50 protein-coding genes and 2 pseudogenes (2 of these 52 running past the window's edge) are annotated in these 57,671 nt (G+C 70.8%); 22 read left to right on the plus strand and 30 right to left on the minus strand.

What is annotated here, in order from left to right:
- From IPK24_25125 to IPK24_25140, 4 genes are all read left to right on the plus strand, one after another.
- Positions 1–207, plus strand: partial view of a carbonic anhydrase gene (locus tag IPK24_25125; GenBank protein ID MBK8078735.1) — the 3' portion only. It extends 453 nt beyond the left edge of the window; only the last 207 of its 660 coding nucleotides appear in the window; its start codon lies off the left edge, out of view; the stop codon is at positions 205–207.
- 14 nt (positions 208–221) lie between these two features.
- On the plus strand, positions 222–914 hold the full coding sequence (locus IPK24_25130) for a hypothetical protein (protein MBK8078736.1): 693 nt from the start codon (positions 222–224) through the stop codon (positions 912–914).
- 65 nt (positions 915–979) lie between these two features.
- On the plus strand, positions 980–1,588 hold the full coding sequence (locus tag IPK24_25135; protein MBK8078737.1) for a PAS domain-containing protein: 609 nt from the start codon (positions 980–982) through the stop codon (positions 1,586–1,588).
- Complete coding sequence (locus tag IPK24_25140) at positions 1,585–2,433, plus strand: chemotaxis protein (protein MBK8078738.1); 849 nt, start codon at positions 1,585–1,587, stop codon at positions 2,431–2,433. Before IPK24_25135 ends, IPK24_25140 begins: the two co-directional genes overlap by 4 nt.
- 523 nt (positions 2,434–2,956) lie before the next feature.
- Here the strand turns inward: IPK24_25140 and IPK24_25145 are convergent.
- From IPK24_25145 to IPK24_25155, 3 genes are all read right to left on the minus strand, one after another.
- Positions 2,957–4,117 (minus strand): hypothetical protein, encoded by a 1,161-nt coding sequence (locus IPK24_25145; protein ID MBK8078739.1) that lies wholly within the window; start codon positions 4,115–4,117, stop codon positions 2,957–2,959.
- A gap of 601 nt (positions 4,118–4,718) precedes the next feature.
- On the minus strand, positions 4,719–6,053 hold the full coding sequence (locus tag IPK24_25150; protein MBK8078740.1) for a PhoH family protein: 1,335 nt from the start codon (positions 6,051–6,053) through the stop codon (positions 4,719–4,721).
- A 147-nt stretch (positions 6,054–6,200) separates the two neighbouring features.
- Positions 6,201–6,962, minus strand: coding sequence for an isoprenyl transferase (locus IPK24_25155; protein ID MBK8078741.1), 762 nt, complete (start codon positions 6,960–6,962; stop codon positions 6,201–6,203).
- A gap of 107 nt (positions 6,963–7,069) precedes the next feature.
- Here IPK24_25155 and IPK24_25160 point away from each other — a divergent pair, with 107 nt between their 5' ends.
- Complete coding sequence (locus IPK24_25160; protein MBK8078742.1) at positions 7,070–7,726, plus strand: hemolysin III family protein; 657 nt, start codon at positions 7,070–7,072, stop codon at positions 7,724–7,726.
- Between the two features lie 21 nt (positions 7,727–7,747).
- Here the strand turns inward: IPK24_25160 and IPK24_25165 are convergent, their stop codons facing one another.
- The 3 genes from IPK24_25165 to mca all read right to left on the minus strand — a co-directional run bounded on the left by IPK24_25165 (position 7,748) and on the right by mca (position 9,478).
- Positions 7,748–8,275 carry a hypothetical protein gene (locus IPK24_25165; protein MBK8078743.1) on the minus strand — a complete coding sequence of 176 codons (528 nt, stop codon included), beginning with the start codon at positions 8,273–8,275 and terminating at the stop codon, positions 7,748–7,750.
- A gap of 73 nt (positions 8,276–8,348) precedes the next feature.
- Positions 8,349–8,567, minus strand: a complete 219-nt coding sequence (locus tag IPK24_25170; GenBank protein ID MBK8078744.1) for a hypothetical protein — start codon at positions 8,565–8,567, stop codon at positions 8,349–8,351.
- Between the two features lie 5 nt (positions 8,568–8,572).
- Positions 8,573–9,478 (minus strand): mycothiol conjugate amidase Mca, encoded by a 906-nt coding sequence (mca, locus tag IPK24_25175; protein ID MBK8078745.1) that lies wholly within the window; start codon positions 9,476–9,478, stop codon positions 8,573–8,575.
- A 90-nt stretch (positions 9,479–9,568) separates the two neighbouring features.
- On the opposite strand from mca, the gene IPK24_25180 reads away from it, so the two are divergent.
- Both IPK24_25180 and greA read left to right on the plus strand, forming a co-directional pair.
- Entirely contained in the window at positions 9,569–10,051 is a 483-nt protein-coding gene (locus IPK24_25180; GenBank protein MBK8078746.1) for a DUF4307 domain-containing protein, read from the plus strand.
- A 126-nt stretch (positions 10,052–10,177) separates the two neighbouring features.
- Positions 10,178–10,669 (plus strand): transcription elongation factor GreA, encoded by a 492-nt coding sequence (gene greA, locus IPK24_25185; GenBank protein ID MBK8078747.1) that lies wholly within the window; start codon positions 10,178–10,180, stop codon positions 10,667–10,669.
- A 49-nt stretch (positions 10,670–10,718) separates the two neighbouring features.
- Here the strand turns inward: greA and IPK24_25190 are convergent, their stop codons facing one another.
- Both IPK24_25190 and IPK24_25195 read right to left on the minus strand, forming a co-directional pair.
- Positions 10,719–12,089, minus strand: a complete 1,371-nt coding sequence (locus IPK24_25190) for a glutamate mutase L (protein MBK8078748.1) — start codon at positions 12,087–12,089, stop codon at positions 10,719–10,721.
- Between the two features lie 34 nt (positions 12,090–12,123).
- Positions 12,124–13,338, minus strand: coding sequence for a cystathionine gamma-synthase (locus tag IPK24_25195; protein ID MBK8078749.1), 1,215 nt, complete (start codon positions 13,336–13,338; stop codon positions 12,124–12,126).
- A gap of 357 nt (positions 13,339–13,695) precedes the next feature.
- Here IPK24_25195 and IPK24_25200 point away from each other — a divergent pair, with 357 nt between their 5' ends.
- On the plus strand, positions 13,696–15,315 hold the full coding sequence (locus IPK24_25200) for a protein kinase (protein MBK8078750.1): 1,620 nt from the start codon (positions 13,696–13,698) through the stop codon (positions 15,313–15,315).
- A 50-nt stretch (positions 15,316–15,365) separates the two neighbouring features.
- On the opposite strand, the gene hypE is transcribed toward IPK24_25200, so the two are convergent.
- From hypE to IPK24_25215, 3 genes are read right to left on the minus strand one after another with little or no spacing between them, the layout of a single operon-like run.
- The gene (gene hypE / locus IPK24_25205; protein MBK8078751.1) at positions 15,366–16,442 is read right to left on the minus strand and encodes a hydrogenase expression/formation protein HypE; all 1,077 of its coding nucleotides are present in this window, start codon (positions 16,440–16,442) and stop codon (positions 15,366–15,368) included.
- Entirely contained in the window at positions 16,435–17,553 is a 1,119-nt protein-coding gene (gene hypD, locus IPK24_25210) for a hydrogenase formation protein HypD (GenBank protein ID MBK8078752.1), read from the minus strand. The genes hypE and hypD overlap by 8 nt, the downstream gene beginning before the upstream one ends.
- The gene (locus IPK24_25215) at positions 17,550–17,894 is read right to left on the minus strand and encodes a HypC/HybG/HupF family hydrogenase formation chaperone (protein MBK8078753.1); all 345 of its coding nucleotides are present in this window, start codon (positions 17,892–17,894) and stop codon (positions 17,550–17,552) included. Before IPK24_25215 ends, hypD begins: the two co-directional genes overlap by 4 nt.
- 147 nt (positions 17,895–18,041) lie before the next feature.
- On the opposite strand from IPK24_25215, the gene IPK24_25220 reads away from it, so the two are divergent.
- Together IPK24_25220 and IPK24_25225 are read left to right on the plus strand one after the other, a co-directional pair.
- Positions 18,042–19,154: an exo-alpha-sialidase gene (locus IPK24_25220; protein ID MBK8078754.1), complete on the plus strand. Its 1,113-nt coding sequence runs from the start codon at positions 18,042–18,044 to the stop codon at positions 19,152–19,154.
- Positions 19,155–19,183: 29 nt separating this feature from the next.
- Positions 19,184–19,477, plus strand: coding sequence for a MoaD/ThiS family protein (locus IPK24_25225; GenBank protein ID MBK8078755.1), 294 nt, complete (start codon positions 19,184–19,186; stop codon positions 19,475–19,477).
- A 42-nt stretch (positions 19,478–19,519) separates the two neighbouring features.
- Here IPK24_25225 and IPK24_25230 read toward each other — a convergent pair whose 3' ends face one another.
- The 13 genes from IPK24_25230 to IPK24_25290 form a co-directional block, all read right to left on the minus strand.
- Positions 19,520–21,436, minus strand: a complete 1,917-nt coding sequence (locus IPK24_25230) for a DUF222 domain-containing protein (GenBank protein ID MBK8078756.1) — start codon at positions 21,434–21,436, stop codon at positions 19,520–19,522.
- 120 nt (positions 21,437–21,556) lie between these two features.
- Positions 21,557–24,007 (minus strand): carbamoyltransferase HypF, encoded by a 2,451-nt coding sequence (gene hypF / locus IPK24_25235; protein MBK8078757.1) that lies wholly within the window; start codon positions 24,005–24,007, stop codon positions 21,557–21,559.
- Between the two features lie 32 nt (positions 24,008–24,039).
- On the minus strand, positions 24,040–25,227 hold the full coding sequence (locus IPK24_25240) for a hypothetical protein (GenBank protein MBK8078758.1): 1,188 nt from the start codon (positions 25,225–25,227) through the stop codon (positions 24,040–24,042).
- The gene (locus IPK24_25245) at positions 25,206–26,081 is read right to left on the minus strand and encodes a NifU family protein (GenBank protein MBK8078759.1); all 876 of its coding nucleotides are present in this window, start codon (positions 26,079–26,081) and stop codon (positions 25,206–25,208) included. Before IPK24_25245 ends, IPK24_25240 begins: the two co-directional genes overlap by 22 nt.
- Positions 26,082–26,089: 8 nt before the next feature.
- Entirely contained in the window at positions 26,090–26,452 is a 363-nt protein-coding gene (locus tag IPK24_25250; GenBank protein ID MBK8078760.1) for a hypothetical protein, read from the minus strand.
- Between the two features lie 16 nt (positions 26,453–26,468).
- Complete coding sequence (locus IPK24_25255) at positions 26,469–27,743, minus strand: hypothetical protein (GenBank protein ID MBK8078761.1); 1,275 nt, start codon at positions 27,741–27,743, stop codon at positions 26,469–26,471.
- A gap of 325 nt (positions 27,744–28,068) precedes the next feature.
- Positions 28,069–28,515, minus strand: a complete 447-nt coding sequence (locus IPK24_25260; GenBank protein MBK8078762.1) for a hydrogenase maturation protease — start codon at positions 28,513–28,515, stop codon at positions 28,069–28,071.
- Positions 28,516–28,589: 74 nt separating this feature from the next.
- Complete coding sequence (locus tag IPK24_25265; GenBank protein MBK8078763.1) at positions 28,590–30,185, minus strand: nickel-dependent hydrogenase large subunit; 1,596 nt, start codon at positions 30,183–30,185, stop codon at positions 28,590–28,592.
- Positions 30,186–30,243: 58 nt separating this feature from the next.
- A complete protein-coding gene (locus IPK24_25270) occupies positions 30,244–31,215 on the minus strand; it encodes a hydrogenase (GenBank protein MBK8078764.1) in 972 nt (323 codons plus the stop codon).
- Between the two features lie 31 nt (positions 31,216–31,246).
- Positions 31,247–31,930 carry a hydrogenase nickel incorporation protein HypB gene (hypB, locus tag IPK24_25275; GenBank protein MBK8078765.1) on the minus strand — a complete coding sequence of 228 codons (684 nt, stop codon included), beginning with the start codon at positions 31,928–31,930 and terminating at the stop codon, positions 31,247–31,249.
- Positions 31,930–32,322: a hydrogenase maturation nickel metallochaperone HypA gene (locus IPK24_25280; GenBank protein MBK8078766.1), complete on the minus strand. Its 393-nt coding sequence runs from the start codon at positions 32,320–32,322 to the stop codon at positions 31,930–31,932. Before IPK24_25280 ends, hypB begins: the two co-directional genes overlap by 1 nt.
- 10 nt (positions 32,323–32,332) lie before the next feature.
- Positions 32,333–32,827: a DUF1641 domain-containing protein gene (locus IPK24_25285; GenBank protein ID MBK8078767.1), complete on the minus strand. Its 495-nt coding sequence runs from the start codon at positions 32,825–32,827 to the stop codon at positions 32,333–32,335.
- A gap of 90 nt (positions 32,828–32,917) precedes the next feature.
- Positions 32,918–33,973: a DUF2510 domain-containing protein gene (locus IPK24_25290; GenBank protein MBK8078768.1), complete on the minus strand. Its 1,056-nt coding sequence runs from the start codon at positions 33,971–33,973 to the stop codon at positions 32,918–32,920.
- Between the two features lie 393 nt (positions 33,974–34,366).
- On the opposite strand from IPK24_25290, the gene IPK24_25295 reads away from it, so the two are divergent.
- From IPK24_25295 to IPK24_25305, 3 genes are read left to right on the plus strand one after another with little or no spacing between them, the layout of a single operon-like run.
- Positions 34,367–35,827 (plus strand): CotH kinase family protein, encoded by a 1,461-nt coding sequence (locus IPK24_25295; protein MBK8078769.1) that lies wholly within the window; start codon positions 34,367–34,369, stop codon positions 35,825–35,827.
- A 20-nt stretch (positions 35,828–35,847) separates the two neighbouring features.
- Positions 35,848–36,735 (plus strand): hypothetical protein, encoded by an 888-nt coding sequence (locus tag IPK24_25300; protein MBK8078770.1) that lies wholly within the window; start codon positions 35,848–35,850, stop codon positions 36,733–36,735.
- Positions 36,732–37,811: a hypothetical protein gene (locus tag IPK24_25305; GenBank protein MBK8078771.1), complete on the plus strand. Its 1,080-nt coding sequence runs from the start codon at positions 36,732–36,734 to the stop codon at positions 37,809–37,811. The genes IPK24_25300 and IPK24_25305 overlap by 4 nt, the downstream gene beginning before the upstream one ends.
- Here the strand turns inward: IPK24_25305 and IPK24_25310 are convergent.
- Positions 37,694–38,383 carry a hypothetical protein gene (locus IPK24_25310; GenBank protein ID MBK8078772.1) on the minus strand — a complete coding sequence of 230 codons (690 nt, stop codon included), beginning with the start codon at positions 38,381–38,383 and terminating at the stop codon, positions 37,694–37,696. The genes IPK24_25305 and IPK24_25310 overlap by 118 nt on opposite strands.
- 138 nt (positions 38,384–38,521) lie before the next feature.
- Between IPK24_25310 and msrA the strand changes: the two genes are divergently transcribed.
- Positions 38,522–39,142: a peptide-methionine (S)-S-oxide reductase MsrA gene (gene msrA, locus IPK24_25315; protein ID MBK8078773.1), complete on the plus strand. Its 621-nt coding sequence runs from the start codon at positions 38,522–38,524 to the stop codon at positions 39,140–39,142.
- 3 nt (positions 39,143–39,145) lie between these two features.
- Here the strand turns inward: msrA and IPK24_25320 are convergent, their stop codons facing one another.
- The 4 genes from IPK24_25320 to IPK24_25335 form a co-directional block, all read right to left on the minus strand.
- On the minus strand, positions 39,146–39,523 hold the full coding sequence (locus tag IPK24_25320; protein MBK8078774.1) for a type II toxin-antitoxin system VapC family toxin: 378 nt from the start codon (positions 39,521–39,523) through the stop codon (positions 39,146–39,148).
- Between the two features lie 23 nt (positions 39,524–39,546).
- Positions 39,547–39,795 (minus strand): hypothetical protein, encoded by a 249-nt coding sequence (locus IPK24_25325; protein MBK8078775.1) that lies wholly within the window; start codon positions 39,793–39,795, stop codon positions 39,547–39,549.
- Between the two features lie 126 nt (positions 39,796–39,921).
- On the minus strand, positions 39,922–41,241 hold the full coding sequence (locus IPK24_25330) for a DUF3459 domain-containing protein (protein MBK8078776.1): 1,320 nt from the start codon (positions 41,239–41,241) through the stop codon (positions 39,922–39,924).
- Positions 41,242–41,250: 9 nt separating this feature from the next.
- A complete protein-coding gene (locus IPK24_25335; protein MBK8078777.1) occupies positions 41,251–42,936 on the minus strand; it encodes an alkaline phosphatase family protein in 1,686 nt (561 codons plus the stop codon).
- Positions 42,937–43,065: 129 nt separating this feature from the next.
- Here IPK24_25335 and IPK24_25340 point away from each other — a divergent pair, with 129 nt between their 5' ends.
- The 8 genes and pseudogenes from IPK24_25340 (at position 43,066) to IPK24_25375 (ending at position 56,921) form a co-directional block, all read left to right on the plus strand.
- Entirely contained in the window at positions 43,066–43,275 is a 210-nt protein-coding gene (locus tag IPK24_25340; protein ID MBK8078778.1) for a ribbon-helix-helix protein, CopG family, read from the plus strand.
- Positions 43,266–43,679 (plus strand): annotated as a pseudogene (locus tag IPK24_25345) (PIN domain nuclease). The gene IPK24_25340 and the pseudogene IPK24_25345 overlap by 10 nt, the downstream one beginning before the upstream one ends.
- Before the next feature lie 94 nt (positions 43,680–43,773).
- On the plus strand, positions 43,774–44,106 hold the full coding sequence (locus IPK24_25350) for a hypothetical protein (GenBank protein MBK8078779.1): 333 nt from the start codon (positions 43,774–43,776) through the stop codon (positions 44,104–44,106).
- Between the two features lie 304 nt (positions 44,107–44,410).
- Positions 44,411–46,567, plus strand: a complete 2,157-nt coding sequence (locus IPK24_25355) for an ATP-dependent DNA helicase RecQ (protein MBK8078780.1) — start codon at positions 44,411–44,413, stop codon at positions 46,565–46,567.
- Positions 46,568–46,624: 57 nt separating this feature from the next.
- Positions 46,625–48,073 (plus strand): magnesium chelatase, encoded by a 1,449-nt coding sequence (locus tag IPK24_25360; protein ID MBK8078781.1) that lies wholly within the window; start codon positions 46,625–46,627, stop codon positions 48,071–48,073.
- Positions 48,074–48,090: 17 nt separating this feature from the next.
- Positions 48,091–50,129: pseudogene (locus tag IPK24_25365) on the plus strand (hypothetical protein).
- A gap of 358 nt (positions 50,130–50,487) precedes the next feature.
- Complete coding sequence (locus IPK24_25370) at positions 50,488–50,685, plus strand: hypothetical protein (GenBank protein ID MBK8078782.1); 198 nt, start codon at positions 50,488–50,490, stop codon at positions 50,683–50,685.
- A complete protein-coding gene (locus IPK24_25375; GenBank protein ID MBK8078783.1) occupies positions 50,682–56,921 on the plus strand; it encodes a fibronectin type III domain-containing protein in 6,240 nt (2,079 codons plus the stop codon). The genes IPK24_25370 and IPK24_25375 overlap by 4 nt, the downstream gene beginning before the upstream one ends.
- A gap of 44 nt (positions 56,922–56,965) precedes the next feature.
- Here the strand turns inward: IPK24_25375 and IPK24_25380 are convergent, their stop codons facing one another.
- Positions 56,966–57,671: the 3' portion of a hypothetical protein gene (locus IPK24_25380; protein MBK8078784.1), read on the minus strand. Its footprint extends 1,649 nt past the window's final position; 706 of the gene's 2,355 nt are visible here — the last part of the coding sequence; the start codon falls outside the window, past its right edge; its stop codon occupies positions 56,966–56,968.

Raw genomic sequence — 57,671 nt, forward strand, 5'->3', positions numbered from 1 at the left:
CGCCCGATCGAGGAGGTGGACGCCATGGAGGTCATGGAGCAGCACGTCCGCCACACCGTCCACCTGATCGCCGAACGTTCCACGGCGATCGCCGAGCGCATCGCCGACGGGCGGTGTGCCATCGCCGGCGCGGACTACTGCCTCAACGAGGGCCGGGTGCAGTTGCTGGACGCGGTGGGCGACCTCGGCCCCGTCGAGCAGAGCTGACCGTCCCGATCCCGATGGACGACGTCCCCGTGGTCCTCGCCCGGCATCGTGACGGCCAGGGCGAACTCGCCCTGCGCCGACGGGGCGAGGTGCTCGAGCTGGTGGTGGACGGGGTGTTCGCCATGGACAGCGCCCACACCGCCACCGAGCAGGCGCTCGCCGACCTGGCGCTGACCCGGCTGGACGCCCACATCGAGCACGACATCAGCCTCGACGTCGTGGTGGCCGGGCTCGGGCTCGGCTACACCTGCCGCTCCCTGCTCGATCACCCGAGAGTCCGTCACGTCCGAGTGATCGAGTTGCACGCCGTCCTGGTCGACTGGATGCACGCCGGTCTGCTGCCGGGCGCTGACCTCCTGGCCGATGAGCGGCTCGAGATCCAGATCGCGGACGTCGCCGACGCCGTCCCGGCGTTGGCCCCGGCCGCCGTGGACGCCGTGTTGCTGGACGTCGACAACGGCCCCGGCTTCCTGGTGCACGCCGGCAACGCCCGGCTGTACGGCGCGGACTTCCTGAGCGCGGCGGCCCGGGCGCTACGCCCCGGTGGCGTCCTCGGCATCTGGTCGGCCGATCCGGTCCCCGGTCTGATCCCGGTGCTGGACGCCGCCTGCGGCCCCACCGAGGAGGTGCTGCTCGACATCCGGCGCGACGGACGGCAGCTCCGCTATGCGATCTACCTCGCGCGGCGCCGGGCACTGGGCAGCTGACCCTGAACCGCTGACCCTGAACCCCTCTGAAGCGTCGGGACTCAACTCTCACCCGCAATGGGCCGATGGCCAGACCATCGGGGAGTGGGCCAAGTTCTGGGAGGCAACGCGTGCGCACGTCTCGAATCGTTCCCACAGGAACGATCCGTGAGTTCGGATCCGAGGAGATCATCGTCTCGAAGACAGACCTGAAGGGGATCATCCGGTATACCAACGAGGTCTTCAGCAGAGTCGCCGGCTACTCGCGCGAGGAACTGATCGGCTCCCCTCACAGCCTGATCCGCCACCCTGACATGCCCGGCGGGGTGTTCCGCTACCTCTGGCAGAGGATCGAGTCCGGCCACGAGGTCTTCGCCCTGGTCAAGAATCTGTGCAAGGACGGCGCCGGGTACTGGGTGCTGGCACACGTCACCCCCAGCTTCGACCGGGCCGGCCACATCGTCGGCTACCACTCCAATCGGCGCCGACCCGAGCACGGCTGGATCAGCGCCATCGAGCCGCTCTACGCCCGGATGCGGGCGATCGAGAGCGGTCACCAGCGCCCCGCCGTGGCCGCCGAGGCCTCCCTGGAGGCGCTCGGCCGCGAGCTCGCCGACCTGCAGACCACCTACGACGCCTACATCTGGCAGCTGATTCGCCATCGTGACAACGGTGTCAGAGCGGTGACCGCATGACCGTCGACGATGCCTTCGCCCGGCTCGACCAGGTACTCGAGGCCGCCGCCCACGGCAACCTCGAGCTGCGGGTCGGCGCCTTGGACGCCGGGGACCCCCGCGTCGAGCGCCTGGGGGCACACCTCGACCAGGCCCTGGACGTGGTGGACGCCTTCGTGCGGGAGTCGGGAGCCTCGCTCACCGCGGCCGCCGAGGGCCGCCACTATCGCGAGTTCCTGGTGCGCGGCATGCCCGGTACGTTTCGGGACGGCGCGGCGCGGATCAACCGGGCCCGTGGTGCCATCGAGGACGCCTCGGACGAGATCACCGAGCAGCGCCTGGTACGCAGCAGGCTGGCCGCCTCGGCCGTCGACGCCTCGACGCAGGTCGCGTCGGCCTCGACCGAACTGGGTGCCTCGGCGGGCAGCCTGGCCATCTCGGCCCGCGCTGCGGTCGAGCAGGTGGGCTCGGCCCTGCACACGATGCAGTCGCTGGAGCAGACCAGCGCGGCGATTCAGCGCGCCGTGGATCTGATCCGCCAGGTCGCCTCGCAGACCCGCATGCTGGCCCTCAACGCGACGATCGAGGCAGCGCGCGCCGGGGACGCCGGGCGCGGTTTCGCGGTGGTGGCCACCGAGGTGCGCTCCCTGGCCGACGAGACGGCGACGTCCTCCGACGACATCATGCAACAAGTGGGTGCCGCGCAGGCGGCGTCCGCCGATGCCTCAGCGGCCATCTCGGCGATCTCCGCCGCCATCCGGGACATCGACTCTCAGGTCGAGGGCATCAGTCAGGCCGCCGGGGATCTGTCGGGCCTGGCCGAGTCGCTCAGCTCCGACATCGGACGGTTCGCCGACCACGTCTGACTGCTGCTGTCCGGTCGCGGACGGCGCGCCGAGATCGGACCATCGGGGCGCCCCGGGCAGACCCAGCAAGAGATAGGCCTGCGCCATGATCATCACCGCCAGGGCGATCCACTGGCCCTGGGTGATGGTCACCCCGTAGCGGTAGCGATCGAGCACCACCACGCCCACCTGCAGGATCACGATCCAGCCGAAGGTGACCGGGGTCAGCTCGGCGTACTGCAGGCTGGAGGCGAACACCCAGAACAGCACCACGAAAGCGGTGACCCCGATCGCGGCGAACACCGGGGAACGGCGCACCACCGCCTCCTTGGCCGCGTACGACCCGCCCAGGTCGAGGGCGGCAAGCATGGTCATGGCCACCAGGGCGGTCAGCCAGGTGGGCCACTCGGCGGGAAAGCGGATCAGCACGTCCGGGGGAGTCGCCCCGATGCTGGTCTGATACAGATTCCGATGCATGTCCGAGACAGATCACTGCTGCTCGACGCCCGCAGGCGCCGGCGACCGACTCGGTACCAGCCGCGACTCAGTACCAGCCGGTGGCCTGGCTGTGAGCCCAGGCTGCGGACGGCGAGCCGTACCGGTCCTTGATGTAGTCCAGACCCCACGTGATCTGGGTGATCGGGTTGGTCCGGTAGTCCGATCCGGCCGACGACATCTTGCTGCAGGGCAGGGCCTGGGCGATGCCGCAGGCGCCAGAGCTCGGGTTGACGGCGTTCCAGCGCCACCCGCTCTCACGCATCCACAGCTTCTCGAGCGGAACGAACTCGCTCTGCGACCAACCGAAGTCGGCCAGCATCACCTTGGCCAGCGCTCGCGGGTCACGCTGTGCGTCACGGGTGGCTCGCTCACGGGCCACCCGGGCCGCCGCGGCATCGGCTGCAGCCTGCGCCTTGGCGGCCGCGACCACCACCGCACCGGCGTTCTGACCCGCCTGGCTCACGCTCTGCACCGCCGCGTCCTTCTGCAACCGATCGCGCACCGCCTGCTCGACCGAGTCACGCCGGGCACCGCCCAGCGAGGCGGCACCCTCGGCGCCGGCGACCGACGGCGCAGCCTCCACCAGGTCGGTCAGGTCCTGCCCGCGGAACAGCTTGGCGTGCAGGTGCTGCGGGGCATTCGAGGCGACGACACCGAACATGGTCATCGCCAGCACGGTGCCCTTGCCGAGCCGGCGGGCCGCGATGGTGCGTGCCGAGGGACGGGCTGCTCGCTGCCGGCGCAGGTCTCGACGCGAGGGCAGCGGACGCGCCAACGGCCGCTCGCCGGTGTCGGTGTCGGTGTCGGTGTCGGTCGAATATCCGTAGGAGTCGGGCGAGGTGACGCCGTAGACGGGCGTGGGCGGCGGGACGATGCCGACACCCGCCCAGATCGCGTCGGTGTGCGCGGGGGCGCCGGCCGAGGTGATGAACGGACGAACCAGCTCGCCGGTGGGGCTCGGGTCGGTGAAGGCCTCCTCGACAGCCCGCTCCAGCTCGGCGTACTCCTCGGACTCCCACCACCGCGCGCCCATCGACGTCGAGGACGAGCTGGGGGTGGTCTGCTGCTCGGCGTCCCGCAACTCCTGGTGCCGCCGACGCCGACCGACGCCGAGGGCGTGACCCAGACCGGGAGTGAGCGGGGCGGTGGGGGGGACGACCGGGACGAACAGGTTCTCGGGATCGAGGTGCCTGATGCTGATGGGCACGGTCGGCGAGTCCACCGGCGCAGGGCGCTCCAGAAGAGCCAGACCGTGACGTGGGGTCGTCGGGGCGGAGGAGATTCCCACCGAATCGCCGCGTCGAATGCGATCCGTCGTTACGCCGTAGCGAGCCACGTCGTCCTTTCGACCACCGTCCGCACCGGGACGAACGTTTGATTCAGGCCCGCTGACCCCCGTCAGGCCACCTGACGTGGCAACGATGTCGAGTCGAACCGGGTGGCGTAAAGAACTAGTTGAAACGCTCATGGCTCTTGGTAGTGCAGCCCCCGGCTTATGTGACTCTGCGTATAGCAAAGTGACGAATGTCACTACACGCTTCGTAACTGGTTTTGTTCAGGTCAAGCCCTCTTAGGGCTCCCATAAGGAAGTTCGGCGACGATCCGTAGTTCCTTGGCCGAGCACATCGGATACGCCCGGTAATCAGGTTGCAGTAGGAGAAAACCGGCCGTAGGGGTCACCGGTTCTGCCGACGGCACCTCGAGACCACGACCCACGCAACGGCCGACCCGACCGGACACCGCCCGTCATCGATATGCGTTCGTGACCATACGGAACGTCACCGACGACGCACACGCCTCGTCCACGATCAGGGCTCGAGTCCCTCGAGCAGCTCCGTGACCAGGGCCGCCACCGGCGACCGCTCCGACCGGGTGAGGGTGACGTGAGCGAACAACGGGTGCCCCTTGAGCGCCTCGATCACCGCGGCCACGCCGTCGTGCCGCCCCACGCGCAGGTTGTCGCGTTGGGCCACGTCGTGCGTCAGCACGACCCTGCTGTTCTGCCCGACCCGGGACAGCACCGTCAGCAGTACGTTGCGCTCGAGCGACTGCGCCTCGTCGACCACCACGTAGGCGTCGTGCAGTGACCGGCCCCGAATATGGGTCAGCGGCAGCACTTCGAGCATGCCGCGGTCGATGACCTCCTCGACCACCTCCTGCGAGACCAGCGCACCCAGGGTGTCGAAGACCGCCTGGCCCCAGGGGTTCATCTTCTCGGCCTCGGTACCGGGCAGATAGCCCAGGTCCTGACCACCCACGGCGTACAGCGGGCGGAACACCATCACCTTGCGGTGCTGGCGGCGCTCCATCACCGATTCGATGCCGGCGCACAGGGCGAGCGCCGACTTGCCGGTCCCCGCCCGGCCGCCGAGCGAGACGATGCCGATCTCCGGGTCGAGCAACAGCTCGATCGCCACCCGCTGCTCGGCGCTGCGCCCGTGCACCCCGAACACGTCACGGTCGCCGCGTACCAGCCGGATCTGCTTGTCCGGCGTGACCCGACCCAGCGCCGAACCGCGCGGTGAGAGCACCACCAGACCGGTATGGCACGGCAGGTCATGAGCGGCCGGGACGGCGAGTGGTTGGCCGGCGTACAACTCGGCCATCTCATCGGCCGAGATCTCGATCTCGGCCATCCCGGTCCAGCCGCTCTCGACCGGGCTCTCCGGCTCGTACTCCTCGGCCTCCAGGCCCACGGCCGAGGCCTTGACCCGCATCGGCAGGTCCTTGCTCACCAGCGTCACATGGCGCCCGTCGGCGGCGAGATTGCGCGCCACCGCCAGGATGCGGGAGTCGTTGTCCCCCATGCGGAACCCCGCCGGCAGGACACCGGGGTCGGCATGGTTCAGTTCGACGCGCAGCCGGCCACCGCTCGTCCCGATCGGGATCGGCGCGTCCAAGCGGCCGTACTGCACCCGCAGGTCATCCAGCATGCGCAGCGACTGCCGGGCGAAGTAGCCGAGTTCGGGGTGATGTCGCTTGGCCTCCAGCTCGATGATCACCACCACCGGGACGACCACCTCGTGCTCCGCGAAGCGGGTGAGAGCCCGGGGGTCGGCCAACAACACCGAGGTGTCCAACACGAAGGTGCGACGTTGACCGATCTCGGTCGATGGACGGGTGGTGCGCCTGGTAGTGGCCATTGCGACTCCCCTCCGGCCCCACCGTGCGGTGGGTCCGATGTCAGTCATGCCGCTCGTCCGGGTCGAACCGAATCAGAACGAGGGTGACATCACCGACCACCCGAGCGCTACGACGCAATTCACACGGCGAGGGGGGCGTTTCGGGCCTCAGGTACCGTAACGACGCTCTCGTTCGGCGTAGGCCCGCAGCGCCCGCAGGAAATCGACCTTGCGGAAGTCGGGCCACAACGCCTCACAGAAGTAGAACTCACTGTGGGCGCTCTGCCAGAGCAGGAAGCCGGACAGCCGCTGCTCCCCCGAGGTGCGGATGACCAGATCGGGGTCCGGCTGGCCGCGGGTGTAGAGGTGCTCGGCGATGTGCTCGACGTCCAGGATCTCGGCGAGTTCCTCGATCGAGGTGCCCTGAGCGGCGTGCTGGTGCAACAGCGAGCGGACGGCGTCGGCGATCTCGCGCCGTCCGCCGTAGCCGACCGCCACGTTCACGTGCATGCCGGTCACGTCGCGTGTGGCGTCCTCGTGCTCCTTGAGCACGTGCGCGAGCGAGGGGGGCAGCAGGTCGAGTGATCCGACGGGGTGGACCCGCCAGCGGCCGGTGCCGGCGATGCGGCAGACCAGATCCTCGATGATTCCCAGCAAGGGGGCGAGCTCGGAGGCCGGCCGCGACAGGTTGTCGGTCGACAACAGCCACAAGGTGACGTGCTGGATCCCGACCTGCTCGCACCAGCCGAGGAACTCGAGCACGTTGGCGGCCCCGGCCCGGTGCCCCTCCGCGGTGTCGGTGCCGTAGGCGCGTGCCCAGCGCCGATTGCCGTCGACCAGGACGCCCACATGTCGGGGTATCGCCGAGGGGTTCAGGGTCGCGGTGAGCCGGCGCTCGTACAATCCGTACAGCAGAGAGCGCAGACCCATGAAGCGTCACGTTACTCCGATCGAGTGATCGAACGACCACTCATCGGGAAGGTGCCGCCACTGATTACCCATGAGTAACCTACGCCACCGTAAGGTAGGCTCCCCACATGGACGACGATCGGCTCCTTCCGCGACCCAAGCTGCGCGGTTGGCTGCATGCCGTCACCGCTCCGGCGGCCCTGGCCTACGGCATCGTCCTGGTGATCATCAGTCGCCACACCGCAGCGCGGGTGTCGGTCGGGGTCTTCGCCGGTTCGGCCGCCCTGCTCTTCGCCGTCAGCGCCACGTTCCACCGCCGCCAATGGGGTCCGCGCATGCACGCCGTGCTGCAGCGCCTCGACCACGCGAGCATCTTCCTGGTGATCGCCGGCAGCTACACCCCGTTCAGCGTGCTGTTGCTGCCCGCCGGCCAGGCCCGCACCCTGCTCATCCTGGTGTGGGGCGGCGCGCTGGCCGGCATCGCGTTTCGCGTGTTCTGGCTGCACGCGCCACGCTGGCTCTACACCCCGACCTACATCCTGCTCGGCTGGGCAGCGCTGGCCTTCGCGCCGGACTTCCTGGCCTCCGGCCAACCGTGGGCGATCGCGATGGCGGCCACCGGCGGAGTGCTCTACACGATCGGGGGCGTGATCTACGGGATCCGCCGCCCCGACCCCTCGCCCCGATGGTTCGGCTTCCACGAGATCTTCCACGCGCTCACCGTGGCCGCGTTCGCCGCCCATGCCGTGGGCGTCGGCCTCGCCGCCCACTCCGCCGGGGCCTGACGACCACTCGAGACGCTCACCTCAGGACGACGCAGGCCCCGCTTCGCGGACCTCGGCCACCTTCTCCATGGCCTGGCGCAGGTCGGCCAGCCACGACTCGGTGTTGCGCCCGACCAGACGCACACACCAGGCGAGGGCGTGGGCTCGCGACCGGGCCACCCCGGCGTCCACCAGGGTGTCGAGCACCTGCCGCTCGCTCTGACGCAACCGGGTCATCACCGGCACCGCGAGATGGGTGAACACCTCGCTGTGTTCGCCGACCCGCACCCCCCAGGCCAGCTTGCGACCGAATCGGTGCTCGGCCTCCCGGGCGATGGCGATCCGGCGTTCGCGAGTGTCGGCGCGCCACCGGGCCACATACCCGGCCAGCGCCTGCGCCCGCTCGGCCTCGGTCGCCTCGGCTGCGGCGTCCGGGCCGGCCAGCCCCAGCACGACAGTGATCTCCTCGCGGTCGACGGTGACCTGGTTCGCCGGGGCCACCCACTCCTCGGGAAGGCGCTGGGTGAACCAGGCCGCGACCTCGTTCTGAATGGTTTCCTGTTTACTCATGTAACGATGATTACTCGCTTACACGCGAGACGCCAGCCGAGAACCCACCCCTTCGCCACCAGCGAACGCACCCTCAGCGAGCGGGCGGTTCCTCGCGGGTCTCGGCCGTCGTCACGTCCGTGGCGGCCGGATCCGGGCTGTACCGGACCTTGCGCAGGTGCCCCACCATGCTGCGGAACAGCAGGTAGGTCGCCACGGCCATCAGGAACAACACCGCGAAGCCGATGAACCCCGGGCCGAAGCCGCGAGGCGGATCGTTCGCAGCCAGCGCCGCCACTGCAGCGGTCACCATCGCCGTCACACCCTCACTCGTTCATCCACCCCGGCGAACAGGTCGTCCTCGGGGGTCGGTGCGTCCACCAGGGATCGCGCCAGTTGAAAGTCCTCGGTCGGCCACACCCGCCGTTGCAGCTCCAGGGGGATGGAGAAGAACCATCCCTGGGGATCGATCTGCGTGGCATGGGCCAGCAAGGCTCGGTCGCGAGCCTCGAAATGGTCCGCACAGTGGATCTGCGTCGTCACCGGCGGGTCGGCCTCCCGCCCCGCGGCGGCGGCCTCCTCGCGCGACTGCGCCCAGCGTTCCAACCACTCGGCGAACGGCGACTCCAGCCCGGCGTCCAGGATGGCCTGGTGCAGCGCGGTCAGCTTCGCCCACGAGAAGCCACGGTCGTAGTAGAGCTTCAGCGGTTGCCACGGGTCACCCGCGTGCGGGTAGCGGGTCTCGTCGCCGGCAGCGTCGAAGGCCTCGACCGAGACCTTGTGGCACATGATGTGGTCGGGGTGCGGATAGCCGCCGTTCTCGTCGTAGGTGATCATGACGTGGGGACGGAACGCCCGCACCAACCGCACCAAGGGCGCCGCCGCGACGTGCAGCGGCTCCAGGGCGAAGCACCCCTCGGGCAGCGGCGGCAGCGGATCGCCCTCGGGCAGACCGGAGTCGACGAAACCCAGCCACTGGTGCCGCACACCCAGGGCCTCGGCGGCCCGGGCCATCTCGTGCCGACGGAACTCGGCGATGTCCCGCAGCACGTCGGGGTCGTCCTTCAAGGCCGGGTTCAGGACGTCGCCGCGCTCTCCGCCGGTACAGGTGACCACCAGGACGTCCACGCCCTCGGCGGCGTACCGGGCCAGGGTGGCCGCTCCCTTGCTGGACTCGTCGTCCGGATGGGCGTGCACCGACATCAGCCGGAGCCTGTCCGCCATCGCCACCTCCTGGAGATTCCTGTCCGCGGATGCGAGACACTGTGTCGACGCCCCGTCGAAACGTCGAAGCACTGTCCGACACCATCCATCATGGCCGATGCCGATGCTGCCGATGCACAGCAGGTGCACACCGCCAGCCCGAGCCTCGACCGCAGCGCCGATCGCGGAGTCCCGATGAGTTCCTCCGAGCTGCTGGCCCAGCGTTACGGCCTGCCCACCGGCGCGAAGCGCTCGCGCAGCACTCTCATGGTGCTGCTGGTGGCGTTCGTCGTCATCGGCGTGGCCTTCGCGGTCTGGGGCGCGGCCTCGCGCGACCGGGCCAACGTCTACTCGACCGACCTCGGTCTCAGCGAGGTGTCCGTCGACAGCGTCACCGTCACCTTCCAGATCAGCCTGCCGGCCGGGCGGACGGCGGCCTGCACCGTCCGCGCGGTCAATGTCGGCCTGGTCGAGGTCGGCCGCAAGGATGTCCGGGTCGGCCCGTCCGAGAGCGGCCAGGTCCGCACCTCGGTGACTCTGCGCACAACAGAGCGCGCAGATGGTGGCGGAGTGAAAGCCTGTGTGCTCGACTGAGGGTTGCTAGTCTCGATCGCTCTCGTCGCTGTTCGTTCGTCTCGTGTCGTGACCTTCCCTGCTGGTCCCTTGCTGATCCCCTCTGATCCCCTGCTCATTCCCTGCTGACTTCCCCTGGAGCTTCCCGTGACCGACACCAGCGCCGTGACCTGGTTGACCCAGGAGGCCTACGACCGGCTCAGTGCCGAGTTGGCGCACCTCAGCGGCCCTGCACGCCTCGAGATCGCCAAGAAGATCGAGGAGGCGCGCCAGGAAGGTGACCTGCGCGAGAACGGCGGCTACCACGCCGCCAAGGAGGAACAGGGCAAGCGCGAGGCGCGCATCCGTCAGCTGCGCCAACTGCTGGACACCGCCCAGGTCGGCGATGCCCCGACGTCCGCGGACGGCAGTGTCACGGCCGGCATGGTGGTCACCGTCGATCTGGCCGGCGACGAGATGACGTTCCTGCTGGGGCACCGCGAGGTGGGTGGCGACACCGACCTGGACGTCTACAGCGAGAAGAGCCCGCTGGGCAGCGCGATCATCGGCCGCAAGATCGGCGAGACCGCCGCCTTCACCGCCCCGAACGGCAAACAGCTCGAGGTCAAGGTGCTCTCGGCCGAGCCGTTCGCGGGCTGAGCCGTTCGCAGGCTGACCCGTTCGCAGGGGCGAGCCTGACGCCTGCGCCTCAGCCGAAGGCCTGCGCCAGGAGGGTTCGCGCGGCGTCCGGGTGGTCGTGTGCCAGCAGTCCGGCAGCGAACACCACGTACCGCTCGTCGACCGTGACCCGCGCTGCGCGGGGCACCTTCCACCCGCCGGCATGATCGGCGGTCACCGGCTCCAGGACCGCGCGCCGCAGCGCCGGCGAACCGTGCCGCAGGACCCCGCCGCTCCCGATCACCAGCGCGACATCGTGCAGCGCCCGGCCGGAGTGACCCGGTACCGCCGGACGGGCGTGCCGGCGCACCGCGACCCGGACGGCGAGCGCCGCCAGCTGCTGTTCGCACGCCTGGTCGGCGGCCGTCGCCGGCAGCAGGCCCGGGTCGGTGCTCGCCCGGTGGGCATACTCGGCCAGCGCCGCCAGCGCACCGGAGTCGACCTCGTCGAGCAGTCGTTCGGCCGTGGCGGCAGCCAGGACTCCACGAGCGCCCCAGCGCATCCCCAGGTCACCCTCGACGGTGCGCGCCTGCCACATCGTGGCCACCACCTCACGCCGCGCGGCATCCGCCTCGCGTGGCGTGATCGCCGAGTAGACATCGGTGGTGGCCCCGCCGACGTCCACGACGAGAACGTCACCGAGCACCTCGGCCAGCACCCCGACCCCGTCGAGCACCGCATCGGGGGTGGCCGCCCGCACCAGGCGAGCGAACCGGACGCCGTCCAGTCTCTTGCGGGACAAGCCCTTTCCGCCGATCACATGACTCAGGAACAGCTCCCGGATCGCCGCGCGGGCGCCGGCCGGGGCAAGTTCCCCGATGCGCGGCAGCACGTTCGGCGCCACCTGCACCGTCCGATCACGCAGGGCGCTGCGTGCCGCGGCCGCCGCCTCGGCGTTGCCGGCGAGCACCACCGGAACCGGTAGCCGGCCGACGCCGATCCGAGAGGCGTTGTGCAGCAACACGTCCGCATTTCCGCCGTCGGTGCCACCGACCAGCAGGACGACGTCGGGCCGGGACGCTCGCAGCGCAGCCAACCCGGCGCCGTCCAACTCGCCGGCGTGCACGTGCACCACGGTTCCCCCCGCGGACAGCGCCACTCGGTGACCCGCTTCGGCGGTGACCAGGGCCTCGTAGCCGACCACCGCCAGCCGCAGCCCACCCCCCGCGCTCGAACAGACGAGCAGCCGATCCCCCCGCAGGTGGTGCTCGTCCAGGCCGGCACTCGAGGCCACCTGGCGGCGGACGGCCGCAACGCCGTCCAGGACGTCGGTCGTCAGGGTGGTCGCCGTGGCGGCGGTGGCCAGCAGAACCGGAGCACCCGACCCCGGGGTCGATGCGGAGGCCGACACGTCGACCAACACCGCCTTGGTGTACGTCGAGCCGACGTCGACACAGAGCACGGCCTCGGGGGGCGCGTCGTTCACGCCGGCTTCCTCAGGACAGGGCGCGGTCGAGGTCCGCGAGCAGATCCTCGGCGTCCTCCAACCCGACCGAGAGTCGCACCAGGTCCGATGGGACCTCGAGCGCCGAGCCCGCGACGGAGGCGTGGGTCATCCGACCGGGATGTTCGATGAGCGACTCGACGCCGCCCAGGGATTCCCCGAGGGTGAACACCTCGGTGCGCTTGCACACGCTCAACGCGTCCTCCTCGCCGCCGAGCCGGAAGCTCACCATGCCGCCGAACCGGCGCATCTGCTTCTGGGCGATGTCGTGCCCCGGGTGCTCGGCCAGCCCCGGGTAGAGCACCTGCCGCACCCGAGGGTGGGCGGTGAGGAACTCGACCACTCGCTCGGCGTTGTCGCAGTGCCGTTCCATACGGATCGCCAGGGTCTTCAGGCCGCGCTGCACCAACCAGGCATCGAAGGGCCCCGCCACCGCGCCCATCGCGTTCTGGTGGAAGGCGAGTCGTTCCGCCACGGCCGCGCCGACGTCCCCCACGCCGTCCATCCAGGGGGCCTGTGCCTCGCCGACGACCAGGGCGCCACCGACCACGTCGCTGTGGCCACCGGCGTACTTGGTGGTCGAGTGCACGACGAAGTCGGCACCCAGCGACAAGGGGTTCTGGAGGTACGGGGTGGCGAAGGTGTTGTCCACCACGAGCAACGCCCCGACGGCGTGGGCCACCTGGGCCAGCGCTGCGATGTCGGCGATCGAGAGCAGCGGGTTGGTGGGCGTCTCCACCCAGACGAGTCGGGTCTGGCCCGGGCGGATCGCGGCGGCCACGGCGGCCGGATCGGCCAGCGACACCGGGGTGTGCTGCACCCCCCAGGGACCGGCGACCCGGGCGATCAGCCGGTAACTGCCGCCGTAGGCATCGTTACCCAGCACGATGTGGTCGCCCGGGGTGGTGGTGGCCCGAATCAGGGTGTCCTCGGCCGCCAGGCCGGAGGCGAACGCCAGGCCGCGCACCAGTCGGCCGTCGCCGGGTGCCTCGAGCGAGGCGATGCAGTCCTCCAACGCGGTGCGGGTGGGGTTGGCACTGCGGCTGTACTCGTACCCCACCCCGAGGTGGGTCCGCAGGCCGCCGACGCCGTCCTGCTTGTAGGTGCTGACTTGATAGATGGGGGTGACCACCGCTCCGGTGCCGGGATCCGGCTCGCTGCCGACGTGGATCGCTCGGGTGGCGAAACCGCGATGGGTCCAGGTCAGGTCGAGGTGGGGGTCGAGGTGGGATCCGGTCCCGCTGCTGCTCACTCGGCCACGGTACGGGAGAACCCGGGGACGTGAGCCATCACACCTGCACCCACACCGGCACGGACGGCACCCCGCGTACGAAAACCGCCGAGGTCCACTCTTGGTGTCGAGGGTGACCGCTCGGCGCCGATGACACCCCGCCTACGGCTGCGGAGGGTCATCAGTGCAACACAACGAGCATTCGGAACGTAATCCGATCGTGAGGGATGGCATGCGGTCTCGAGTCACCGGCTCGTGGCGATGACGGTAAGTTGGGCACCCGAGGGCCGCCCATCGGCACCAGGGGCGCAGGGGGCGCAGGAGGGGGATCACGTGAGTCATCACCCCGGAGAGACGCGCCCCGACGCCGACACCGCCTCGATTCCCCACATCCACGTCCGGACCGCTCTCACGCTGGGCACGCTGTTGCGTGGCCGCTACCGACTGACCCAGGTCATCGGCCGGGGCGGTATGGCCGACGTCTACCGTGCCACCGACGAGGTGCTCGGGCGCCATGTCGCGATCAAGGCGTTCCGGCCCGGTACCGATGGCGACAGCGATCGGCTGCGCTTCCTCGGCGAGGTGCGCACCCTGGCCGGCCTGGCGCACCCGCACCTGGTGCGGCTCTTCGACGGCGGGCAGGACGACGCCCAGCCCTGGTGCGCCATGCACTATCTGGACGGCGGCACGCTCTCGGATCTGATTCTCCAGGCCGAACGCGGCCAGGGTGTGGATCCTCATCGCGTGGCGGGCATCGGCGCCCAGATCGCCGACGGCCTGGCCTACATCCACGAGCAGGGGATCATTCACCGAGACGTCAAGCCGAGCAATGTGCTGCTCGACACCGCCGGTGATGCCTACCTGTCGGACTTCGGCGTGGCCCAACTGATCGACGCCACGCGGATGACCAGCACCGGCACCTTGCTGGGTACGGCCGCCTACCTCTCCCCCGAGCAGGTGCAGGGGGCGGTCGCCACGCCCGCGGTCGATGTCTACGCCTTGGGCCTGGTGCTGCTCGAGGCGCTGACCGGGATGCGCGAGTTCCCGGGAGCACCGGTGGAGTCCGCGGTCGCCAGGCTGTCCCGCCCGCCTCAGGTGCCCGAGGCCCTCGGCCCTGACTGGGTGGCCCTGCTCACGGCGATGACCGCGGCCGACCCGGCGGATCGACCCGACGCTGCCGCGGTGGCGCGTCACCTGAACGCCCGCTCGAAGGGGCTCGACGAGCCCGCCGCCGCCGCACTCCCCGTGCCGCGGTCGCCCGGCCTGCTCTCGCCGGCGGCGCCACCGGCACCGTCGCGGGTGACGGTGTTCGGGCCGGAGGAGTCGCGGGTGCCGATGCAGGGCTGGCAGCCCAACACCCCACCCTCGACCGCGTGGCGCCCGTCGAGCTGGACGCCGCCGACGCCTGAGCACGCCGAAGAGATCGAGCGGTCGAGCCACCTCATCACCAAGGCCCTGGCCCTGGCCCCCGCCCGCACGATGGGTATCGCCCTGGCTGCCGGCATCGTGCTGGTCGGCGGCTGGCAGGTGTCCCACCGGGGCGACGACCAGGTGAGGATCGCCCCACAGTCGAGCACGGGTGACGTCGGCTCCGGCCAGACCGCCGACCCGGGCAACGGCCTCACGGCCCCCTCCACCGGCGCCGGGGCGACCCTGTCGACGGCGTCGAGCGGCATGGGCCGAGCGGGGGCAGGTCGGCGTGCGGTGACCCGGGGCCAGCAGAACGCTGCCGGCCCCACGGCCACCACGACCAAGAAGCTCACACCCACACCGAGCACGACCGGCACGAAGCCGACCCCCAGCTCCACGACCACGGACGCCGTCCCCACCCCGACGGGGCCCACCAGCGAACCCTCGCCGACGATCACCACCGATGCCCCGACGGTCGACCCGACACCGACGCCGCCGAGCCCGGACCCCACGACGCGACCGCCGGCTACGCCGACACCCTGACGACGCGTTCGTCGGCTCGCCTCGCCGGAGTCAGCAGGGATCAGCAGGGATCAGCAGATCCGCGGGAGGACCTCACCCAGCGGCAGGTCGACCACCCGCGTGCCACCGAAGCCGGTCCGGGCGACCACCATGCCCGGGTGCTCCTCGACAACGGTGCCGACGACCGTGGCCCGACGACCGTGCTCGTGGCCGCGCATGGCCGCCAACACCTGGTCGACGTGAGCCGGCGGTACGAGGGCCACCAGCTTGCCCTCGTTGGCCACGTAGAGCGGGTCCAGGCCCAGGACGGCGCAGGCGTTGGCGACCGCCTCCGGCACCGGCAGCGAGCGCTCGATGAGGTCGATGCCGAGGCCGGCGGCTTCGGCGATCTCGTTCAAGCTGGCCGCGAGTCCGCCGCGGGTGGGATCGCGCAGCACATGGACGTCGGGACAGACGGCGAGCATGGCCGCGACCAATCCGTGCAGCGGCGCGGTGTCCGAGACGATCTCGGTGCCGAACTGCAGGCCCTCACGCACGCTCATGACGGCCATGCCGTGCACCCCGAGGTCGCCGCTGACGATCACCACGTCACCGGGTCTGGCCCGCTGCGGACGGATGTCGACGCCGTCCGGCACCACCCCGATGCCCGCCGTGGTGACGTACACGCCGTCGCCGTGCCCGGTGTCGACCACCTTGGTGTCACCGGTGACGATACTGACCCCGGCTGCGGTGGCGGCCCGTCCCATGGCGTCGGCGATCCGCCCGACCACGTCCAGCGGGGTGCCCTCCTCGAGGATGAAGGCCGCCGACAGGTGCACCGGCACGGCGCCGCTCATGGCCAGGTCGTTGATGGTGCCGTGGACGGCGAGATCGCCCAGGCAGCCCCCCGGGAAGAACATCGGGCGCACGACGTGAGAGTCGGTCGAGAAGGCCAACCGGGTGCCGCCGATGGTCACCACGGCACTGTCGGAGGTGCCCGCCGGGCTGGCGGTCGCGGCGTCCGACCCGCCGGACAGCGCCGGCAGGAACAGGTGCCGGACCAGCTCGGCCGACATCGCCCCGCCCCCGCCGTGACCGAGTACGACGACGGGTGAGGTGCGCAGCGGCAGCGGACAGGTCCAGCCGTCGATGTCCAGGGCCTCAGCCAACGGGGGTCTCCTGCCGAGCCGGGCCGTCCAGGCGACGGTAGAGGTAGTAGGCGGCGCAGGCGCCCTCACTGGACACCATGGTGGCGCCCAACGGGTTACGCGGGGTGCACGTGGTGCCGAAGGCCTCGCACTCGCGGGGTTTGATCAACCCTTGCAGGACGTCGCCACTGCGACAGTCGGGTGACTCGACCGTGCGGATGCCGCTGACGTCGAAGCGCCGCTCGGCGTCCCAGTCGTGGTACCGCTCGCTCAGCTGCCAGCCGGACCCGGGGATCACCCCGATGCCCCGCCAGGCCCGATCGGTGACCTCGAAGACGTCCGCCAGCATGGCCTGGGCCGCCGGGTTCCCCTCGGCGGGAACGGCTCTCGGATAGGCGTTCTCCACCTCGGCACGCCCGTCCTCGAGCTGGTGGACGGTGCGGCGGATGCCCTCGAGGATGTCGAGGGGTTCGAATCCGGTGACCACGATCGGGACGCCGTACCGCTGGGCCAGCGGGGGGTACTCAGCCGTGCCCATCACGCTGCAGACGTGTCCGGCGGCCAGGAACGCCTGTACCCGACAGCTCGGCGACTCCATGATCGCGGTGATGGCCGGGGGGACCCTGACGTGCGAGACCAGCAGGCTGAAGTTGGTGATGCCCAGGCGTTTGGCCTGGTGCACCGTCATGGCGTTCGGTGGGGCGGTGGTCTCGAAGCCGATGCCGAAGAACACCACCTGGCGGTCGGGGTGTGCCTTGGCCAACTCGAGGGCGTCCAGCGGCGAGTAGACCACCCGGACGTCACCACCGGCGCTCTTGACCCGGAACAGGTCGACCTCGCTGCCGGGCACCCGCAGCATGTCGCCGAAGGAACAGAAGATCACCTCTGGTCGCGCGGCGATCGCCAGCGCCTTGTCGATGATCTCGAGCGGGGTGACGCAGACCGGGCAGCCCGGTCCGTGGATCAGCTCGATCTGCTCGGGCAGCAACTGATCGATGCCGTGCCGGATGATCGAATGGGTCTGGCCGCCACAGACCTCCATGATCGCCCAGGGGCGGGTGACGGTGGCGCGGATGTCGTCGAGCAACCGCTGGGCGAGGTCGGGGTCGTTGAACTCCTCGACGTACTTCATGCGGACGCCGCCGCCCCCGGGAGCTGTGCCTCCCCAGGAACCTGTGCCTCCCCTGAAGCCTGCGCCTCCCCCACCTCGGCGGCGGCCCGGCCCCAGGAGTCGCCGAACTCCTCGTCCATGATGCCGAGGCTCTCGAACAGCGCCAGGGTCTCGAGCGCGGAAGCCTCGTCGAGCTTCTGGATGGCGAACCCGACGTGGACGATCGTGTAGTCGCCGACCCCGATGTCGGGCAGGTACGCCAGGCAGACGTCCTTGACCACGCCGCCGAAGTCGACCTTGGCCATGCGGGTTCCGTCCCGATGCTGCACGTCGATGATCTTTCCGGGTACGGCCAGGCACATGGTGGACTCCTCGCGCTGCTGGGGACGAGCCGGTGTCCGTGCACCGTACCTGTCCGGATCGTCGATGTGGTGCGGCGCACACCCGAAAGTGACATGACGGGTCAGGCGTAGGAGGCTGGCCGCCACAACACCACGATGGAGGCGGGCATGGCAGGAGTCAGGGTTCTGGTGGGCACCCGTAAGGGTGCGTTCGTGCTCACCTCGGACGAGGCGCGGCGCGACTGGCAGGTCGCGGGGCCGCACTTCCTGGGGTGGGAGACCTACCACGTAGCCGGCTCCCCGCTGAATCCGGACCGGATCTGGGCGGCACCCTCGATGGGCTGGTTCGGCCAGCAGGTGCACCGATCCGACGACGGTGGGGCCACCTGGACGGCGGTGGGCAACGAGTTCGCCTACGCCACCGACCCCGGCACCCACCAGTGGTACGACGGCACACCGCACCCGTGGGAGTTCGCCCGGGTGTGGCATCTGGCGCCGTCCGTGCACGATCCGGACGTCGTGTTCGCGGGGGTCGAGGACGCCGGGCTGTTCCGGTCGTCGGACGCCGGTGCCACCTGGCAGGAGGTGCCGGCGCTGCGTGACGTGTCCGGGTCGGCCTGGCAACCGGGAGCGGGCGGGCTCTGCCTGCACACGATCCTGCAGCACCCCAGCGACTCGGCGCGGATGACCGTGGCGATCTCGGCGGCCGGGTGCTTCCGCACCGACGACGGCGGGGCGTCGTGGCGTCCGGTCACCAAGGGGCTGCGCTCGGGGGAGATCCCGAACGAGACCGCGACCGTGGGGCACTGCGTACACAAGCTCGCCGCTCACCCCTCCGCGCCGGACACCGTGTTCATGCAGAAGCACTGGGACGTCATGCGCACCGACGACGGCGGCGAGAACTGGACCGAGGTCAGCGGGGACCTGCCGACCGACTTCGGTTTCCCGATCGCCGTGCACCCCCACGAACCGCAGACGGTGTACGTCGTGCCGATCACGAGCGACTCCCACCACGTGCCGCCGGACGGCAAGCTGCGGGTCTACCGCTCCCGCACCGGGGGCGGCACCTGGGAACCGCTGACCGCCGGGCTGCCGCAGGAACACTGCTATGTCAACGTGTTGCGCGATGCCATGGCGGTTGACTCGCTCGACTCGGCCGGGGTCTATGTCGGCACCACCGGCGGTCAGGTGTATGCCTCCGCCGACTCCGGGGACACCTGGGCGCCGATCGTGCGGGACCTGCCGGCCGTGCTGTCGGTCGAGGCCCAGACCCTGCCGTGACCAGCGAACCCGGCACGAACACCGTGCCGGTGCGGGTGGTGCTGCCCGCCCACCTGCGCGACCTGGCCAAGGTCACCGGCGAGGTGAGCCTGGACGTCGTCCCGCCGGTCTGCATCGCCTCGGTGCTGGACGCCGCCGAGACCCGCTTCCCGGTGCTGCGCGGTGCGATTCGGGCGCATGGCGGCGGACCACGCCGCCCGTTCGTGCGGTTCTTCGCCTGCCAGGACGACTGGTCGCACGAGCCGGTGGACGCCCCCCTGCCCGACGCCGTCGCCCGCGGCGAGGAGCCGTTGCTGGTCGTCGGGGCGATGGCCGGCGGCTGAGGACTCGACCGGTCCGACGCAACTCGGACCCTCGCGACGGCATCACGGTGGTTCACCCGGCGATGATTCGGGGCCGTCACCTTCCTCGGCGAGGCCGTTCCCGGCCTCTCGGCTGCACCAGGGCGACGGCCGTACGCCCGCGTCGAGGTCGAGGGTGAGCTGGTCGCCGAGGTGGGTGGCGAGGTCGTGGGCGCGGGTCTCGTCGTCGTGGATGGTGTTGCGGACGGGTCGTTGCAGTGGGTCGATCCAGGGTGGGGGGATGACCCAGGGCACTCCGTTGATCATGGTGATGGTCCAGATCCCGGCGTGGACGCCGGTGTGGTCGCGCTCGCAGACCAGGGCCATTGCGTCGACGTCGGTCAGTCCGCCCTCGGCCCAGGGCACGACGTGGTGGACGTCGCACCAGTCCGGTGGGGCGGTGCAGCCGGGGATGATGCAGCCCCGATCTCGGGCGAACACCGCCCGGCGTTGCGCCGGGGTGGCCAAACGTTGGGCACGGCCTTGAGCCAGCACCGCTCCGTTGCCGTCGAGGATGGTGGGGGAGATCAGGGCGGTGCAGAGGTTCTGGGCCAGGACATGGCGGGGTAGGGGGCCGCCGCCAGGTCCCAGGTCGCTGCCCAGCCCGGCGCCGGGGGTGGGTGTGGACCGTAGGGCGGCGGTGAGTTGGTCGAGGGTGGCGATCAGGGAGATGCGCACGCCCGTGGACGGTGGTGGGGTGGGCTTACGCCGGGTGGCGGGCGCGGTAGCCGGGCTTGTCGAGGTCGGCTCGTTGGATGACGCCGAGCCACGGCCACTGCCACTGCCGCCGTTGCTGGTGTCGTCGCCGGGTCTGGTGGCGGTGTCCGTCGGGGAGGCGGTGTGGCTTGGGGCTGCGACGTCGTCGGCTGGCCTCTGGTCGGTGTCGGTGTCGGGGTCGGTGCCGCGGTGCAGGGCAAGGCGGGCCAGGTGGGTCAAGGCGTCGGCGCGGCGTTGCGCGGCGGTCCTTGGGTCACGCAGCGGCAGTTCACCCTGGACCTGCCCCTCCTCACCAGCCTCAGCGTCAGCCTCGGTGTCGGTGGTCGTGCTGGCCTTGGTGGGTTTGCTCAACGCATGGATCACGTTCCGGACGATCAGCCCATCCGCGGGCGACAACGCGAACCGGCCGACCAGCATCCCGTTGCTGTCGGTGCCCAGGTGCAGGTACCGCTTCTCGTGAGCCTTCGGGTCGAACCCCCGGTCCGGGTTCAATGCCTCTTCCAACTGGGTGCACAGTCGCCGGAACACGTGCGGGGCATGCTTGCGGGCCATCCCGGCCAAGAACTCATCCACCCGCTGGACTCCGGAGATCCCGTCGGGGTCGATATGGCTCAGCACATCCTTGTCGATGCGCCCCAGACACCCGACCGCATGATCGACATGACGGCGGGAGATGTCCCCCGCCGCCAACGCTGCTCCGACCTCGGGTAGTCCCAGCGCCGCCGTGCCCAGACCCGCACCGTCGCTGTCGTCGGCGACGCCGACCCCCGCGCCGTCCGGGTCGAGGGCGCGCGCGGCGGCGACGTCGCGAGCGGCGGTGCCGGGATCGACCCGCAGCGCGTGGACCAGGAACGTGGCGGCGACCTTGCCGGGCACGCAGCAGGTCGGCATCGCCTCCGGCCGATCATCCAACGCCCGCACCAGGTGCACGGTGGCCGCCTCGACCTGGTTGGCCAGCCGGTGCACGGCGATGAGCGCGTCGCGCAGTTCAGCGTCTGACAGGGTGAGGGTTGGTGCCGTGTGCAGTGAGCAGACCTGCGCCGATACCTCCGCCACCAAGGCAGCCAACCGGCCCCCACCGAAGCTGCCCACACTGAGTCCGCCCGCATCGGCGCTGCCGGCGCCCGGTCCGCCGGGACCGGCCTCACCCTGGCCGGGGCCACCCAGGCCGGCGGTCCCGGCGGCGGGGTCGCCGTCCGGGATCGGGGTCTGGTCCGGTTCCATGCATCAGACACTAGGGGCGACCACCGACAACCAAGACGCACGATTCGGTGATGAAAGCCATTGCAGCAGAATGACTCTTGTGAACTGATTCACTGTCACAGAGCAGCCCCGCAGGTCACTTTACCTATCGGGAGGACCCTGCCCACAGCTCGCCGGGAAGGGGCCGGTGACGATCCGCCGCTGAGCACCCACAGCGATCTGTCCCAGGGCGAGGCCACCGTCGTTCGGGGGTACCAGCCGGTGGGTGAGCGCCGTGAACCCTCGCGCGGACAGCGCCCGGCGCGTCATGGTGAGCAGGAGCCCGTTGCAGAACACCCCACCGGACAGCGCCACTCGGCGGTCGTCCACCAGCGAGACGGATCGCTCGGCCACGTCCGCCACGGCCGTGGCGATGGCGCGATGGAAGCCCAGTGCGATGCTCCCGGGTGCCCGCCCCGCACGGACGTCGTCCACGAGCTGGCGGATCAAGACGGCGATGTCCCAGCGCGAGGGGGCAGGGCCGATCGGCTCACGACCGACGGCCTCAGCGTCCTGCACCCCGAGCAACGGCGCGCCCAGCAACGGCACGGCGTACTCCCCCGGCTCGACCCCGTCGCGTTCGGCCACCTCGGCGAGAGCCTGCAGTTCCATCGCGGCCTGAGCCTCGTACCCGGCGTGGTGGCAGACCCCGAGCAACGAGGCGGCGGCGTCGAACAAGCGGCCCATGCTCGACGTCGGGACACACCCCAGACCGGTCTCGAGCTGGTGCGCCACCACCCGGCGCTCGTGGTCCGGGCAGGCAGCCACTGGCGGCAGAGCGCCGATACCCTCTGCGTCCCAGTCGATCCCGGCATGCCAGAGCTGAGCCAACGCCATGCGATAGGTGCGCTGCACCGTGGCATCTCCCCCGGGCAACGGCACGTAGTCGAGATGCGCCAGCCGGGTGAAGCCGTCGTAGCGGGCGAGCATCACCTCGCCGCCCCAGATCGCCCCGTCGGGGCCGAAACCCGTTCCGTCGAAGGCGAATCCGAGCACCCGCGCGTCCGGATCAACCTGGTTCTCGGCCATCACCGCCGCGAGATGCGCGTGGTGATGCTGGACGACGACCGGCGGCTCCAGCCCGTCGGCCGCCGCCCGCCGCCGCGCCCAGGCGGCACTGCGGTACCCGGGATGGGCGTCGCTGACCAGCCGGTGTGGCGTCACCTCGACCAGCGCCTGCACCTGGGCGACGGCGTGCTCGAGAGCGGTCTGGGTGGCCAGGTCGTCCATGTCCCCCAGGTGACCCGACATCCAGGCGGATCGACCCTGTGCCAGGCAGAACGTGTTCTTCAGGTCTCCCCCGACGGCGAGGGTGTCGGCCACCTCGAACGGCAGCGTGACCGGCATCGGAGCGAAGCCCCGGGACCGCCGGATCGGCAGCTCGGCGCCGTCCGCGACGGTGACCACCGAGTCGTCGCACGGCACGTGGATCGCCCGGTCGTGACGCAGCCAGGCATCGGCGATGCCGGCCAGCCGCTCCAGCGCCGCGGCGTCGTCGGTGACGATCGGCTCGCCGGCCAGGTTGCCGCTCGTCAGCACCAACACCCCAGGGCCGCCGGCGTCGCCGTCGAGGCCGAACAACATCTGGTGCAACGCCGAGGGCGGCAACATCACCCCGAGCCGCCCCACCCGCGGCGCCACTTCGTCGGCGACCACCGGCTCGCAGGGCGGCGACACCTCCGACGACGTCCCGTCAGCGGGGCGCACCGCGGGCAGCAGCACGATGGGACGCCGCGGCGAGGTCAGCAGGCCGGCCGCCGCCTCGTCGACCTCGACGATCCGGCGAGCCGTGGCGAGGTCGGGCACCAGAACCGCAAACGGCTTGTCACCGCGGTGCTTTCGCCGACGGAGCCGGGCCACGGCTGCTGGGTCGGTGGCGTCACAGGCCAGGTGATAGCCGCCGATGCCCTTCACGGCGACGATGCCACCGCCCGCCAGCACCTCGCGGGCGCGGGCCAACGCCACCTCGCGGTGGCACGGCGCCACGCCGGGTTCGATGAACTCGAGCACCGGCCCACACGCATGGCAGGCGATCGGCTGAGCGTGAAAGCGACGGTCGGTCGGATCGGCATACTCCCGGGCGCACTCGGCGCACATGGCGAAGCCGGCCATGGTCGTCATCGGCCGGTCGTAGGGCAGCCCCGTGACGATCGTGAATCGTGGCCCGCAATTCGTGCAGGTGATGAACGGGTGGCGATAGCGCCGGTCCGCCGGGTCGGTCAGCTCGGCCGAACAGTCGGCACAGGTGGCGACATCAGCCGGAACCAGGGTGCGCCGTCCGGGCGATCCGGTAGCTGCGGCACCCGAGGTGGCAATGGTGAACCCGCTCTCGGCGCGCGCCGGCAGGTCTCGCCAGGTCACCGATTCGACCACCGCCAGGGCCGGTGCCTCGGCCTCGATCGCCCGGCAGAACGACTCGACGTCCGGCGGGGCGCCCTGCACCTGGGCCAGCACACCGTCGAGGTCATTGCTCACCTCGCCGGTGAGCCCGAGCCGCATGGCCAGCGTGTAGACGAAGGGTCGAAACCCCACTCCCTGGACGACGCCCCGCACCCGTACCTCGCGCCGCACCGTCGTCGCCAGGCTCAGGGGCGGTTCCACAGGACCACCCGATTGTTGCCGGAGTCGGCGACGGCGAGCACATCACCGTGCCCGTCCAAGCGAGGGTCGCGCACCGCGGACAAGCCGTACGGCCAGCAGAAGCCGTCGGGAGTGACCGCCGTCCAGCGGTTCTCGCCCGCCGGGTCGAACCCGTGCTGCCCCAGGACCGCGTCCGCCGGCGTGGCAACCGGTTGCGCCGCCGGCCTGCGCCAGCCCAGAACCCGGTTGTTCGCCGTGTCCCCGACCAGTAGCTCACCCTCCAGACATGTTGCCGCATAGGGGAATCGGAGCCTGGATGGCCCCTGCGGCACATGCGGCATCTCGGCTGCCGACGTGAACCCGGGCTGGCCGAGCACGAGATCGGCGGGGCGGTCGGCGTCCAGTGGCAGCCGCCAGCCGAGCACTCGATGGTTGCCGGCATCGGCTACCCACAACACGTCGCCGGCGGCGTCCGGCACCACGGCGATGGCATGCGGCCAGCGAAAGGAGTCGGCCGCGACATCGGCGCCGCGGTTCTCGTCCCGGTCGCCCGGGGCGCCTTGCCCGATGATCACATCGGCGGGGCGACAAGGATCGAAACCCGTTGTGGGTGAGGTATTCCAACCGAGTACTCGGCGGTTTCCGGTGTCGCAGACCCACAGCCATCCGTCGTGCCAGGTGACCCCGAACGGCCAATAGAGCGAGGCCGCATCGGCGTCGCCACCACGGTTGGGCTCGATGCTCGACAGGTTGGGTTGCCCCAGCCACCACACCGGCTCCGGATCGTGCCGATCGAGGGCGCCGTCGTAGGCCACGAGGCGATGGTTCCAGCCGTCGGCGACCAGCAGCAGTCCCTCGGCCAATGCGAGCCCGGTCGGCAGGAACAACCCCCGCTCGGGACCACGGCCCCCGGCCTGCGGCCCCTCCGAGTACGGGTCGGCCTGGCCGATCACCACCGCACAATCCGCCGCGTCCGTCGTCGGAACGTCCGGCCACACCATCAGCCGGTGGTTTCCCGTGTCGGCGGCGATGACGCGTACCGCCGCCTCCCCGGCGTCCAAGAGCACTCCGCGCGGGCCGTAGAGCTGGGACGGCGTCGGGTCGGCGTCGGGCAGCGCCAGGCTCAGTTCGGAGGCGGCACCGAGAACCCGAAGCGGCTGCCAGCCACCGGTCAGGTCCCCAGTCGCACCCACACCCGATCACCGTCCACCCGGGCGGGATAGGCATCCAGCCGCTTGTCGCCGGCCGAGATGCACTCCCCTGTCAGCGCCTGGTACTTGTACCCGTGCCACGGGCAGGTGAGCACGGCGCCCTCGCCGTCCACCATGGCCCGCTCCAACGAGAAGCCTGCGTGGGCACAGGCATTGCGATAGGCGGACACCTGGTCGCCGATGCGCACCAGGGCGATCGCGCCCGGGTCGGACGGCGCACCGGTCGCGGTGACTCCCGGCGGATGCCAGAGCGTCACCCGGCCGTCGGCCACCTCGGCCAGCTCCGGACCCTTGGTCCACTGGGTGCGCACGCTGATCGAGCCCAGCCCGATGGTCACCGGCGCAGGTTCGTCCGGCACCACCTCGACCCGCTCGAGCCCCGCCCGGGTGATCAGCGCGGTCTCGACCAGCTCGCGCAGCGTGGTCGCCGATTGCGAGCAGCCACTGCAGGCCCCGGACAGCCGGACCTTCGCCACCGGCGGCTCGACCGCGATCAGCTCGACTCCGCCACCATGGGATTCGAGGTAGGGGCGCACCTCGTCGAGGGCCTGCTGGGCCAGGGTCATCGGGTCGGCCCGCACGATGCCGTGCATCACCAGCAGGGCGTAGACCACCGGGTCGTCGACGAGCTCGAACAGCAGCTCCTTGCCCCGCGGATCCTCCTTGAGTCGCCGGACGACGCGCAGCAGGCCTTCGCGGTGGAATCCCTCGACCGCGGCCTTCAGGTCCATCGCCACCCGGCGTGAGGGTGCGTCGAGCAGCTCGGCGCGCTCGACCGCGGTGTCGACCCGGCGCGCCGCGGCGTCCAGCTCGCCAGCTGTGGTCTCTGTCGTCATCAGTTCTCCTAGAGGTGCCCCGACAGGGCCAGTTCGATGCCCTGGTCGACCTTGACCGTGAGCACGTCGGCGAACGCGCGCACCGCGAGCTCCTGCAGCACCTCGGCCACGGTGCCCGAGTGGGTGCCCTCGACCCGCCGCTTCTCGCAGGCCCCCAGCACGAACATCGCCCCGGCGGCGTTGTCCAGCAGGAAGTCTCGCAGCACGGCGCGAACGAACTCATCCAGCCAGACGCCCTCACCCTGCGGGTCGGCGCGCAACGCGGCCAGAGCCGGCTCGAGCCCGCCGGTGCGTTGCACCAGGCGCTCGACGAACCGTTCGGCGGCGGTGTTGACCAGGAAGTCGAACTGCGCGCGTTCGTGCAGCTCCATCAGCCGCTCACCCCCATCAGGGATTCGCCACCCGGGTGTGGGCCAGCACATCGGCCAGGGCGGCGTCCACGGTGACGACCGACGCGGCGTCCCCACCGCGGTCGAACAGCTCGCGGGCCTGGGTGAGCTTGACCGTGGCCTGGTCGTGGATTCCCAGGTGGGCCAGCGCTGTGCCCTGGTTGGCCAGCACCCGCGCATGGCCCAGCGGATCGGCCTCGGCGGTGCGCACGGCGAGCACCTCCTCGTACATGTCCACCGCCTCGACCAGGTTCTCGACCGGGTGTGTGGTCGGTAGGTGTTGCAGCGCGTTGGCCAGGTTGAGGGTCACCATGGCCCACTCCCGCGGGTGCTCCTCGCGGGTGTAGTAGGTCAGCGCCTCGCGCAGCGACTGGACGGCGACCCCGCGGCGTAGCTTGTCGCGAGCCTCGCCCACGGGCATCGCCAGGTAGGCCAGCGCGAGGTTGGAATGCGCAAAGGCGTAACGCTGCGGCTGGGACTCCTTGCGCAGCAGGCGAAGCGACAGGTGGTACATCCGGATCGCCTCGAGCAGCAGGTGGGTGGCATTGCCGGAGTGCGAGGCCAGCTCCTGGTAGGCGGTGGCCTGGCCGAGGGCCAGTTCGGCCATCGCCGGTTCGACGGCGTCCAGGCCACGCAACGCGTCGACGGCCTCGCGATACGCCTCGACCACGTCGGCGTCGACACCATTGACCTCTTGCAGCAGGGAGGCTTGCTGACCGAGCAGCAGCGCACCGAGCACCGCACTGATCGGGCGGGCAGCGGCCTCGGCGGACACCAACGCGTCCAGTGCCCCCTGCGGATCGCTGCGCTCCAAGGCGGCGGCGGCCCGCGCCGCCAGCACGTGGGCCGCGATCTCGCCGGTCAGTGCCCCGGACTCGATCGCCGAGGCCTCGGGCAGGTCGGCGGGGCACCCCAGGCTGTAGGCGGCCACCTCGATCAGAGCCGCCAGATCGGCATCGCCCTCGGCCGCTGAGGCCGCGCGGGCGGTCTGCAGCGAGGTCTGATCACCGGTGAGCACGAAGTGGTTGTAGGCGTGCACCCCCCCGGCGTCCGGGTCGATGAGTTTCGCCGCGTCGTCCACGGCTCCGCCGGCGGCCAGGGCGAAGGGGGTCAACGCCTGCGGCCACGGATCGGGAAGGTGCCCGCTGAGCAGCCGCCGTACCGCCTCGGCGCATTCGGCGGCATCCACGGCGCCCGGTGACCGGGGCGGCACGGCCAACCAGCCCGCGGGCAGCGGCAGCACGCCGATCGGCTGTGGCCTGCTCAGCGGCATCGCGGTGATCCCTTCTGCGGGTGGACGTTCGGGCCGGTCGTGAGGTCACCAGCCGCTCGGGGGTGGGGCATCTCGACCGGCAGCGCGCCGGATGTGGTGGGCAGCCACCTTCGCATGCTTCTCGGTGAGATACGGACCGATTCGGCGGCGTGCCACATCATCGGTGAAGCCGACGACGAGTTCGACCCACCACCCGGCATGGTCCGCAGTGACCTCACAGCCGAGCACGGCAGCCGAGTCGTCGCCCTGCCCATCCGGGTGACCATCCGGCCCATCCGGGGTGCCCTCCGATGGGGCATCTGGAGTGTCCGCCGCCATGCCACGATCACCCGGCCACCTCGGCGCGCACCAGGTCGAGCACCCGCTCCATCCCGGCGCGTACCGGTTCGGTCAGCTCGGCACCCGGCTCGGTGGAGGCCGCCTCGATCAGGAACACCACGACGTCCTTCGGGTAGGCGTCCTTGAGCAGCCAGCGCCCGACGGCGAGGGCGTGATCCCAGCGAAAGGCGTGCTGGTTCAGCCCGTCCACCGGTGGCAGCTGCTCCAGCTCCTCGCCGGGCACGCGGAACACGGTGCCCGGCTCGGCACCGGTCCGCGCGGCGTCCACGATCACGACCTTGCGCCGGCCGCGCATCTTGAACGCCACGTCCATACCGGCGGTCCCGCCGTCGACCAGCTCGACGTCGTCCGGCACACCCTGGTCCCACAGGTGCCGGATCAGCGTCGGGCCGACCGCGTCGTCCCCGCGCAACAGGTTGCCGCACCCGATCACCAGGTGCGCAACCACCGGCGGGGACGGCGGTTCCGTGTGTTCCGCACTGCCCGGGTCGGCCGGCGATGCGCCGCTCACATGCCGCCGACGACGAACTTCGACAGTTGCTTGCCGGTCTTGCCGTCGTAGGCGTGCACGGTGCAGACCAGGCAGGAGTCGAACGACCGGGCGACGTGACCGAGCTCGACCGGGTCGGCGGTGTTGGCCACCGGGGTACCCAGGAACGCCTTCTCGATCGGCCCGACCACCTGGTCGGCGTCCCGCGGGCCGACGTTCCACGCGGTCGGCGTGATCACCTGGTAGTTCTCGATCTTGCCGTTCTCGAGCACGATCCAGTCCGACAGCGCGCCGCGAGCAGCCTCGGTGGAGCCGAACCCCTTGCCCGACTCACGCTCGACCGGCTTGGCGTAGAACTTGTCGTGCAGGTCGATCTCGTCGAGCCAGCGGCGGGCCATCGTGTAGTACTTGGCCAGTTCGTGGGTGCGGGCCAGCACCCGGGTCAGCACCGACGGTCCCTCGCTGTTGATCACGTTGAGGAACAACGGGTCCGCGTCCTGGTGAGCGGCCGGGTCGGGCTGGGCGGCCATGACCTGGCGGGCCAGCGGCCCCACCTCGAGCGGTACATAACCCAGCCCCGGGACGTCGTAGCGCGGGGACTTGGCCCAGGAGTACTTGTCCTGCTTCTCGCCCACGAGGGGGTCGATCGGGTCGGTCACCCCGTCGAACGGGTGGTGCGAGCCGGTCCCCTTGTAGAAGGAGTGGGTGTGGTCCTCACGCACTCGCGCCTGGTCGAACTCGTGGAATCCGCCACCGGCGTAGATGCCCGAACGCGAGATCAGCGCCGCATTGCGGCCCTCGATGGTCGGGTTCTGGTAGAGCTCGGGGTCGAGATAGGTGCCGGTGGACAGGAAGTTGCCGTGACCCTGACCGTACTTGTCGAGGCCGACCTCGAGCGCGTACCGGATGAAGAACCCGCAGTCACTGTTGTAGTGACCCTCGTTCTCGTTCATCCAGGCGAGGATGTCCTCCCAGGTCTTGTTCTGCATCCAGCGCTCGATCGAGCCGCCCAGCCACTCCTTCTCGAGCCACTCGTTCTTCCAGTACTCGAGGATCGAGATCGAGCGGGTGACGTCCGACAGCGTCGGCGCGCTCATCACCCCACCGGGGATCATGAACGAGGAGTGCGGCCACTGCCCGCCGAAGATGGCGTAGATCTCGACCGGCTTGTTCGACAGCGTCACGCCCTTCTCGTAGGCGGTGCCGACGAACGGGGCGAAGCGGCGGACCGCCTCGTCGTAGGACGGGGTCTTGGCGTAGCGCTTGTTGGTCAGGTCGATCGCGAAGATCGCGTAGAACCACCGCGGAATGCTCTGCAGGGTCTCGCAGGCCTGGGCGATGTTGCGGATCCGGGTACCGTTCGGCGGCACGTGGGTCTGCCAGGCGGTGTCGAGGGCGTAGACCGCCTTGTACAGGTGGCTGCCACCGCAGATCCCGCAGATGCGCGGGGTCACGATGAGGCCGGCCTGTGGGTCCTTGCCCTTGAGGATCATCTCGAAGCCGCGGAACATGCCGGCCGTCGTCCAGGCATCGGTCACGACGCCGTCGGTGAGGGTGACCCGGACGTCGAGGTCGCCCTCGACCCGCCCGAGCGGGCTGACGTGAAGGTCCATGGTGCTGGTCACGGTTGCTCCTGTGCGTGAAAGGCGAGTGAGAGGAGAAGGACGGGGACTAGACCACGAACATGTCTTCCTTGGACCACTGCGGCGCCGCGATCTTGGCGGCGGCCGCATGCGCCATGTAGGTCAGGTGATCGGTGCCGGTGGGCACCTCCCTGGGCACGGTGCCCGAGACCTTGGCGGTCTTGAAGATCGTGCCGGGCATGAGGTCACCGTGTGGGTATCCCGGCTCGGTGCACCCGGTGCACGGGTGGCCGGCGCGCGTCTTGGACGACTGCCGGTTCCACAGGATGCGGTTGCACGGGCTGTGGGTCATCGGGCCGCGGCACCCGAACTCGTAGAACAGGCAGCCGGTGCGGGTGCCCTGACCGAAGTCGATCGTCGACTGCTTGTACTCGAAGAACTGCACCCGGGTGCACCCGGTCTGGGTGAACGAGGTGAAGAAGGTCTTGGGTCGCTGCAGATCGTCCAGGGCGATGTCGGCGGTACGGCCGGCAGCCAGGGCCACCACCACCTGGGTGATCCAGTCCGGGTGGGCCGGGCAGCCGGGGATGTTCACCACGGGAAGGCCCATCGCCGAGACGAAGTCCTTGCCCAGGAACCCGCCGCGATCGCCCTTGAGGTACTGCAGGCCGACGGCGTCGGTCGGGTTGGGCGGGGTCGCCGGGATGCCGCCCCAGGCCGAGCAGTCGCCCACCGCGACCACGACGCCGGCCTTGGGCGCGATCTCGGCCACCCAGTCCTTCATGGGGCGCTCGGCGAACATGTCGTAGCGTCCGGACCCGTTCGGGCCCATGAGCACCGAGCCCTCGTAGACGAAGATGTCGACCTGACGCTCGCCGGAGGCGCACTCGCGCAGGATCTGTTGCACCTGATCGCCCAGCTCCATCCCGAGGGAGGGGTGCCAGATCACGTCGATCCCGAAGTCGGTCACGAGGTCGACCGCGGTCGGTTCCTCGGCGTTCAGGAACGACATCGTATTGCCGCTGCAGGCGCCGCCCTCGAGCCAGAGCAGTGTGGCCATCAGGTCCTCCGGGTGTGGACTGGTGCGGTGGTCAGGGGTTGGGCAGTTCGTCGGACGGTTCGGACAGGTCGAGCAGGTGGGCGAGGAGCTCCTCGACGCCCTGGCCGGTACGAGCGCTGGTTCGCAGCACCGGCAGATCGGGGTTCACGTCGCGAACGGCCTCGCTGAAGACCGTCTCGTCGAAGCCACAGGGCTCGATCAGGTCGATCTTGGTGAGCACGGCGAGGTCGGCCCACCGGTAGGCCGTGGGGTACTTCACCGGCTTGTCCTCGCCCTCGGTGACACTCGCGAGCACGATGCGGGCCGACTCACCCAGGTCATAGGAGGCGGGGCAGACCAGGTTGCCGACGTTCTCGATCAGCACCAGCCGGGTGCCCTCGGGCAACCACCCCGCGAGGTGATCGCGCACCAGGTCGGCCTCGAGGTGACACAGGCCGTCGGTGACCACCTGACGCACCGGAGCGCCCGAGCGGGCCAGCCGCTTGGCGTCGTTCTCGGTGGCCAGGTCGCCGGTCAGCGCCGCCACCGGGATGCCCCGCTCGACACAGCGGGTGAGCAACAACTCGAGCAGCGCGGTCTTACCGCTACCCGGGCTCGACAGCAGATTCACCGCCACGGCGCCGGCCGCGGCCAGATCCGCCCGCAGCGCCCCCGCCAGGTCGTCGTTCTTCGCCAGGACGGCGGTGCGCAGGTCGATCAGGCTCGTGCCGGCCATCAGGCGGTCACCGCCAGCGCGTCGTCCGAATCGATGTCCTCGACGTCGTCGACCTCGATGGTGGCGATCTCGAGTTCCCGGCCACCGATCACGTCCACCTCACGCCCGGTGCACCCGGGGCAGCGCACCGGGAGCGGCTCGGGCAGGTCGGCCTCGACCCCGCAGGCGCGGCACGACGTCCGGACCGGCACCGGCTCGACGTCCAGCCGGGCCCCGGCGAGTGCGGTGCCGGACGCCGCGACATCCCACGCGAAGCCCAACGCCTGCGGTACCACTCCGGACAGCACGCCGACCCGGAGCTGCACCGATCGCACGGCCCGCCCCGGGGCGCGCTCCGTCATCGCGTCCGCGACAGTGCGGACCACCGAGGCGGCGATGGACAGCTCGTGCATCGGCGGCGCGTCAGAGGGTCTTGCCGATGGCGCGGGCCACTTCGACCAGCATGCCCAACCCTCGGGCGACATCGGGGTCACGCAGCGCCCGGAAGGTCGCGCGCACGCCGTCCAGGCTGGTGTTCTGTGCCTCGGCGACACGCACCCCCTCGACGGCGGCGTTGGCGAAGCGCCCCAGCAGGCCGACCACCTCGCGGCTGAACATGCCCGACTCGATCAGCGCGGTGGCCGCGTCGGCGATGGCCGGCGCCTCCTCGACCAGCTTGCGGGCCGGCTCCACCAGGTACCCGGGGCCGTGACCTGCAGCGCCTCGCACCTCGTGGACCATGCCGACCACGTTCTCGGTGATGGTGTCGCCGCGCTCCAGGAACCCGTTGGCCATCGTGGCCATCACGGCGAGCGCGCCAACGTTGTCGAGCAGGGCGTTCAACGACGCGGCGACCTCGGGGTCGTCCAGCCGTGCCCGTAGCTGGTCGACCGGGGTGCTGCTCAACACGTCGGTCATGAGGTGGTCCTCCTCGACGGGCGGGGCTGTGTCGGGGAGGCTAGCGTGTCGAGGGCCTGTGTGTCTGTAGTCACAACGGCCCGTCGGGCATCAACCGACCTTTAGTCCCTTGCGGCAGGCGTCGGCCACCGCGGTGTAGTCCGGGGTGGTCGCCGGGATCGAGCTCCAGAACATGGCGTAGCGACCGGGCTTGGTCTCGACCGTCACCAGGGTCATGTGTTCGCTGGTGACCTCCAGATCGGGGTCGGCCAACGTGATGGTCGACTCGATCGTCCAGGCCGACGCCCCATCGACGGTGGTGGCCTCGTCCCGGGTGCGCTTCTCGCTGAACGTGGCCACGGTGTACTGCGTGGCGACCAGGCACGCGGCCGCCCCCTTGGCGGCCTGCTCCACCGAGGTGATCTTCGGGTCCTGGCGCAGTTCGGCGATCACCAGACCGGCAGCCCAGCCGGCCGTGCCGTAGTCGGCCACCTTGACCATCTGCACCGCGCCCGAGGCCACCAGGGGGAACGCGAAGTCGCTGGTCACCGGCTCGGGCCAGGGGGCGCCGGGCAGGGGGTAGGACAAGCCGCCGGCGCTGACCCGGCCGGCGGTCTGCGTCGCCGCGGTGGTGGGGGCGATGGCCTCGCACGAGATGCCGCCGATCGTCGGGGCCGGCTTCTCGGAGGCGCCCGACCCGCCGGTCGGCGCCGCCTTGGGCGAGGCCGCCACGGACGGCACACCGGCCGGTGACTGCCCGGCGGACGGCGCGGTGTCCCTCGAGCCGAAGATCCAGGCCACGCCCACCACCAGGGCCAACAGGCCGGCCACCCCCGCGACGATCGGCCCGATCCGCCGCTTCGGCGTCATCAGGGCGTGCGGGTCGAAGCCACCCGCCGTGGGGCCGGCCCCCTGCGTCCAGGAACTGTGCGGCGGCACCGGTGGGGACGGCGGGCCGGCGGCGTCCCCGGGGTCCAAGGGCAGGGTGGTCCCCTGCCCGGGGCTCCACGGCTGTGGCGGGGCCGGTGTCGGCTGGGGCGGTTGGGGGGTCGGTGGTTGCGAGGCGAGCGCCATGGTGGTGTGCGACGTCCAGGAGGTGCCGTCCCAATACCTCAGCTGTCCGTATCCGCCCTGTGGGTCGGGGTACCACCCCGGCGCTGCGCTCACGGGCGTCAGTGTACGAAGACCACCGGCCGGTTCGGGTGCCGACCGATCCATCCCGCGTGGTGGCCCCGCGGGGCTGCGCAGTTTCGCCGTCGACGTATCAACCAGCGCTCCGACCGCCTCTGTCCGTATGTCGCCGCTGCTCGGAGGGAGCAGCGGCAGCAGGTCCGCCCGTTCTTCCCCGGGGTTCTGCCGGAGGGGAGGGTGAGGCCGGGTCGCCGCCCGGCCTCGTCCAGACCAGCTCCCCGGGGAAGATGCGCACCGCCCGCGAACGCCTGCGGGGGCCGTCGAGGGTTGCTCACGGCCCCTGCAGGAACCACACTCACAGGTGCTCAGCGTCGAGTTCTCTGCTCCCGTCGATCCACGACTGCGTCGATCCACGATCTTGGAGTTTCGATGAGCCCCGCGCCCGACGATCCCCAAGGCACCTTCTTCGACCGGCCGATGTACGCCGTCGATGTGCGCAACTGGCCGACCGAGAAGATCTACCCGCCGCAGGCGTACCAGGAGCCGGCCCTCGCCCCGCCCGGCGCCGAGCTGACCGTGGCACCGATCGCCCCGGACGACGCCCGCCCGCTGCCGCCGCTCGACCCCGCATCCTCGCTCTTGCGTACCGGCGATTTCTCACTGCGCAACAGCGGTAACCGAACCCTGAACGCACCCAAGCGGTCGTGGAAGGCCGAGCTCGATCAAGGCCCCGGCCCGGAGGGCGAGATCGCCGGCATGACGTGCCTGAACATGAAGTCGATGGTCAACGACCCCTCGCAGCTGCGAGAGGCACTGGCCTGGCGGCTGTTCGCCTCGGCGGGGGTGACGGCCTCGCAACACACCTTCGCCCGGTTCGGCATCAACGGCCGCTACCTGGGCCTGTTCTCGGTGATCGAGCAGGTGGACAAGGCGATGCTGGCACGCCATGTCGAGGGCAAGGTGCGGGGCAACCTGTTCAAGGTCGGTTGCGGTGCCATCGGCTGCGGCACCCTGGAGTACCGCGTCGGCAGCGACGGAGACGACAGCGGCCGGCAGTACCAGACGCCCCCCGAGACCGCCGGAGCAGCGGGGTCGAGCCTGGAATCCGAGGCCACCTACCGGCTGCGATCGTTCTCCAAGGCGCCCGACGCCGAGAGCTTCGACGACCTGGCCGCCCTGGTGCGCACCGTGAACGGGATCGGCCTGCCCGGTGGCGAGGAGCGGTTCGCCACCGACGCCTTCGCCGACCGGGTTCGGGCGATCTTCGACGTCCAGCCCTTCCTGCGCTGGGCGGCGGTGAACGTGCTGCTCGGCGCGTGGGACAACTACTTCGCCACGCCGGGCAACTACTACCTCTACAACACGACCCGGACGCCGGGCTCCCGCGACGTGATCGGCGAGCCGTTCTTCCGGTTCATCCCGTGGGACTACGACAACTCCTTCGGCATCGACTACTTCGGGACCCGCTGGCAGGACACCGACCTGCTGGACTGGCCCGCCAACACCGAGGCCTACCGCCGGTTCAACTCGACCTCTCCCGGCCCGGCAGGGCGCAGCCGGATCCCCCTGGTGACCAACCTGTTGCGCCACGGCGACTTCCGTCGGTACTACCTCGAGCAGGTCGAGCAACTGCTCGACACCACGCTGGCCCCGGCGAGCATCGACGCCGAGCTGGCCCGGCTCTGGCCGCGGGTGGCCACCTCCGCCTACGCCGAGTCCGACACCCCGTACGGGGCGCCGTTCACGGGCCGGCTGTTCAGCAACGACGAGGTCTACCGCCACGTCGTCCTGCAGTGGGAGGTCGCTCGCCCGGACCGGTTCATCAACGGCATCCGCCACTACGTGCTGATGCGCCACGACCGGGCGCGAGATCAGCTGAAGACCCTCTGATCTCGGGCAGACTCGTCGTCATGTCCGGTGCGCGCGACGTCCTCGTCCTGGTGCGCGAGGCCAAGCTGGCCGACGTGCTCGGTCGGCGGTTGATCGACCGACTCGGCACCGACCGGCTGGAGGCCAGCGGCGTCCTGACCACGGCGCAGGGGCTGTGGGTGGTCTTCGACAACATGCCTCACCTGGTGCGCGTCGACGCCGCACTGCCGGTGCCCGATCCCCAAGCCACGGTGGTGCACCACCCGAGTGAGTCGCAGGGCTTCGAGGATCTGGCGCTCGACGTCGCCACCGGCCGGTTCTTCACCGTCATCGAGGCGCAGGAGCGCTACCCCGAGGTGTGGATGGCCCGGGTCTGGGAGTTCGACGCCGACGTGCACCCGGTGCGCACCCGGTGGTTGGATCTCGACCTGCCCAGTGAGAACAAGGGCATCGAGGGCATCAGCCATCTGCGCCGGGGTGGCGCCGAGTACCTGCTGGCCCTGACCGAGGGCAATCACGGCGCGGACGGGGCGCTCGGTCGGCGAGGCGGCGGCGGCCGGATCCACGTGTTCACCCCGCAGGACGACGAGAGCTGGCGGCACGTCGCCACCATCGACCTGCCCGCGAGCCTGGCCGCGGTCGACTACAGCGGGATCAGCGTGCACGGCAACCGGATCGCGGTGCTCTCCCAATGTTCGGGCGTGCTCTGGACGGGGTATCTGTCGCCGGACAACTGGGACATCATGGACCAGGGGAGGACCTGTCGGTTGCCCCCTGATGATCGGGGTCGCGTCGTCTACGGCACGGCCGAGGGGGTTTCATGGCTCAGCGCGAACACGGTGGTGATCGCCTCGGACCGAGCGAAACACGAACAACCGCAACGCGTTCGGGCGAAGGATCAGTCGCTGCACGTGTTCCGATTGCCGTGAGGAACCTGCACGGGCTGTTCCATCGCCGCGTCCCCGGCGACGACGCCCTGCTGGAGCTGTGCCGGTTGCGCTTCGCCCAGAGTGGCCTGGCGGCCGAGATCTACGCCGACTCGCCGAGTGGGATGGATCACGAGTTGGCGTTCGTGCCCTCGCCGGGCTCGCCGGACCGGCGCCCGCTGGTGCACCTGCCCCGCCACCTCGACCTGCTGGACGACGGCGCGGTGCGGATGGTGCGCACGATGGTGCGTCACGCCGGCGACCGGGTGGCGGGCTTCGTCGTCCATGATCGGCGCCACATGCCCGCCCGGCTGCCCGAGCTGGCCCGCGCGGGCGAGGTGCTCTCGGCCGAGCTGGCCCGGTTCGGCGACGCCTGGCTGTTCCTGGAGTACGCCGCCGGCAACCGGTTCGACGAGTTCACCACCCTGGCTCGGCGGCTGGCGAGCAGCGGCCGGGTCGGGGTGTGTGTCGACACCGGACACGTCGGCGTCCGGGCGGCGCGCTGGGCCTTCGCCGCGCGGCGTCCGGACCTGGACGTGGACCTGATCGCGCTCACCGGTACCGACGCACGCCTCCCCGACCTGCTGGACGACGTGCGCGCGGCGACGGCGCAGGCGACGGGCGCGGTGACCCGGCTGATCCGATCGGTGGCCACCGACGGCACCCGGGTTCACCTGCACCTACACGACGGGCACCCGCTGGTCGACGGCCTGGCCGATCACTTCGGGTTCCTGGGGCGGCTGGCGGTGCCGTTCGAGGTCGACGGACGCCGGTCACTCGAGCCGATGTTCGGGCCGGCGGGGCTGGCCGAGATCCTGCGCACCGTGCACCAGTCTCTCGGCGATCGCGCCTCGGCGACGCTCGAGATCCACCAGGGGTTCGGCCGGGTGGGCCTGGACGCCGAGGCGGCCGCGCTGTTCGGCCACTGGGGCAACCTGACCAGCGCCGAGCAGACCAACGCTCATTTGGCGCTGTTGTCCGAGAACGCCGAGTTGGCGCGGGCCGTGGCGTCCTCGGCGCTCGGTGCCGCCGTGGGCTCAGGGGTGGGTGCCACGGTGAGGCGCGGCAGCAGCGGGTGAACCAACGGGCCGATGCCGATCGCGTAGAGGATCGTGCCCGGGCCGAAGTTGCCGCCCATCAACCATCCCGTGGCCACCACGGCGACCTCGATCGCCATCCGCACCCAGCGCACCGGCCACCCGGTGCGGTCGCACAGGCCGGTCATCAGGCCGTCGCGCGGGCCGGGGCCGAGGCGCGCCCCGATGTAGGCCCCCGAGGCGACGGCATTGAGCAGCAACGCGAAGATCACATAGCCGATCCGGACGGCGAGGGGTTCCGGTTGCGGCACCCACGGCAAGACCAGATCGACCACCACGCCGATCACCAGGGCATTGCTGATCGTGCCCAGGCCTGGGCGTTGCCGCAGCGGGATCCAGAGCAGCAGCACCGCGATGCCGACCGCGACGGTCATCTGGCCGAGGGTGGTGTGCACGCCGAACCGGTCGAGCACCCGCACGATGCCCTGGTGCAGCACGTCCCACGGCATCACGCCGAGCCGGGCGCGCACGAAGAACGCCATCGACACCCCGAACAGGAACAGGCCGACGTAGAGCTGGGTCAGCCGGCGGGCGGGACGGTCGAGGGGCGGCAGGCGGTCGAGGAGGGTCAGGCGCACCGGCGAACTGTCGCACAGCCGGTGGCGCGGCGTCCGACGAGCGCGGCGTCCGACGAGCGTTCGAGTCCGGGGTTTGAGACGATCGACGGCATGTTCGGTCTGGGACGTTCACGCATGGTCGACCGTCAGCACGCTCTGCCGGGTCGCGACAACCGTCCGTTCCCGGTGCCGGCGACGCACGCCGTCCTCGGAACACCGCTCGAGGGGCCGTGGCCCGAGGGCACCGAGGTCGTCTACCTCGGCCTGGGGTGTTTCTGGGGGGCCGAGAAGGAGTACTGGCAGATCCCCGGGGTGGTGACCACGGCGGCCGGCTACATGGGTGGCTTCACGCCGAACCCCACCTACGAGGAGACCTGCACCGGTCAGACCGGGCACACCGAGACGGTGATGGTCGCCTTCGACCCACAACGAGTGAGCGTGCGTGACCTGCTCGCCGTGTTCTGGGAGTCGCACGACCCGACCCAGCTGAACCGTCAGGGCAACGACATCGGCACCCAGTACCGCTCGGCGTTCTACTGGACGACACCAGACCAGGCCGCGGCGTATGCCGCCACCCGCGCGGCGTTCGGGGCAACCTTGGCGAAGGCCGGGTACGGCGAGATCACCACCGACGCGCGGTCGTCGGCCGAGGCCGGGCCGTTCTACTACGCCGAGGACTATCACCAGCAGTACCTGCACAAGAACCCGGCCGGGTACTGCCCGATCCACTCGACGGGGCTGAGCTGCCAGGCGTAGTGATCAATTGCCACCGGTCACGATACGGAACCGACACCGAGGCCCGGTGCTCGCCGCCAGTCGCTCATCGGCCGTGACCACGACGGCATCGAACACCTCCGCCAGGGCGACGTAGGTGGCGTCATAAGCCGTGAGGTTGTTGCGCAGCTCCCAGATCCGCGCGAGCAGGGGGACAGCGTCGAAGCGCTCGAGCGGCAAGGCGGCCAGGTCTGCGAGAGCCTGCCGAGCCGACTCGGCGTCCAGCCGCCCGCCCAACACTCGGCCGCGAAGTGCCGAAGCGACCTCCACGTCCAAGAGCGCCGGAGCGATGATCGTGTCATCGCCGAGCGCCCGGCGAGCGGCGCGGCCGGCGGGTCCATCGTCGATCAGCGCCGGCAACATGGCCGAGGTGTCCGCGACGAGCGTCACGCCCACCGATCCTCGGCCCGCAACTGACGGACGTCGTCCACGGCGTCGGCCTGTTCGTACCGGGTGCCCTCACGCTCGACGCGCTCCTCTACGCGAGCCCAGATCTGCGAGATGTCAGGCCGCCGCGTCTGGGCGATCACCAAGTTGCGCATGTACTGCTGCAGCGACTGCTGGGATGCCTTGGCACGACGCACGAGTTCCGCCTGGACGTCGTCGGGGACGTCACGGATCTGAATGATGCCCATGCCTTCACTTTGCATGCACTTCACGCTGCCTGCAACCTGCTGCGCCGTTACCGCTCGCCATGGCGTCCGGCGCGATCGTGGGCGCGGCATCATCCACTCGGTCACAAACGTGCACGGATTGCATGATCACCGAGGGGTTGTGGCCCAGGAGTGGGGGGCGACGGTGAGCGGGTCGTCTCCGTTGGGGTCGTCGTCGGTCCGCTCGCCGCCGGTGGGGTCGGCGGCGGGGGTGGCCACGGTGAAGGGGTCGTCGCCGATGTTCAGGGCCAGGGTCAGGCGGTGTGCGGGGTCGGCGGCAGCGGAGCCCTGGGCGGTCAGGTCGATGACCATGGTCGTGTTCGTGACCTCGCGGACGGCGAGGGTGGCGTCCACCAACCAGGGGTGGTTGCGGCGCAGGCCGATCAGGCGCTGGTGCAGTTCGAGGGCCTCCGCCCCGAAGGGCAGCAGGTCGTCCGGGGACTCAGGGAACGGCGGGCGCACCGCGTCGTCCCCGTGGGGTCGCTTCAGCTTGCGCGCATCGAAGGCCTGCTCGTCGCCGGCGTAGATGGACGGGATGCCGGGCAACAGCATCAGCAACGCCACGGCGATCGGCAGGTGGCGGATGTCGTAGAGCTTGGTGGCGATGCGGGTGACGTCGTGATTGCCGATGAAGGTCTGCGGCCGGAACGTCTCACAGAACTCGGCGTGGCGGGTCAGGGAATGTTCCAACTCGAACAGGTTCTTGTCGTTCATCGAGTGCCAGATCCCGTGCCACAGTTCGTATTGCGTCACGGAGTCGACCCCCGAGGTCGCCACGAACTCGGGGTAGTCGCCGTGAATCACCTCACCGAGCAACCAGCACTCGGGAAAGCGTTCCTTGACCCGTCGAGTGATGGACGACCAGGCCTGCGCCCCCGGCGCGTACGCGGCATCCAGCCGCCATCCGTCGATGCCCCGCGCCAGCCAGTGGCACATCACCTCGACGACGTAGTCGGCCACCGGCGGGTGGCTCAGATCGAGCTCGACCAGATCGAAGTTGCCCTCGAACACCCGCGGGTGCTCGCCCTCCCAGCGCAGCCAGCGGCCGTCGTCCGTGTCGGGCCCGGCCAGCCAGGCCCGCTGCACGATGTCGTGGTCGGCGGCAAGGTGGTTGAACACGCCGTCCAACACCAGCCGCAGCCCTCTCGCTCGCGCCTGGGCCACCAGGTCGTCGACATCGGCGTCGTCGCCCAACCGGGGGTCGATCCGAAAGTGGTCGAGGGTGTCATAGCCGTGCGAGACCGACGCGAACATCGGCGCCAGGATCAGGCCGTTGCACCCCAACTCGACCACGTAGTCGAGCCAGTTCACGATCCGGCCCAACCGATGCTGCACGTGCCCGCCGGGCAGGTCCTCGGCGCGCTGCTCGCCGCCGACGAAACGCAGCGGGTACAAGTGCCACCAAATCGCCGTGGCGGACCAATTCATGTGATCAGCCTAACCGCGGGGTGACGGCGTGAGGCCGCCCTGCCAGGTGGGACGCAGCACGTGACGACCCTCCACCAGGCCCGCGTGTCGCACCTCGACCCGCGCCTGCCGGCCCTCGAGCACCACGGTCATCACCCCGTTGTCGAACCAGGCTCCCCGATCGAGGCGCCATCGCAGCGGCACGTCCTCGACCCCGGCGGCACGCGCCGCCCGGCGCGTTAACCTGGCCGCCAGGCGGCCACTCAGGGTCCTGGTGGCCAGCCGCATCAGCCGGCCGAGCGGGTTGCGCAGAGGCGACATCGTCAACTGCACCAACGCGGTGCGCTGCGGGTCCACCCCCGGCATGGTCGCCCTCGCCACGTACGAGCTGTGAATGTCACCCGACAGGAACAGCACGCTCGCCGGCGGTTCAGCTGCCGGGTCGCGGCGTGCCCCCGCGACCTCGCCGAGCAGGTCGCACAACCGATGCAGGCTGAGCCGGAACGATGCCCAGTGTTCGAGATCCATGAGCTGGCGTAGGTTCTCGGCGATCCGGACGGCGCGGCGCCCCCAGGCGCCACCGGCCACCGCCTCGTCCCAGCCCTCCAGATGATGGATCCCGGGCGGCAGCAGCACCGGCAGGGTCGAGCCGACCAGCAGGTGGTCGAGCCGCCGCTCCAGCACCCGATCGCGGAACCAGGCCCACTCGACGTCGTCCACGATGGCGCGGCGATCGGGATCGAGCGAACGCGAGCACCGGGTGTCGACCACGATCAGCCGGACCGCGGAGCCCAGGTCGCGCACCACGCTCCAGCGGGCGCTCGGCGGATCGGCGTCGGCACCGAACGCGAACTCGTCCAACCGGTTCGAGCGCACCGCGTCGTCCGGCTCGGTCCGCACCAGGCGGTACAGCTCGTTGTCGTCCAGCTCCTCCGGCGACAGGTTGCCGAGGTGTTGATAGACCCAGTACGAGCCCAGCCCCCCGACCACTCGATCCCGCCACCAGGGGCGCGAGGTGACCTGCTCACGCCAGGCGAGCGAGGTGTTCCAGTCATCGCGCAGATCGTGGTCGTCGAGCATCATCACGCTCGGCACGGTCGAGAGCAGCCATCGCACGGCGGGCTCGGTCCAGGTCTCGTGATAGAGCCAGGTGTACTCCTCGAAATCGGCGATCTCCTCGGCCATCTCGGGGTCGGGCCGTTCCCGTTCGCGGAGCCGTGCCCGGACGGCGTCCGAGGGTTCGTCGGCGTAGATCTGGTCGCCGTTCAGCAGCAACAGATCGGGCCACTCGGGGTGCGGTGAGGCCGCCAGGTGCTCGGCGAGCGCGACCAGTGCATCCGGGCCGAACCGGCGCAGGCCGGCGTCGTCCAGGGGGGCGCTCTGGCGACAACTGCCGAACGTCAGCCGGACGACGTCGCCACCGTCCGGAGTGCGGATCACGCTGGCGGGGAGGCCGTTTGCGGGATCGGGCCAGACCGGTTCGTCGTCCAGCAACACCTGGTACTCAGTGACCGAGCCGGGGGCCAGCCCGCGCAGCACGACGAGGGCGTAGTGGTGGCCGTGCACCGACCAGGTGGTCTCGTGCGCCGAGGCCGAGCCGTCGGGCGTGCGGACGTCGACCCGGTAGGGCCGGTCGGTCTCGACCCAGATCGTCGCGCGGGCGGCGTCGACGTGTCGCAGCAGCGGCCCGACCAATAGCCGATCCGCTGGCCGCATCGCCTCCTGCGCCGCCCTCATGAACACCCGACCCTAGGGCGCTATCATGCGATATCATCACGGTTGGGCAGGGCTCGTCGGCTCCAGGCCCGTGGTGCCGGCCCTGTTCGGCCCGTTCGGGAGGTGGCCATGGCCAACGTGCTCATCCGCAACATCGACGAGGACGACCTCGCCCGGCTCGACGAATTGGCCGCGCGCGCCGGCCTGTCGCGCAACGAGTTCTTGCTGCGGCATCTGCAGCAAGCCGCCCATCGCGTCACGTCCGAGATCACCGCCGCAGACTTCGACAAATTCGCCGATCTCGCCGACGACGACGTGATGCGTGGCGCCTGGTCGTGACCTCACCCACCTGGCTCATCGACAAGTCCGCGTTGGCGCGGCTGTCGACCAACGCGGACACCCCTGAGTGGGTGGCCCGGGTCCAACGAGGGCTGGTGCACGTGGCGACGGCCACGATTCTCGAGGTGGGGTTCTCGGCACGATCCTCCGCCGAGTGGGTTCATCGCACCGAGGGTCCGCCGCTCATGCTCATGCCGGTCGCCCATCTCACCCCCGCCGCCGAGCAACGCGCCGTTCACGTTCAGGGCCTACTCGCCCAGCGTGGCCAGCATCGAGCGCCTTCCGTTCCTGACCTTCTGATCGCCGCCATCGCCGAGCTGTCCGGCCTGACCGTGCTGCACGTCGACAAGGACTTCGAGTTGATCGCCGAGGTCACCCGGCAACCGACAGAGCGCCTGCGCCTGACGGACTCCGATCGCACCGATCACGCCGAGCACGCCGATCCATCGCCGGGACGAGAACCCCTCATCGCGGAGCACCGAGACAAGGGACACCGAGATGAGTGACGTAGACGCCGTCGTCGACCAGCTGGAGAACGACCGGGCCGCACTGGCCACCATGCGCCTGTTGATCGACCCGACCACCGCCGGTGAGACCGCGCTGGCGTTGCTGCGCCGCAACGACCCGCTCGGGGTGATGTTCCTGCTCGGCGGTTTCGAGAACGCCGGCGCCGACACCCGCAGCGAGATCGAGGACGCCGCTACCTCCTACGCTGCGGACGACGCCGCCCGGGCGACCCTCACCCACCACCTGACCATGGCGCAGCGCGCGTCCGACCCGCGCACAGCCCGAGCCGCGCGAGAGCTGGTCACAGTCATCTCCCTGCCCTGAGCGCGCGGCGTGCCGTGTCGGCACGCCGTCCGGGGTAGCGCGCGGTCGCTCCTGGTGGCGTGCGGTCACTTCTGACCCTGTGCGGTCACTTCCCGCCCTGTGCGGTCACTTCTGACCCTGTGCGGTCACTCTGACCCTGTGCGGTCACTTCTGACCCTGTGCGGTCACTTCAAACCGGACTGCGGTCAGTTCCGGCGGATGACAACGCTGCCTTCGACCCGAAGTGACCGCACTCGCCCGGCGGCATCGCGGATCATGGATTCTGGCCTGCGTCCCTGTCGGTGGGCTCACCTAGCCTGAGGTCATGGCAACCCCTGCACCTCCGACAATCCCCGCGACCCAGCTCGCGGACGCCGCCCGGCACGCCCTGCGCACGCTGGTCGGCGGCGCGGCCGGCGCTGCGGACGGCGCGGAGTCCATCGACTTCCGGGACGGGCAGCTCGAGGCCATCACCGCCCTGGTGCACGGCCGCCAACGGGTGCTGGTGGTGCAGCGCACCGGCTGGGGCAAGTCGGCGGTGTACTTCGTCGCCACCCGACTACTGCGGGACGCCGGGGCCGGGCCGACACTGATCGTCTCGCCGCTGCTGGCCCTGATGCGCGATCAGATCGCCGCCGCCGGGCGGGCCGGGGTGCGCGCGATGTCGATGAACTCGGCCAACGCCGAGGAGTGGGGCGCGGTGCGCGAGGCACTGGCCGCCGACGCCGTCGATGTGCTGCTGGTGAGCCCGGAACGCTTGAACAACCCGCGCTTCCGTGACGAGCAACTGCCCGATCTGGCGCGACGCTGCGGCCTCCTCGTCGTCGACGAGGCGCACTGCATCAGCGACTGGGGGCACGACTTCCGCCCCGACTACCGGCGCATCCGCGACCTGCTGACCACGCTGCCCGACAACACCCCGGTGCTGGCCACCACCGCGACCGCGAATGCCCGGGTGGTCACCGATGTCGCCGAGCAGCTGGGCGCCGGGGGGCGCGCGGTGACCACGCTGCGCGGTGGGCTGGCCCGCGACAGCCTGCGGCTCGGCGTCCTGCCCATCACCACCCCGGAACAGCGGCTCGCCTGGCTGTTGGCCCACCTCGGCGACCTGCCGGGTAGCGGCATCGTCTACACGCTCACGGTGAGCGCGGCCGAGGACGTCGCGGCGGCGCTGCGCGAGGCCGGTCATGCCGTGCAGGCCTACACCGGCCGCACCGACCCCCAGCAGCGCGAGCAGCTGGAACAGTCGTTGCTGCGCAACGAGGTCAAGGCCCTGGTCGCCACCAGTGCCCTCGGCATGGGTTTCGACAAACCCGACCTCGGGTTCGTGCTCCACCTGGGGGCGCCCTCCTCCCCCGTGGCGTACTACCAGCAGGTGGGACGCGCCGGACGCGCCACCGAGCGGGCCGACGTGCTGCTGCTGCCCGGCAGTGAGGACCGCGACATCTGGTCCTACTTCGCCTCGGCGTCCATGCCTCGCAGACACCAGGCGGCGGCCGTGATCGAGACTCTGGCCGGCTCGTCCAAGGCCCTGTCGACCGCCGCTCTCGAGAGTGCCGTCGACGTCCGGCGCACCCGGCTCGAGCTGCTGCTCAAGGTGCTCGACGTCGACGGGGCGGTGCAACGGGTCAGCGGCGGCTGGGTCGCCACCGGCGCCGAGTGGACCTACGACGAAGATCGCTACGCCCGGCTGACCGCCGCCCGCGAGCGCGAGCAGGGGCTGATGCTCGACTACCAGTCGGGTTCGGCATGCCGGATGCGCTTCCTGCAACAGGCTCTGGACGACGAGACCGCCGCCGACTGCGGCCGGTGCGACGTCTGCGCCGGGTCGTGGTACGACTCCGAAATCCCCACAGCGGCAACACAGATCGCGCGGCAGCGGCTCGATCGCGTCGGGGTCGAGCTGGAGCCACGGGCAATGTGGCCGACCGGCATGGACCGGCTCGGCGTCCCGGTGCGAGGCAAGATCCCCGCGGAGTCGGCGATGACCGTCGGCCGCACGCTCGCCCGGCTGAGCGATCTGGGCTGGGGGCAACGGGTGCGCCGGCTGCTCGACGAGCCGGACGCCGCTCCCCCCTCGTGGCTGGCCGAGGCCACCATCGAGGTGCTCAAGGGCTGGGACTGGCAGGCTCGGCCCTCCGCTGTGGTCGCCGTCCCTTCGCGGCGACGCCCCCAGCTGGTCACGGGGGTGGCCCGAGGCCTGGCCGGGGTGGGACGGCTGACCTACCTGGGCACCCTCGACCCGGTGGACGGCGGCCCGACGGGTGAGCCCGGTGGCAACAGCGCCTTCCGGCTGGCCGGCGTGTGGGGGCGGCTCGCGGTCGGCTCGGCCATGGCCGAGGCCCTGGCCGGCCTCGACGGGCCGGTACTGCTGGTCGACGACCTCGCGTCGTCCCGCTGGACGCTGACCGTCGCTGCCGCGGTGCTGCGCGAGGCGGGTGCACCCGAGGTGCTGCCGTTCACGCTCGCCCTCGACGGCTGAGCCGCCCGCGTCGCCGATCCGGGGGGTGCATCCATCAGCGGGGCAACGTACGGTCAGGTGGTGACGACACCTCAGCCGCCCGGCCGGCCACCAGCGGGTCTGCCCACCACCGTCGGCGCGTTGCGCGCCTCCGGCCATGTGCACCGCAGCGTCAAGGACGAGATCCGGCAGAACCTGCTGCACGCGATGCGGGCGGGCTCGGTGCGCTTCCCCGGGGTGGTGGGCTTCGACGACACCGTGCTGCCCGACCTGGAGCGCGCACTACTGGCCGGCCACGACGTGGTGCTGTTGGGCGAGCGGGGCCAGGGCAAGACTCGGCTGATCCGCACCCTGGTCGGCCTGCTGGACGAATGGACCCCGGTGATCGCCGGCGCCGAACTGCACGAGCACCCCTACGACCCGATCACCCCGGCCACCCGTCGTCGGGCGGCCGAACGGGGTGAGGAGCTCGAGATCCGCTGGGTGCACCGCGACGACCGGTACGCCGAGAAGCTCGCCACCCCGGACACCAGCATCGGCGACCTGATCGGTGACGTCGACCCGATCAAGGTGGCCGAGGGGCGCACCCTGGGCGACCCGGAGACGATCCACTTCGGCCTGGTGCCCCGCATGCACCGCGGCATCTTCGCCGTCAACGAATTGCCCGACCTGGCCGAACGGATCCAGGTGGGCCTGCTCAACGTGCTCGAGGAACGCGACGTCCAGGTGCGCGGGTACGTGGTGCGGCTGCCGCTCGACCTGCTGCTCGTCGCCAGCGCCAATCCCGAGGACTACACCAACCGCGGCCGCATCATCACCCCGCTCAAGGACCGCTTCGGCGCCGAGGTGCGCACTCACTACCCGCTGGAACTCGACGGCGAGGTCGCCCTGGTGCGCCAGGAGGCAGCCCTGGCCGCCGAGGTGCCGGACCACCTGATCGAGGTGCTCGCCGTCTTCACCCGGGCGGTACGCGAATCTCCGTCGGTCGATGGCCGCTCGGGGGTGTCGGCCCGGTTCGCGATCGCCGGCGCCGAGACGGTGGCGGCCGCGGCGCTGCGCCGTCATGCCCTGCTCGGCGAGACGGATCCCCCGGTGGCTCGCGTCGGCGACACCGAGACCATCACCGCCACGTTGCGCGGCAAGGTCGAGTTCGAGGCGGACGGCGAGGGCCGCGAGCTGGAGCTGCTCGACCACCTGCTGCGGCGCGCCACCGCCGAGGTCTGGCGGCGTCGGCTCGGTGGGCTGGACCTGACCGAGCTGGTCGCCGTCGCCGCCGAGAACGCCATCCTGGCCGGGGACGGCGTCCGCTCCACCGAACTGCTCGGCCAGTTCGAACGGGTGCCCGCCCTGGGCGCGCTCCTGACGCGCCTCGGCATGGACGCCGAGCCCACCCCCGCCCGAGCCGCCAGCGCGCTGGAGTTCGCCCTCGAAGGGCTGCACCTGACCCGGCGGCTGGCCAAGGACACCCTGGACGACGGCCGCGTGGTCTACGGCGGATCGTCCGACGGCGACCACGGGCGGGACTGACCATGCCCCGCCGACCCATGCCCCGCCGACATCGCTACGGCCCCTGGCGGGGCGGACCGGACCCACTGGCGCCGCCGTTCGACGTCCGGCACGCGCTGGACGCCCTCGGCGAACGGGTGCTGGCCGGTGAGGGCCTGAGCGAGGCGTTGCGCGACCTGCTGCGGCGAGGGGTGCCGGACGAGGCGGGCCGCCGGCAGGGCCTGGACGACCTGCGCGCCCGGGCTGCGCGACAGCGGCGCGAGACCGCTCGGCGGGGGCCGTTGGGACGGCGCGCTCACCAAGGCTGCGGCCCTGCTCGACCAGGCCCTGGCCGCTGAGCGCGAGGAACTCGAGAACCGTGCGATCAGTGCCACGGACGAGGCGCAGGCGATGGAGGCCGCGTTCGCCCAATCCCGGCTCGACGCGCTGCCCCGATCGACCGCGGCCGCCGTCCGCGAGTTGAGCGACTACCGCTGGAGCTCACCGCGCGCCGAACAGCTCTACCGCGAGATCCTCGACGAGCTGCGGGGCGACGTCATCGACTCGCAGTTCCGCGGCCTGCGGGACGCGCTGCAGAACCTGGGATCAGAGCAGGGCAATGCCTCGATGGCGCGGGTGGCCGAGATGCTGCGCGACCTGAATGCCTTGCTGGACAAGCACTCTCGCGGTGAGGACACCACCGAGGACTTCGCCGAGTTCATGAACCGGCACGGCGAGATGTTCCCGGACAACCCGCAGAACGTCGACGAGCTGATCGACGCGTTGGCCCGGCAGGCCGCCGCCGGCCAGCGGCTGCTGAACTCGATGTCGCCCCAGCAGCGCGAGGAACTCGCCGGGCTGATGGCCCAGGCCCTGGGGGACGGCGAGCTGGCCGCACAGCTGGCCGCCCTCACCGATGCACTGCGAGCGCTACGCCCCGATCTGGGCTGGAGCGGCTCCGAGCCCTCACGCGGCAGCAACCCGCTCGGCTACGGCGAGGCCACCGAGGCACTGGCCGAACTGGCCGACCTGGACGACCTGATCGACGCCCTCGGCCAGGACCGCCCTGGCGCGACGCTGGACGACATCGACGTCGAACAGGTCGAGCGCTCTCTCGGATCGACTGCGGCACAGGATGTTCGGGCGCTGCAACAGCTCGAGCGCGAGTTGCTCGACCAGGGTTGGCTGACCGGCGGCGCCGACGGGGTGCACCTGACCCCCAAGGCGCTGCGTCGGCTCGGTCAGACTGCGCTGCGCCAGGTGTTCGCCCACCTGGACGCCGGGGGGCGCGGTGATCACGATCAGCGGGACGCCGGCGCCGCCGGTGAGGCGACGGGCGCAACGCGGGCCTGGGAGTTCGGCGACAGTCAGCCGCTCGACGTGGTGCGCACCGTCGGCAATGCGCTGCGCCGGGGTGGACTTCCCACCCCGCGTACGCCGTCGGCAGACACAGCGTCGGCGCCAGGCCGCGTCCGGCTACAGGTGAACGACTTCGAGGTGATCCAGACCGAGCGCCGGGCCAGCGCCACCGTGGCGCTGTGCGTCGATCTGTCGTTCTCGATGGCGATCGAGGACCGATGGGGTCCGATGAAGCAGACCGCGCTGGCGCTGGCGCACCTGGTGGCGACGCGCTTTCCGCAGGATGCGTTGCAGATCATCGGGTTCGGTCGGTACGCGGCACCGCTGTCCACGATCGAGCTGGCCGGCATCGAGCCGGACTACGTGCAGGGAACCAACCTGCACCACGCCCTGCACCTGGCCGGACGGCACCTGCGCCGGCACCCGGACGGCGAGAGCGTCGTCCTCGTGGTCACCGATGGCGAGCCCACCGCCCACCTGGCCGACGGCGGTCAGGCACTGTTCACCTATCCGCCGGCGCGGGCCACGATCCGGGCGACGGTGGCCGAGGTCGACGCGCTGACCCGCTACGGCGCGGCGATCAACGTGTTCATGCTCGGTGAGGACCCGCGCCTGGCCCGATTCGTCGACGCTCTCGCCCGGCGCAACGGGGCCGGGTGTTCAGTCCATCGGCCGATCACCTGGGCAGTTACGTGGTCGGCGACTACCAGGAGCCCGCCGAGGCCGCCGCCCTCGGTGATCAGGCAATCCGTGCACAAGCCGCTGGGCTGATCGAGTGACGATGATCCATCACCCTCGTCTCGGAGTCGACAAGAGGGTGTGGGAGGGCGATCAGACCAACGGCATGGCGGACGGCGCGTGCTCCGGCCGACATTGCGCGAGCGTCAGCGACGCCTGCTCGTGCTCGCCACCGGTCTGCTGTTGGTCGGTCTGTCGGCACCTCCTCCTCTCATACCCAGAGCGCCTTCACCGCGCAGACCTCCAACGGCGGCACGGCACTGAGTGCCGCTCAGCTGGACGCCTGGATCCCCACGGCAGTCACCACCACCCGGACGACGCCCACCACCTGCCAGGTCAGCTGGACCCCCGCATCCGGCGTGCGCGGTGGAGCGACCTACGACATCACCGACGGCGTCACCAGCTACGCCACCGCCGTCAGCGGCACCAGCACCACCATCACCGTCCCCACGACCGCCCTCACCCCGCAGGTCCTCATCCGCTACGGCACCTGGACCTCGACCGCCACCATCACCGCCAGTGCCCCTGCACCGGCGTCCCCGACCCACCCGTGGTGACCGCCACCCCCGGCGACACCCAGGCCACCGCCACGTGGACCGCCCCGAACGACCAGGGTTCAGCGGTCACCTCCTACACCGCCACCACCACGCCGTCCTCGACCAGCTGCACCGTCACCGTGCCCGCCGCCCGCACCTGTACCTTCACCGGCCTGACCAACGGTGTGACCTACACCGTCTCGGTCACCGCCACCAACGCCAACGGCACCAGCACCGCCGGCACCACCACGGCCATCCCCTACCCCGCCGCCGTCATGACCGGCTCGGCGACCAAGGTCTGGCTCGACGCCCTCGACCCCACCACCCTGTCCGCCGCCACCGACTGCAGTGGAAGCAACGCCACCTCCGGCACCGGCATCGGCTGCTGGAAGAACCGCGCCACCACCGCCTGGCACGCCATCGCCGGCAGCAACAAGCCGGTGCTGACCGCCGCCATCCTCAACGGCCACAACGCCATCCGCTTCGACCGCACCCACCCCGACCGCTACGCCATCACCGACGCCGGCGTCGGCGCCCTCGGCTCAGCCGATCGATCGGTCTTCGCCGTCACCGCCGGACGCACCACCCTGGGCGGCGCCACCGACGCCTGGGGCGCCACAGCCATCTGGCCCGGTTTCCACCCGGGCTGCTGTACCGGCACGCCCACCATTACCGGCATCCAGGCGTCAGCCATCGGCGCCACCGCCTTCAGCGCCGCGACCACCGCTCCTGCTCCGATCCTGTCCTCAGCCATCTCGGCCACCTCGGGCGGCACCCTTACCCAGGACCTCTCCGCCAATGCCCGCACCCCGGTCACAGGCACCGCCAGCACGCCTTGGCTCAGCTACACCGACAACCTGCGCATCGGCTCGGCGTTCGACACCATCCAGTCCTACGCCAACCCCCTGGACGGCGACATCGGTGAACTGATCATCCTCAACACAGCCGTGACCACCAGCCAGCGCCGTCAGGTCGATGAATACCTGGCCCGCAAGTGGTCCCAGGCCATCGCCCCCGGCGCCCCCACGGCCCTGGTCTCCGCCACGGGCAGCGGCCAGATCGACCTGACCTGGTCACCCCCCACCTGGGACGGCGGGTCCGCCGTCACCAGTTACACCGCCACCGCCAGCCCCGGGGGCAATTCCTGCACCACCGCGACCACCGGCTGTACCATCACCGGCTTGACCGGAGGTACCACCTACACCGTCACCGTCACCGCGACCAACGCCATCGGCACCGGATCCGCAGCCACTACCACGGCCGCTCCCAGCGCCGCGGCGCCCGGCGTACCCACCTCGGTCACCGCCACCGCCAGCACCACCACCAGCGGCGAGGCCGCCGTCACCTGGACCGCGCCGGCCTCCACCGGCGGCGCCACCATCACCGGCTACACCGCAACCGCCACCGCGAGTGGCGAATCCGACGTCACCTGCACCGCGGCGTCCAGCCCCTGCACCCTGACCGGCCTGGTCGACGGCCTCACCTACACGGTCAGCGTCACCGCCACCAACAGCGCCGGCACCAGCCCGGTGTCCGCCTCGACGACCGTGACCACCTACCCGGCGAGCGTCATGACCGCCGCAGCCACCAAGGTCTGGCTCGACGCCGCCGATGCCACCACGTTGTCGGACTCCTCCGACTGCCTGGGGTCGAACACCCCGGTCGGCAACGGCGTCGGCTGCTGGAAGAACCGCGCCACCACCGCCTGGCACGCCATCGCCGGTGCCACCCAACCCACCCTGACTCCGTCAGCCATCAACGGCCACAACGCCATCCGCTTCAACAAGGCCACCCTCGACCGCTACGCCATCACCGATGTCGGAGTCGGCGCGCTCGGCTCGAACGACCGATCGATCTTCGCGATGGTGACCCCGCGTACCACCCTGGACAACTCCACGAACATCGGGGGCATGATCGCTGGCTGGCCGGGCCAGCACTCCGGTCTCATGGTCGCGGGCTACCCCACCACCACCAGCCTGTACGTCAGCGGTTTCGGCACCGACAACGTCATGTACTCCACCAATCAGGCGTCCACCGGCACCGCCGTGATGTCCGCCACCTCGACGTCCTCGGCCGGAACGCTGACTCAGGACGCTTCCGCCAACGGGCGCTCCCCCGCGTCGGTGAGCTGGTCCCAACCTGCCTGGCGAAGTTTCGGCAACAACCTGCGCATCGGAGCCGTCTACGACAGCTTGCTCAGCTACACCATGCCGCTGGACGGCGACATCGGCGAGATCATCATCCTGAACCAGGCAGTCACCGCCACCCAACGCCGTCAGGTCGAGGAGTACCTGGCCCGCAAGTGGTCCCAGACCCTCGCCCCCGGGATCCCCGGCACGCCGACCGCGACCGCCGGGGACGGCGCCGCGACCGTGTCCTGGACGGCGCCCAGCGGGGACGGGGGAGCCGCGATCACGTCCTACACCGCCACCGCCAGCCCCGGCGGCGCCTCGTGCACCACGGCTGCGACCTCCTGCAGCATCGCCGGCCTCACCAACGGCACCAGCTACACGGTCACGGTCACCGCCACCAACAGCGTCGGCACCGGCCCCGCATCGGCCACCTCCAACAGCGTTACCCCCACCGGGTCGCCCGGCGCCCCCACCGCCCTGGCCGCCACCGCCTCCACCTCGACCTCCGGGCAGGCATCGGTCGCCTGGACCGCCCCGGCGTCCAATGGCGGCAGCGCGATCACTTCCTACACCGCCACCGCCACCGCCAGCGGGCAGAGCAGTGTCACCTGCACCGCGGCGTCCAGCCCGTGCACCCTGACCGGCCTGGTCGACGGCGTCACCTACTCGGTCACCGCCACCGCCACCAACGCCGTCGGCACCAGCGCAGCCTCGACCTCGACCTCCGTGATCACCTATCCGGCCGGCATCATGTCGGGCGCGAACCTGAAACTCTGGCTGGACGGCGCCGACCCCGCCACGATCCTGGCCTCCTCCGCCTGCACCGGCGCCCAAGCCACCACCACCGTCGGCTGCTGGACGGACAAGTCCGCCTCGACCAACCACGCCAGCCAGGCCCCCGGCACCTACCAACCCGTCCTGAGCACCGTCGCCGGACACCCCGTGCCCAGCTTCGACGGCAGCAACGACTACCTGTCGGCCAATCCGAGCCTGCTGCCCACCGGCACCACCACCGGCACCGTCATCATGTCGGCAGCCGTCAACCCCAGCGTCGCCATGAACGGCATCTCCGCCCTCTCCTACGGCGGCACCACCGCCGCCACCCAACGCCGCATCACGAGCTGGTCGGCCACCGGCGCCGACGTCAACGGCAACCCCATGGCCTTCACCACCCCCTGGCCCGGCTCCCAGGCCCAAGGCGTCGCCGCCGCCGAGTTCACCTCCGGCACCTCGATCACCATCTGGGCCCAAGGCGGCACCGGCGTCACCACCAACGGAGCCTTCACCACCGGCACCGACCACCTCTGGATCGGCACCGGCGGCGACACCACCCCCGCCGGCCGCTGGTGGGGCACCACCCCCGAGATCATCGCCTTCACCGGCACCCTCACCACCGCCGAGCGCCGCACCCTCGAGGACTACCTCGCCCGCAAGTGGGCCAGCACCATCACCCCCGGTATCCCCGGGACGCCCACCGCCACCGCCGGCAACGGACAGGCCAGCGTGTCCTGGGCCGCGCCGTCCTGGGACGGCGGAGCCGCGATCACCAGCTACACCGCCACCGCCTCCCCCGGCGGTCAAACCTGCACCGCCACACCACCGTCCACCAGCTGCACCCTCACCGGCCTGACCAACGGCACCAGCTACGCCGCCACCGTCACGGCCACCAACAGCGTCGGGGTCGGTCCCGCCTCGGCCGCTTCCAACAGCATCACGCCGATCGGCCCGCCCGGCGCGCCCACCGCGGTGAGCGCCACCGCCCTGAACGCCCAGGCCGACATCGCCTGGACCGCCCCCGCCTCCACGGGCGGCTCTGCCATCACGAGCTACACCGCCACTGCCTCACCCGGCGGCCAAACCTGCACCGCCACAGCACCATCCACCACGTGCACCCTCACCGGCCTGACCAACGGCACCACCTACACCGTGACGGTCACCGCCACCAACGCCGCCGGCACCGGGGCTGCGTCGTCCTCGGCCAGCGTGACCCCGCAGGTGGCACAGTTCCTAACCGGGTTCGGCTACAACGTCAGCAACCAGCTGGGCATCCACGACATGACCCTGCCCGGGCTGGTGGGTGAGCCGGGGATGGCCCAGGGCAGCGCCGGTTACGACTACACCTGCGCGGTCAAGGCCAATGGCGAACTCTGGTGCTGGGGCAGCAATACCACCGGTGGCGGGTCAGCGTCCTACATGCCCCGCCAAGTGGGGTCGGCGACCACCTGGCGACAGGTCTCGGCCGGTCATGCCTCGGCGTGCGCGACCCGCACGGACGGCACCTTGTGGTGCTGGGGCGACAACTCCAGCGGCCAGCTCGGCGTCGGTAACACCACTGCCAGCAGCACCCCGGTGCAGGTACCGGGCACCACTTGGAACACCGTCACCGTCTCGTGGTACCAGGCCTGTGCCACCAAGACCGACCACACCCTGTGGTGCTGGGGCGAGAACGGTAGCTATCAACTCGGTCTGGGTGATACCACCGACCGCACCAGCCCGGTCCAGCTCGGCACCGCCCCCACGTGGGCCGGCGTCGAGATGGGCTACTGGAACGCCTGCGGCACCCGCACCGACGGCACCCTGTGGTGCTGGGGTGCCAACAGCTCCAGCGAGCTCGGCGACGGCACCACCACCCCCCGCACCACCCCCGTCCAGATCGGCGCAGTCACTACCTGGGCAACAGTGGTGATGGGCCTGAGCCACACCTGCGCCACCCGCACCGACCACACCCTGTGGTGCTGGGGAGGCGGCTCGTACGGCGATCTCGGCCAGGGCAACACCACCGGCTCGTCGACGCCGATCCAGGTGCCCGGCACCACCTGGAGCCAGGTCGGCGCCGGTGTCTCCGCCACCTGCGCCACCCGCACCGACGCCAGCCTGTGGTGCTGGGGCTACAACGGGCAGGGCGAGCTCGGCGACGGCACCACCACCAACCGGTACTCCCCCACCCAGATCGCCGCCGGCACGGCCTGGAGCACCACCATTCCCCCCAGCCTGACCGAGAGCGGCGGCGCCACCTACGTCCACACCTGCGCCAGCCTCGCCGTGGGCGGAGTGGCGTGTTGGGGTTCCAACCACGGCGGCCAGATCGGCTCCGGCAGTGACGAATCGGTGACCACCATCGGGTCGCCGTCCGACCCGTCCTGGACCGCAGTCGGCGCCGGCGACAGCTACTCCTGCGCGATCAAGGCCAACGGCACCCTGTGGTGCCTGGGCCTGAACACCTCCTACCAACTCGGCCTGAACGACACCACCAACCGGACGGCACTCACGCAGGTCGGGGTCGCCACCACCTGGGCCAGCGTCAGCGGCGGCTACACCCACACCTGCGCCACCCGCACCGACGGCACCCTGTGGTGCTGGGGACAGAACGCCAGCGGCCAACTCGGCACCGGCGACACCACCCAACGCACCACCCCCACCCAGATCGGCTCCGCCACCACCTGGGCCCAGGTCTCGGTCGCTGCCCACTACGACGGCACCGCCACCACCGCCCGCCACACCTGCGCCGTCCGCACCGACGGCACCCTGTGGTGCTGGGGCCTCAACGGCACCGGCCAACTCGGCCTGGGTGACACCGGCAACCGCGGCGGCCCCACTCAGATCGGTAGCGGCACCACCTGGAGCCAGGTCACCGTCGGCTCCAAACACACCTGCGCCACCAAGACCGACCACACCCTGTGGTGCTGGGGCGACAACACCGAATCCCGCCTCGGCGACGGCACCACCACCCAACGCACCAGCCCGTACCAGATCGGCGGCGCCGTCTGGAGCAGCACCCCCGGCACCCTGGACACCAACGACAACCACACCTGCGCCGGACGCACCGACGGCACGCTCTGGTGCTGGGGCGTCAACGCCGACGGCCAACTCGGCGACGGCACCAGCAGCCCCAAGACCACCCCCGTCCAGGTCGGCACCGGCACCACCTGGACCCTGGTCGCCGTCGGCTACCACCACACCTGCGGCGTCGCCGCCTCACAGCTCTACTGCTGGGGCTACGGCGGCGCCAGCTCCCTCGGCCAGCCCTACGACGTCACGAGCTACCCCACCCCGAAACGGGTCGGCGCCACCCCGATCGCCCTATCCGCCGGCGCCTACCACAACCTCCTGATCACCACGCCCTGAGCCACAGCGAGCGACACCGGAGCGTCGGCACGGTGCACACGTCGCTACCGGCTGCCCACGACCACGTCGTCCACCCGGATCACGCTCGGCCGGACCGCCGAACCCGAGGTGTAGGTCCACAACCCGACCGCACCGGAAGCCTGCAGCCCCGCGGCGGAGTCGGTCGCCGTCGCCTGCCATGTGGTCGGCTCGGCCGCGCCCCTCCACACCCGCACCCGCACCGTGGACGGCGAGGCACCCGTCGCCTGCGCCCGCACCCGCAGCTTCGCCCCGGCCGTGTAGGTCAACCCCGCCACCGTGGTCGGACCCGCCAGCACCGTCTCGGCACCGCCCACCACCTTGGCCAGGGACACCTGCACCACACCGGACGGCGTGATGAACACCCGCGCCCGGTAGTCACCAGCCGCCGTCGTACGCACCAGGGGCGCCACAAACGCGCCACCACCGGTCGGCATCGACTCCGTCCAGAACGTCTGCGTGTAATCCGTCCCCGCCAGACTCACCGCACCCAACCGCATCGTGCCCGCCTGCCCGGCCGGCACCCAGATCTTGCCCGACCCCGCATCGACCGAGGCCTCCGCCAACGAGCCCGCCGGCACCAGGACCTGCAGCTCGGTGATGCGGACGTATCCGGCGCCGGCCAACTGCACCTTCACATACCGGAAGCTCTGCCCTGCGGTATCGATGTCGATCGTCCCGTTCAACAACACCCCCGGTTTGGTGTTCTTCCACATCGCCGGATCATTCACC

The sequence above is a fragment of the Kineosporiaceae bacterium genome (assembly GCA_016713225.1).
In the GTDB taxonomy this organism is placed as follows: Bacteria; Actinomycetota; Actinomycetes; order Actinomycetales; family Kineosporiaceae; genus JADJPO01.

Coding starts and splice junctions, on each gene's coding strand:
- IPK24_25130 (MBK8078736.1), top strand. CDS start 222: ATGGACGACGTCCCCGTGGTCCTCGCCCGGCATCGTGACGGCCAGGGC.
- IPK24_25135 (MBK8078737.1), top strand. CDS start 980: ATGGCCAGACCATCGGGGAGTGGGCCAAGTTCTGGGAGGCAACGCGTG.
- IPK24_25140 (MBK8078738.1), top strand. CDS start 1,585: ATGACCGTCGACGATGCCTTCGCCCGGCTCGACCAGGTACTCGAGGCC.
- IPK24_25150 (MBK8078740.1), bottom strand. CDS start 6,053: ATGGCCACTACCAGGCGCACCACCCGTCCATCGACCGAGATCGGTCAA.
- IPK24_25155 (MBK8078741.1), bottom strand. CDS start 6,962: ATGGGTCTGCGCTCTCTGCTGTACGGATTGTACGAGCGCCGGCTCACC.
- IPK24_25160 (MBK8078742.1), top strand. CDS start 7,070: ATGGACGACGATCGGCTCCTTCCGCGACCCAAGCTGCGCGGTTGGCTG.
- IPK24_25165 (MBK8078743.1), bottom strand. CDS start 8,275: ATGAGTAAACAGGAAACCATTCAGAACGAGGTCGCGGCCTGGTTCACC.
- IPK24_25170 (MBK8078744.1), bottom strand. CDS start 8,567: ATGGTGACCGCTGCAGTGGCGGCGCTGGCTGCGAACGATCCGCCTCGC.
- mca (MBK8078745.1), bottom strand. CDS start 9,478: ATGGCGGACAGGCTCCGGCTGATGTCGGTGCACGCCCATCCGGACGAC.
- IPK24_25180 (MBK8078746.1), top strand. CDS start 9,569: ATGGCCGATGCCGATGCTGCCGATGCACAGCAGGTGCACACCGCCAGC.
- hypD (MBK8078752.1), bottom strand. CDS start 17,553: ATGAAGTACGTCGAGGAGTTCAACGACCCCGACCTCGCCCAGCGGTTG.
- IPK24_25215 (MBK8078753.1), bottom strand. CDS start 17,894: ATGTGCCTGGCCGTACCCGGAAAGATCATCGACGTGCAGCATCGGGAC.
- IPK24_25220 (MBK8078754.1), top strand. CDS start 18,042: ATGGCAGGAGTCAGGGTTCTGGTGGGCACCCGTAAGGGTGCGTTCGTG.
- IPK24_25230 (MBK8078756.1), bottom strand. CDS start 21,436: ATGGAACCGGACCAGACCCCGATCCCGGACGGCGACCCCGCCGCCGGG.
- IPK24_25245 (MBK8078759.1), bottom strand. CDS start 26,081: ATGACGACAGAGACCACAGCTGGCGAGCTGGACGCCGCGGCGCGCCGG.
- IPK24_25250 (MBK8078760.1), bottom strand. CDS start 26,452: ATGGAGCTGCACGAACGCGCGCAGTTCGACTTCCTGGTCAACACCGCC.
- IPK24_25255 (MBK8078761.1), bottom strand. CDS start 27,743: ATGCCGCTGAGCAGGCCACAGCCGATCGGCGTGCTGCCGCTGCCCGCG.
- IPK24_25265 (MBK8078763.1), bottom strand. CDS start 30,185: ATGGACCTTCACGTCAGCCCGCTCGGGCGGGTCGAGGGCGACCTCGAC.
- IPK24_25270 (MBK8078764.1), bottom strand. CDS start 31,215: ATGGCCACACTGCTCTGGCTCGAGGGCGGCGCCTGCAGCGGCAATACG.
- hypB (MBK8078765.1), bottom strand. CDS start 31,930: ATGGCCGGCACGAGCCTGATCGACCTGCGCACCGCCGTCCTGGCGAAG.
- IPK24_25280 (MBK8078766.1), bottom strand. CDS start 32,322: ATGCACGAGCTGTCCATCGCCGCCTCGGTGGTCCGCACTGTCGCGGAC.
- IPK24_25285 (MBK8078767.1), bottom strand. CDS start 32,827: ATGACCGACGTGTTGAGCAGCACCCCGGTCGACCAGCTACGGGCACGG.
- IPK24_25295 (MBK8078769.1), top strand. CDS start 34,367: ATGAGCCCCGCGCCCGACGATCCCCAAGGCACCTTCTTCGACCGGCCG.
- IPK24_25300 (MBK8078770.1), top strand. CDS start 35,848: ATGTCCGGTGCGCGCGACGTCCTCGTCCTGGTGCGCGAGGCCAAGCTG.
- msrA (MBK8078773.1), top strand. CDS start 38,522: ATGGTCGACCGTCAGCACGCTCTGCCGGGTCGCGACAACCGTCCGTTC.
- IPK24_25320 (MBK8078774.1), bottom strand. CDS start 39,523: ATGTTGCCGGCGCTGATCGACGATGGACCCGCCGGCCGCGCCGCTCGC.
- IPK24_25325 (MBK8078775.1), bottom strand. CDS start 39,795: ATGGGCATCATTCAGATCCGTGACGTCCCCGACGACGTCCAGGCGGAA.
- IPK24_25330 (MBK8078776.1), bottom strand. CDS start 41,241: ATGAATTGGTCCGCCACGGCGATTTGGTGGCACTTGTACCCGCTGCGT.
- IPK24_25335 (MBK8078777.1), bottom strand. CDS start 42,936: ATGCGGCCAGCGGATCGGCTATTGGTCGGGCCGCTGCTGCGACACGTC.
- IPK24_25340 (MBK8078778.1), top strand. CDS start 43,066: ATGGCCAACGTGCTCATCCGCAACATCGACGAGGACGACCTCGCCCGG.
- IPK24_25350 (MBK8078779.1), top strand. CDS start 43,774: ATGAGTGACGTAGACGCCGTCGTCGACCAGCTGGAGAACGACCGGGCC.
- IPK24_25355 (MBK8078780.1), top strand. CDS start 44,411: ATGGCAACCCCTGCACCTCCGACAATCCCCGCGACCCAGCTCGCGGAC.